Source organism: Bradyrhizobium sp. Unk1, assembly GCF_059512345.1.
Genome location: NZ_JCAMOP010000007.1, coordinates 226,045 through 282,389 on the forward strand (window position 1 = coordinate 226,045; position 56,345 = coordinate 282,389).

A 56,345-nucleotide genomic window follows, 5' to 3' on the forward strand; every position below is an offset into this window, starting at 1 on the left:
CGCCGACCAGCCGGAATATTGCCAGGCCGGCCGCGACGGTTGCTCGACGGCGTTGCGGGCCTTGCGGGCTCGCTCGCTCACGGCGGTGTCGTTGCGGACATGGGGTCGCGATTGTGCGGCCAAGGCTTTCGACGCCAAGGCTTTCGACGCCAAGGCTCGCGACGCCAAGGCTTGCGACGCTGATGCTGCGATCAGCGCCACAGCAACTGGGATCTGAACGATCCGGCGCATGACTTCTCCTCGAACCTGAAGGCCGCGAAGCAGGGCTGCTTCGTGCGGCGTGCCGAGGATTTACCGCCAGAGGAGGGGCCGGATAATCTGCGCGAAACCAGAAAGACTATCCAGCGGAAGCGGACAATCGTCCGCTCCAATCTCGGATCGGCGATGCCGATCTAAAGCGCGCGGGGCGCCAAATAACCGATCCCGGCGCGTCCGGTATCAGTACTTCCGGTAGAGCCCGATCAGTTTGCCCTGAATCTTCACCCGGTTGGGCGGGAGGATGCGGACCTCATAGGCTGCGTTGGCGGGCTCGAGCGCGATCGAGGCGCCGCGGCGGCGGAAGCGCTTCAGGGTTGCTTCCTCGTCGTCGATCAGCGCCACCACGATATCGCCGGTGTCGGCGCTCTCGTTGCGCTGGATCAGCGCCATGTCGCCGTCGAGAATGCCGGCCTCGACCATGGAATCACCACGCACTTCGAGCGCGTAATGTTCGCCTGAACCGAGCATGTCAGGCGGTACGCTGATGGTGTGGCTGCGGGTCTGCAAGGCCTCGATCGGCGTGCCGGCCGCGATGCGGCCCATCACGGGGACCGCCACGGGACGCTCGCCCTCATCCGCCGGCGGGCTGGAAGTCGTGCGGACCTTGCCGAGATTGCCTTCGATGACGCTCGGCGTGAAACCGCGGCGGCTGCCGGCGGCGGCCTGAAGCTCGGGCAGCTTGATCACCTCGATGGCGCGGGCCCGGTTGGGCAGGCGCCGGATGAAGCCGCGCTCCTCGAGCGCGGTGATCAGGCGATGGATGCCCGATTTCGAGCGCAGGTCGAGCGCGTCCTTCATCTCGTCGAAGGAGGGCGGCACGCCGCTTTCCTTCAGCCGCTCGCTGATGAACCGCAGGAGCTCGTATTGTTTGCGCGTTAACATCTCGACCAAAATCCCCCGGTTGATGTCGTTCGATTCCGAGACGCTGAATTCAGCAGTAAGCCGCTACATGCTCGAAACAAATCATGAACGGACACTATATGTTCGATACATGTTCCGCAACTGCTTAATTTACCGTGAACGCGACAAAGTTCGCGGAACGCACGCGAACGAAGCGATCAGACGGGCAGCCGCAAGACCTCGCAAGGCGTGCCGGCTTCGGCCTTCGGCGCGAATGGCGCGCGCACGAGAAGTGCCTGTGCCGCAGCGAGATTCGCAAGCAGCGAGGAATCCTGGTGATTGACCGGAACGGCGACGAGCGTGCCGTCGTCGCGCAGTTCGAGGCGTGCGCGCAGATAATCCTCGCGCTGGTCGTTGGCGCCGACATCGCGGCCGAGCACCGCGCGTTCGCGGCGGTGATGAATCATCGAACGGCCCGAAAGCGCGCGAATCAACGGCACCATGAACAGGAAGCCGCAAACATAGGATGACACGGGATTGCCAGGCAGGCCGATCACGCGCATCGCGCCGAGCCGCCCGTTCATCATCGGCTTGCCCGGCCGCATCGCGATCTTCCAGAACGCCATCGAGATACCTTCGTCCCTCAGCGCCTGCTGGACCAGATCGTGGTCTCCGACCGACGCGCCGCCGGTCGTGATCAGGATGTCCGCGCCGCTCTCCCGCGCGCGGCCGATGCCGGCCGTGGTGGCCGCCAGCGTGTCGGCGGCAACGCCGAGGTCGACGGTATCGGCGCCCTCGCTGCGGGCGAGCGCGTGCAGGGCGTAGCCGTTGGAATAGACGATTTGGCCGGGACCGGGCGTGGTACCCGGCATCACCAACTCGTCGCCGGTCGCGAGGATCGCGACCTTCGGGCGTCGTCGGACGGGCAATTGCGGGTAATTCATGCCGGCGGCGAGCGCGAGGTCGCGCTCGGTGAGCCTGATACCCTTGCACAGCAGCACGTCGCCTTCCGAGAAGTCGACGCCGGCGGGGCGGATGTGCCGCCCCGTTACGGCGGCTTCCTTGATGGTGATGCGCTTGCCGTCCGCGACCGTATCCTCTTGGATCACGACCGCATCAGCGCCATCGGGAACGACACCGCCGGTGAAGATACGCACGGCCTCGCCGGCGCCGACCGATCCCGCAAACGGGCGGCCCGCCGCGACCTCGCCGATCAGGGTGAGCTGGGAGTCGGTCTTCGCCGCATCGACCGCGCGCACCGCATAGCCGTCCATTGCCGACATCGCCTGCGGCGGCTGCGTGCGCCGCGCGGCGACATCGCGCGCGAGCACGCGATGGAAGGCCGCGTCGAGCGCGATCATCTCTTCAGGCAGCGGCTCTGCGCCCGCCAGCACCGCGGCGAGCGCATCGGATACCGGCATCAGGGCCACGGCGAACTCCCGCAACAAATCGAAGGACTCGGTCGGCAAGGTTCTAGCCGAGCGGAGGGCCTGAAGCAAAAGGGGCTCCCCAAAGGCGCGCGAGCCCACACTTCCATTCGGCGGCGGCCCGGCCTATCTTTCTGTCGATGACAAGACTGCTCGAAAAAGCGCTCCAGGCCGTGCGGCAGCTCCCTGCGGATAGCCAGGACGAGATTGCGCGTGCGATGCTGGCTTTGAGCGGCAACGCAGGGGAGCCTGAGGAGATCGACCCCGGGAATCTTGCGGCGGTCCTTGAGGGGCTTGCACAAGCCAACTTGCGCCGGTTTGCGTCTGACGCCGAGGTCGAGGCTGCGTTCCGTCGCTTTGAGCGATGAAGCTTCGGTTCACACCGCGCGCGACCCAAGATTTGATCAGCCTTGCCGACTATGTCCGTGAGCACAGCCCGCAAGGCGCATTGCGCGTGCGCGCTGCAATCCTTGAATCGCTACAGAATCTCGTTCGCTTTCCAGGTCTTGGGCGACCGCAGAACGTCGCCGGCGTACGCAAGCTGGTGACGCGTCGATACCCTTATCTGGTCTATTACACGCTGGACGAGGAGGCCGGCGAGGTCGTCATTCTTACGATCCAGCATCCGGCGCGGGACCGCGAACACTCCGACGCCTAAGTGAACTCACGTTCGCCGCGGCATGATCCAGAAGGCGAGACAGACCGGTACGAGGATGGCCATGGCGAGGACGAGAAGGACGAGAGCCACGGCCAGCATCGGTCAGCCCCCCGGCTGCTTGTACGGACTGACGTCCGGCGCTGCGGGGCCCTGATCCTTGTCAGGCAGCGGGTCGGCCTGGGATTTCAGGTCGGCGGCCTTGCTGATCAGCTTTGCGGATAGGTCAGAATCCGAGGTGGTTCTGGCGAATTTCATCAGCAGAGACGCCTGCTTGGTGAGGTAGGTTTTGCCCAACACGACGATTGATCCGATGTAGAATTCCCAACGGACTCATGAGTCCCGAGAGGGGCAATCGTTCCGGGAACTCCGTATAAAAATGCACAAAGGGACTTGGTTCCTCGCCCCGGGGCAAAATAGTTCCATTCGCGGCCCGTCGGCTTGCCGGCCAGAGATCAGAGTCCGAGCGCCTTGAGGGCGTTCCCGACGTCGCGGGGCGAGGTCACGTGGACCGTGGTCAGGCCGCGCGACCGCGCTCCTTCAATGTTCTCGGCAAGGTCGTCGAAGAACACGATGCGGTTCGCCGGCACGCCGATCGCGGCCACGACATGGTCGAAGGCCTCCACATCCGGTTTGCGCAGGCCGATGCTGGACGACAGATACAGCTCGCGGAAATGGCCGAGCAGGCCGGCATATTCCTTCGAGAAGTGGTCCACATGCGGCCGGTTGGTGTTGGAGAAGGCGTAGAGCGGCATCTGCTTTGCCGCACGCGGCAGCAGCTCGGCGATGTCGGGCATCTCGCCGGCGAAGATCGCGTTCCAGCCCTCCAGGAACTGCGCGTCCGAAATGCCGATCCCGAGCGAGACGCGCAGCGAGTCAAAATAGGCCTCGTCGCTGATCTTGCCGACCTCGTGCAGCCGGTAGGCTTCGCTGTCCCGCACATAGCGCGCGACGATGGCTTCCGGCTTGCAGCCGGCATGTCCCGCCCAGCAGGCGATCGCCTTGGAGAAATCGATGTCGAGCACGACGCGCCCGAGATCGAACAGGAGCGCGTCCGCGCTGCCGGGGGAGAGCGAGCTCATTGCATCCTTTCACTCAATATCGATAGGGGTCGTGGTCGAACAGCGGGAACGCGCTGAACACGCTCGGCGCATTCGTTGCGGTCGCCTGGTGCAGGCAGGACTTGTTGACCTCGGCGAACGAGGTGGCGCCCAAGAGGCCGAGGCAGCGCAGCACCTCGTCCTCGAGCAGCTCCAGCATTCGCCTCACGCCGGCTTCGCCGGCCGCCGCCAATGCCCAGCATTGCAGCCGGCCGATGCCGACCATGTCCGCGCCCGCCGCGATCGCCTTGACGATGTCGGTGCCGCGGCAGAAGCCGCCGTCGACCATGATCTTGGCGCGTCCCTTCACGGCCTCGACGATCTCGGGCAGCACATGCATGGCGCCGCGGCCGTGATCGAGCTGGCGGCCGCCATGGTTGGAGACGTAGATCCACTCGACGCCGTGATCGACCGCGATCTGGGCGTCCTCGGCGGTGGCGATGCCCTTCAGGATGAGCGGGATCTTGAACTTGTCCTTGATCATCTTCACGGTCCGCCACTCCAGGCCCTTCTGATAATCGCCGCCGGTGGCGCGCAGGCGGCTCTCGCGAACATAGCGCTTGGCAATGTCACGTTCGCGACGGCTGTAATGGGCGGTATCAACGGTCAGGCAGAACGCGGCGTAGGCGTTCTTCTCGCTCCGGCTGACGACATCGGCGACGAAGTCGTCATCACCGCGCACGTAGAGTTGATAGAGCCGCAGCGCATCAGGAGCGGCCTCGGCGGTCTTCTCCAGGCCGGGCTCGGACACCGAGCTCAGCATATGCGCCGCGCCAAAGGTGCCGCAGGCGCGGGCGACGCTCGCCGCGCCATCAGGATCGAAGATCTCCAGTGCGCCGACAGGGGCGAGCACCACCGGTAGCCGCATCCTGCGCCCGAACAGCTCGACCGAGCCATCGACCTCGCGGACGTCGCGCAGCACGCGCGGCCTGAAGGCGATCTCGTCGAGCGCCATGCGGTTGCGGCGCATCGTGGTCTCGGTCTCGGCGGCGCCGACGATATAGTCCCAGGCGTTCTGGTTGAGGTTGGCGCGCGCCTTGCGGATGAATTCGTGCAGGTTCTGGAATGGCTCGGCGCTGGCGCCGAGTTCGACGTTCCGTTCCGGCCGGATGCGGGGCGCGTCGTTCATGGTTGTCCTCCCGAGAATTTGAAGCCTTATTGTCATCGCCTATCGTGTCCAGCCCTCCAAAACCATCCTAAAATCGCATAGCTGCGAGGCGTGGGCCGGCCGGCCGATTCCGGCCTTGCGCGAAACGGTCGGAACGTTGCCAAAAGTTTAGGCCCGGGCGAAGGGATTTTTACGGTGTACCCGCCGGCGTGGCGTCCCGGCCTTGAAGAAACCAGAATGGTATTGTGAACAGCGGGCTGGATCGCCATTTGCATGGCGCCTCCCAAGCCCCAAGCAAAGCTCCAAGCAAGAAGGCAAGCCTATCCATGCGGAAAAATCTGCTGTTCCCCCTGGGCGCACTCACGGGAGCGTGTCTGACCCTTCTGGTTGCCAGCCCGCACGGCGGAGTATGGGCGGCGCGGGCGGCAGCGAGCGCGGATGATGCCTATTCCCGGCTCAATCTGTTCGGCGAAGTGTTCGAGCGGGTGAAGGCGAGCTATGTCGAGAAGCCCGACAATTCCAAGCTGATCGAGGGCGCGATCACCGGCATGGTGACCTCGCTCGATCCGCATTCACGCTACATGAACGACAAGGCCTGGACCGAGATGCAGGAGACCACCTCCGGCGAGTTCGGCGGGCTCGGCATCGAGGTCACGATGGAGGACGGCCTGGTCAAGGTCGTCTCGCCGATCGACGACACGCCGGCGTCCAAGGCCGGCATCATGTCCGGCGACCTCATCAGCAAGATCGACGGCGATGCCGTGCAGGGCATGACGCTCGAGCAGGCCGTCAACAAGATGAAGGGGCCGGTCGATACCCAGACCAAGCTCACCATCGTGCGCAAGGGAGCCGACGCCCCGCTCGACGTCGCGATCAAGCGCGAGATCATCCATGTGCGTCCGGTGCGCTTCCACGTCGAGAACGGCGACATCGGCTATATCCGCGTCACCTCGTTCAACGAGCAGACCACCGACGGCCTGAAGAAGGCGATCGCGTCGATCTCCAAGGAGGTCCCGCCGGAGAAGCTGGTCGGCTACGTGATGGACCTGCGCAACAATCCGGGCGGCTTACTCGACCAGGCCGTCTCGGTGTCGAGCGCTTTCCTTCAGCGCGGCGAGGTCGTCTCGACCCGCGGCCGCAATCCGGAGGAAACCCAGCGCTTCACTGCGCATGGCGGCGATCTCACCAAGGGCAAGCCGCTGGTCGTGCTGGTCAACGGCGGCTCGGCCTCGGCCTCGGAGATCGTGGCTGGCGCGCTGCATGATCATAAGCGTGCCACGATCATCGGCACGCGCTCGTTCGGCAAAGGATCGGTGCAGACCATCATTCCGCTCGGCGCCGGCAACGGCGCGCTGGCGCTGACCACGGCGCGCTACTACACGCCGTCGGGCCGTTCGATCCAGGCCCAGGGCATCGCGCCCGATATCGAGATCCTCCAGGATATTCCGCCGGAGCTGAAGGGCCGGATGGACACCATGGCGGAGTCCCAGATGCGCGGCCATCTGCAGGCTGCTGACGGCACCGAGCAGACCGGATCGCAGTCCTACGTCCCGCCGGAAGAGAAGGACGACAAGGCCCTGCATACGGCCTACGACTTCCTGCACGGCCAGACCGCGAATGCGGTCGCCGCCAAGCCCGCGCCGAAGGCAGCGGTGCCGAACTAAAGCCCTACGACGTCCGGATATTGCCCGGGAGCGGATGACCGCTCCCGGGTGAATTCGTGCGGTGACGCTTCCAATTGTTGGGAAGACCGCCCTAATTAGCTTGCCTCGCGGCGCCGGCCTTCCTCGCCGCCGCGCTGGGCGAGGCGGCTGCGGTGCAGCGCGAACAGCTCCAGCACCTTGTCGGCCGGTTTTGCGGCACTGAACAGATAGCCCTGCATCTCGGAGCAGCCGAGCGCACGGAGCAGGCGCTGCTGCTCCTCGGTCTCGACGCCCTCGGCCGTGGTGGTCATGCGGCGGGCGGCAGCTAGGTTGACGACGGCCTGCACGATGCTGGCGGAGCCGTCGGGACCGGCGATGTCGCTGACGAAGCAGCGGTCGATCTTGATCTTGTCGAACGGGAAGCGGTGCAGATAGCTCAGCGAGGAGTAGCCGGTGCCGAAATCGTCGAGCGCGATCCGCACGCCGATGGCGCGGAGCTGATGCAGGATCGCAAGCGCGGTGTCGTCGTCACGGATCAGCACGGCCTCGGTGATCTCGAGCTCGAGCCGGCTCGCCGGCAAATTTGAGGCGGCAAGGGCCGCCATGATCTTCAGTGCCAGCGTGCCGCTCTTGAACTGCACCGGCGAGACGTTGACGGCGAGGCGGATGTCGTCGGGCCAGTTGGCGGCATCGCGGCAGGCCGTGGCCAGCACCCATTCGCCGATCTCGTTGATCAGGCCGGTGTCTTCGGCGATCGGGATGAACTCGGCCGGCGAGACCATGCCGCGCTCGGGATGGCGCCAGCGCACCAGCGCCTCGCAGCCGGTGATGCGGTCGTCCTTCAGGGCGAGGCAGGGCTGGTAGTAGACCTCGAGCCCGCCTTCGAGCCCGCCTTGGGCGATGGCGTGGCGCAGATCGATCTCGAGCTGCCGCCGCTCGCGGACCTTGGCGTCCATCTCCGGCTCGAAGAAGCGATAGGTGCGGCGTCCGGCGGCCTTGGCGGCATACATCGCCATGTCCGCGTTCTTCAGGATTTGGTCCAGCGCGGTGCCGTGTCGTGGCGCCAGCGCGATGCCGATACTGGCGTCCGTGGTGAGATGATGGCCCATGCAGTCGAACGGCGCGCGGATGGCCTGGAAGATCCGCGCGACGAGCTCGTTGATCTGCTCCAGCGACGTCACCGCGCTCTGTACGATGGCGAATTCGTCGCCGCCGAGCCGCGCTACGAAGTCCGCAGGACCTGCGCATTGGCTGAGGCTCGTCGCGATCGATTTCAACAGCTCGTCGCCGACGAGATGGCCGAGCGCGTCGTTGACGCCCTTGAACTCGTCGATGTCGATGTAGTGCACCGCGATCTCTTCGCCTTCGGCGATGGCGGCGAGCTCCGCGCGCAGATGCTCGTGGAACATGGTGCGGTTGGGCAGGTCGGTCAGCGCGTCGTAGTGGGCGAGGTGGGTGATCCGCTCCTCGATGCGCCGGCGCTCGGTGATGTCTTCGTGGGTCGCCACCCAGCCGCCGTCCGCGAGCGGCTCGTTGAGGATGTGGATCGAGCGCCCGTCGGAGGTGTCGACCACCATGGAGTTACGCACATGGATGTCGCGCAGCACACGGACGACATAGTCGCCGATGTCGCCACTGAACGAGCCGGTCGCCTTGCGGTGGACAATGATGTCGTGGAAGCTGGAGCCGGGCTTCACCACCTCAGCTGACAGGCCGTACATCTCGATGTAGCGCTGGTTGCAGATCACCAGCCGCCGCTCGGCGTCGAACAGCAGCAGGCCCTGCGTCATGTTGTTGACGGCGCGGTCGAGGCGCTGCTTCTCCAGCGTCAGCCGCTCGCGGGAGGCGCGGTGCTGCTCCAGCAGCTTGCGCACGATCGCGATCAGCACGCCCGCGATGGCGAGCGCGGAGGCGCCCGCAACCGAGATCAGGATGCCGATCTGCTCGCGCCAGTCGGTCAGCGCCGCCGCGCGCGTCGTGGTGGCCATCATCAGGATCGGGAAGTGGGGCAGGGCGCGCGAGGAGATCAGCCGGTCTTCTCCATCGACGGGGCTCATGATGCGGCCGGCGAAGTGATCGAGCCCGAAGATCCTCTGCTGCTCGAACGGGCCGGTCTTGAAATTCCTGCCCATCTGCTCGCTGGAATGGGGATAGCGAGCGAGCAGCGTGCCGTCGCGATGCAGCATCGAGATCGAGGCGCCTTCGCCGAGCACGACGGAGGCAAAGAACTTCTCGAAATTGGCCGGTTCGATGCCGCGTCCGACCACGCCCATGAACTCGCCGTTCGGTCCCACGATCTTGCGCACGATCAGAATGGTCCAGGCGCCGGAGACGCGGCTGTGCACCGGCTCGATCAGCACGTTCGGCGAGTAAGGATCGTATTTGAAAGTGCGAAAATAGGCGCGATCGGCGACGTTCACTTTGGGGGCCGGCCACGCCGTCGAGGAGTTGATCAGATTGCCTTCGGCATCGATGATGTTGACGCCGCCCATGTAGGGCAGCGCCTCGATCTTCGAGCGCAGCATCCGGTGGACGTCCTGGCCGGAGAGGCGTTTGCGATAGTCCTCTGCGCTTGCGATGCCGGTTGCGCGGACGTGGTCGACGAAATCCTTCTGGATGACCGCGAAATCCTGCAACTGCTGATCGAAATGATGAGCGAGCAGCAGGACGGTGTTTTCCAGCTCGCGCCCGCTGTTGCGCAGCGCACGCTCTCGGAAATTCTGCGCCATCAGGACCGAGCCAATGGCGATGGCCGCGATCAGCAGCGTGCCGCCCACCACCAGCCAGCGGATCGGTCCGCTGCGCACGAAGACCTGGTCAAAGAGGCGACTGCCGTATTTCGTCATCTTGTCGATCGTTGCCGCGCACACGTCAGGATCGAGTCTTGATCCCGAGAACATCCGTTGGTTTACGGAAACGGTGTGGAGGCGGAGTTAGGAAGCGCGGTTAATGCGACATGAACGGCCGTGTACAAAAGCAATCGATGCGCGCGACGCAAGACGTGCAGGAATTGCCGGAAGCTCTCGCGATGCCGGTCAATTCCTGCCGGTCGTGCCACGGTCAACCAAGGCTTAACCATCTAAGATGTTGGCGATCCACACGTCGGCATTGGCACGTGATTTGCGAACATGCCTGCCAACGACACAGAGAGGACTGGACGATGACAAACACCTTGAAGAGCTTCCTCGCCGACGAGCGTGGTGCAACCGCGATCGAATACGGCCTGATTGCCGCCGGCATCGCGCTGGCCATCATTTCCGTCGTGAACGGCATGGGCTCCAAGCTCAACGCCAAATTCGGGTCGATCAGCTCTTCGCTGCGCTGATCGCGCGAGCTCCGCTGCGCGCCAGTATCGTCATCACGATCAGCGCCGCGACGACGTTCGCGGCGGCGCTGATCAGGATCGGCAACGTATAGCTGTGGTTGACGTCATAGGCGAAGCCGGCCGCGCTCGGGCCAACCAGCGTTCCGAACGCCACGCTGGTGTAGAGAATGCCGATGATGCCGCTGACGTTGCGTCCGCCAAAATAGTCCATGACCACAGCGGGCAGCACCGCGACCCAGCCGCCGTAGAACACGCCGTAGACGAAGGCAAAAGCGGCGAGGGTCCAAACATCGTCGGCGACGGCCCAGATCGCCATCGCGAACGCCATTCCGACCAGGACCATGATGAGCGAGCGATCGCGGCCCATCCGGTCGGCGAGCGCGCCGAGAAAGAAGCGGCCTGCGGTGCTGCCGGCCCCGATCACGCCGAGCAGCAGCACCGCAGAGGACGCCGCGACCCCGTGGTCGCGCGCGTAAGGCACGAGATGGACGAACGGGACGAAGGCGCCGAACGAGCAGACCAGACACGACACGTAGAGGGCGACAAACCGCGTCGACCGGACAGCATCGCGCACCGAAGCGCCGCCGGCATTGCTTGCGCCCGCGGCCTCGCGAGGCGGATCGCCGTCGGGTCCGAGGCCGCGGTGCTTCGGATCGTTCTCGATCAGCAGCGACGCTCCGCCGCCCAGCGCCAGTGCGATCACGCCCAGCACCAGATAGGCGCCGCGCCAGCCCACCGATGCGATCAACAATGAGGCGAGCGGCGGCATCGCCAGCGTACCGAGCCCGATGCCGCTCACCGCGAGCCCGGAGGCGAAGCCGCGGCGCTTGACGAACCAGCGTTGCACCGCGCCGATCGCGGGAACATAGGCGCAGCCGAGGCCGAGGCCGACGCCCAGCCCGTAGGCTAGATAGACCTCGACAAGGGAACGTGCCGCGCTCGCCGCCGCAAGTCCGACCGCGATCAGGATCATGCCGGCTATGGCCAGCGGACGCGAGCCGAGCCGGTCGGCGAGCGGACCGCTGACGAGCCCGAGCGCGAAGTACAGAAAGCCCGCAATCGAAAACACGAGCGAGATCGAACCGCGCGAGGCGCCGAAATCGCGCTGGAGCGGCTCCAGAAATGCGCTGAACGTGTAGGCGGAGCCGAAGCCGACGAACATGACGGCAAATGCCGCCGCGACGACGAACCAGCCATGGAAAATGCTGCGCTGAGCGAGCGTGGATTGAATGGTCAATGCTGCCTCCGCGAGCTGATGGAAGGATGGCGACGATGCCAGGACGTGGCCCGCTGGAACGCCGCGCCGGCGCGCACGAGCATGGCCTCGTCGAGATGAGCGGCGACGAGCTGAAACGCGATCGGCAGTCCGTCTGCCGATGCACCACCCGGTAGCGTGATCGTGGGATGACCGGTCATGTCGAACGGGCAGGTGTAACGCTGCAGCTTCGCGATCAGATCCGGCTGCTCGCCGAGCGTCTGGATCATGGCGAGCGTCACCGGCGGGAACGGGTGTACCGGGATCAGCAGCAGGTCAATGGTCTCGAATAACGCGGTGACGCGGCCGCGCAGAGCCAGCCGCCGCAGCAGGATCTTCTGATAATCGAGAGCGGAGTGCGCGCGACCGGCCTCGATCAGCGAGGCGAGCATCGGGCCATACTCGTTCTTGCGGGCAGGATAGGTCGCCTCGTGCGCGACCGCAGCTTCCACCGCGCAATTCGGTGTCCAGTCGGCAATTGCCTGCTTTACGTCGGGAAATCCGACATCGACGATGTCGGCGCCAAGCGCGCGGAACGCATCGATGGCGTCTGCCAGCACGTGCTGTGTCGTAACGTCCACGTCGTCGCTGTTCCAGGCGGCATCGACGCCGATCCGCAAGCCCCGCACGTCCTGTGTGGCCGCGGCCAGATAGTCGGGCAACGGATCGAACAGCGAGGTCGGGTCGTTGGGGTCGTGTCCGGCAATGACGCCGAGCAGCGCGCCCGCATCGGCCGCGCTGCGGCCGATCGGTCCGACATGGTCGAGCGTCGCGGCCAGCTCGAACGCTCCGTGTCGGCTGACGCGACCCCAGCTCGGCTTCAATCCAGTCAGACCGTTGGCGGCGGAGGGCCAGCGGATCGAGCCGCCGGTGTCGGAGCCGAGCGAGCCGAAGCAAAGCCCGGCAGCGGTTGCGACCGCCGAGCCACTGGACGAAATGCCCGGCCAGTAACTCGCATTCCACGGATTCTTCGGCGGCGTCACCAACGGATGGTGATCGGAATAGGCGCCCTCGGTGAGTTGCAGCTTGCCGAGTATCACGGCACCTGCGTCCTTGAGCCGGCGCACGACGGTTGCGTCTGCGCGGGGACGAAAGTCGCGGTGAAGCGTGGTGCCGGCCGCCGTCGCAATGCCCTTGGTCCAGAACAGGTCCTTGAGCGCAATCGGCACGCCATGCAGCGGGCCCCGATACCGGCCTTGTGCGATTTCGGCGTCCGCGGCTTTTGCCTCGGCGATGGCCGTTTCCGCCATCACATGAACGTAGCTGCCGAGATCCCGGTCCATGGCGTCGATACGGTCGAGTTGCGCGCGCGTCACGTCCAGCGCGGAGATGTCGCGCGCCTTGAGGCGTGCTGCGAGCGCGGTGAGTTCGAGATAGTGCAGGGCGTCGGTCATCGGCGCGTGGTCTCCGGTCTGGTGATCGCAATGGGTGCTCGATCCCGAAGGATTCGACACCAGTATAATTAGGATACAGGTGTCGCTTGCTGTCAACCAGTAAATCTGTTTTACTGGTGTTCCAATCTTTGGTGTTCCGATGTCGAAAGAGTCACGCAAATTCCAGGTTCCCGACACGCTGGCGAACGTCTACGATTTCGCCAACACGCTCGATGTTCGCCACTTCACCCATTTCGGCGTGGAGCATCCGGAGAGCGATGAGCTTGGCGGGCCGAAGGAACTTGCGGACTGGATGCGGGAACGCGGCCTTGGCGCCGAGGGCGGGCGTGTTACGCCCGCGATGTTTGAGACCGCGCTAAGACTGCGCGGCGCCTTGCGCGCCTATCTGCAATGTGAGCCCATCGAGCGGCCCCGGAACAGGAGCGTTCTCGGCACTCTCAATGAGGCGCTCGCGCCGTTTCCGTTGCGGGTGGAGGCGCGCGCAGGCCGTGGCGCGATGCTGTCGGCCGCGCGCGAGGATGCGCTCGCAGGCCTCTCGACCATCGCGATCGAGCTTCATGACGCAACGCTTGTGGGAGCGCTGGATCGGCTGAAGATGTGCGCGTCGGAGGAATGCCGCCGGGTGTTCTTCGACCGGTCGAAACCATCGACGCGGCGGTGGTGCATGTCGACGCTGTGCGGCAACCGGATGAAGACGCGTGCCTATCGCGAGCGGCAGCGCGAGGCGAAATAGATCACGGGGCGCTCAGGCGCGGTAGTGCCCCGACTTGCCGCCGAGCTTCTCGACCAGATGGATGCCTTCGATGCGCACGCCGCGTTCGACCGCCTTGATCATGTCGTAGATGGTGAGGCAGGCGACCGACACCGCCGTGAGCGCCTCCATCTCGACGCCGGTCGGGCCCGTCACCTTCACGCTGGCGCGGACGAGGCAGCCTGGCAGTTTCGCGTCGGGCTCGATGTCGACCGTGACCTTCGACAGCGCGAGGGGATGACAGAGCGGGATCAGCTCCGAGGTGCGCTTGGCCGCCATGATGCCGGCGATGCGCGCGGTGCCGAGCACGTCGCCTTTCTTGGCGTTGCCCGAGACGATGAGATCAAGCGTCGCCTTGGTCATGATGACGTGGCCTTCGGCGACAGCGAGCCGCTCGGTCGCGGGCTTGTCCGATACGTCCACCATCCGCGCCTCGCCGGAGGCGCCGATATGGGTGAGGGCAGGGCCGGCTTTCGTCCTGGATTGCCTGGTCTTGGCGGACTTGCGCGCCATGTCAGCGCGTACCCGTCGCGCGCGGCGCGTTCTCGCGCGCGAGCAGCGTGCGGGTGGCGGCGGTCACGTCGGCCTGGCGCATCAGGCTCTCGCCGACCAGGAAGGTCGACATGCCGACGCGCTCGAGCCGGGCGAGATCGGCGGGCGTGAAGATGCCGCTCTCGCCGACCATCAGCCGTTCCGCAGGGATCAGCGGCGCCAGCGTCTCGCTGGTCGCGAGCGTGGTCTCAAAGGTGCGCAAATTGCGATTGTTGACGCCGATCATCGGCGAACGCAGCTTCAGCGCTCGGTCGAGCTCGGCGCGGTCGTGGATTTCGATCAGCACGTCCATGCCGTAGGCGAGGGCGGCGTCCTCGAGATCCTTGGCGGTGGCATCGTCGAGCGCGGCCATGATGATCAGGATGCAGTCGGCGCCATGCGCGCGCGCTTCGATCACCTGATAGGTGTCGAACATGAAATCCTTGCGCAGCACCGGGAGCGACGTCGCCGCGCGCGCCGCCACCATGAAGTCGAGATGGCCCTGGAACGAGGGCGTGTCGGTCAGCACCGACAGGCAGGCCGCACCGCCAGCCTCATAGGCCCTGGCGAGCAGCGGCGGATCGAAATCGGCGCGGATCAGCCCCTTCGACGGCGAGGCTTTCTTGACCTCGGCAATCAGCGCGTAGTCGCCGTTGGTGTGCTTGGCCTTGATCGCGCGCACGAAGCCACGTGGGGCTCCTTGCGCCTTGGCCTTGGCCTCGACTTCCGAGAGCGGCTGCGCGCGCTTGGCGGCTGCGATCTCTTCGCGCTTGTAGGCTTCGATCTTGGTCAGGATGTCCGACATGTCAGGCTCAGCCGTTCGAGACCGCGATCAGATGCTTCAGCCGCGCGCTCGCCGCGCCGCTGTCGAGCGACTTCGCACCGATCGCAACGCCCTCCTTGAGGTCCTTGGCGCGCCCGGCCACGACCAGCGCAGCGGCGGCGTTGATCAGCGCGACGTCACGATAGGGGCTCGGCTTGCCGTCGAGCACGCTCTGCAAGGCGATCGCATTGGCGTCGGCGTCGCCGCCCCTGAGCGCACCGGGATCGCAGCGCGGCAGGCCGGCGTCCTCCGGCGTCACCTCGAAATTCCGGATCTCGCCATTGTGGAGCGCGGAGACGAAGGTCGGGCCGGTGAGGGTGATCTCGTCGAGGCCGTCGGAGCCGTGCACCACCCAGGCGGATTCCGAGCCGAGGTTTTTCAGCACCTGCGCCAGCGGCTGCACCCATTGCCGCGAGAACACGCCGACCATCTGGCGCTTGACGCCGGCCGGGTTCGACAAGGGGCCGAGCAGATTGAAGATCGTGCGTGTCGCGAGCTCGACCCGGGTCGGGCCGACGTTCTTCATCGCCGGATGGTGGGCAGGTGCGAACATGAAGCCGATGCCGCATTCGCGCACACAGCGGCCGACCTGCTCGGGCCTGAGGTCGATCTTCACGCCGAGCGACGCCAGCACGTCGGCGGCGCCCGACCGCGACGACAGCGCACGGTTGCCGTGCTTGGCCACCGGCAGGCCGGTGCCCGAGACGATGAAGGACGCGCAGGTCGAGACGTTGACCGAGCCGGAGCCGTCACCGCCGGTGCCGACGATGTCGACGGCGTCCGCGGGCGCGTCGACTGTGAGCATCTTGGAGCGCATCGCCGAGACCGCGCCGGTGATTTCGTCCACGGTCTCGCCGCGCACCCGCAGCGCCATCAGGAGGCCACCCATCTGCGACGGCGTGGCCTCGCCGGACATCATGGCGTCGAAGGCGGAAGCCGCTTCGTCACGCGACAGGCTGGCGCCGGTCGCCACTTTTCCAATGATCGATTTCAGGTCGTCCATCGCGTGCTTTCAACTCACTGGTTCGCGCCGGTCACCTGCGCGAAGGCGGCCTGATTAATGGTGGTCCCGATGTCGGTTTCAAGCTTGTTGACGTAGGAGGCGACCTGCTCGTCGGTCAGCGCGCGGTCGAGGCTGTCCTTCAGCTTCTTCACCGCGTCGGACGCGGCGTCGACCGCGGGTTCGACGATGTCGGTGACGCGGAAGACGATCACCTCGCTGCCGCCGCTTACGGCGGTCTGTCCGACCCCGTCCTTGGCGGTGCGGAAGGCGGCCGCAACGACGTTGGCGGGCACGCCGGCGGGCGAGTCGTCGCGCTTGAAGCCGGAGGCGGTCTCGACCTTGGCGTTGATCGCGGCGGCCTCGTCAGCGAGCTTGCCGCCCTGTTCGAGCTTCTGCACCATCTCGGTCGCCTTGGTCTTCAGCTTGGCGGCGATCTGGTCCTGGCGCCAGCGCGCCTCGACCTGGTCGCGCACCTCGTCGAGATTGCGGTCGCGCGAGGGCGTGATGGCGAGCACGTCGTACCAGACATAGCCGCCCTTGAACGAGATTGCGTCGTTGTCGACGCCGACATCGGTATTGAAGGCCTGCGACACCACGTCGAGGCCCTGCGGGATGCTGGTGACGGACTGGCCGTTCGGGGCACGGCCGGAGCGGTCGACAGCGTCGATGGTCACGGCAGCGAGGCCGAGCTTCTGCGCCGCGTCGATCACGCTGGCGCCGCCGCCGCGCTCGTCTTCCATCTTGTCGCGGAGATCGCTGACCTTGACGCGGGCGCGCTCGGTGGCGATCTCGCGCTTGATGTCGCCGACGAGGCTGGCGTAGTTCGCTTCACTGCCCGGTTCGATCTTGTCGACCTTCACGATGGACGTGCCGAGACGCCCCTGGATCGGCTGGCTGATCTCGCCTGCGGGAAGCGCGAAGGCGGCATCGCCGACCGCGGGATCGAGCGACGATTTGGTCACGAGCCCGAGGTCGACATCGGAGCTGCTCAGCCCGCGCTCCTTGCCGAGGTCCTCGAACGACATCCCGCCGGCGAGACGCTCGCGTGCCGCCTGCGCCTCGGCGACGTTGGGGAATACGATCTGATGGATCTGGCGCTTCTCCGGCGTGCCGAGCCGGTCCTTGCGCTGGTCGAACACCTTCTTGGCGTCCTCGTCGGAGACCTCGCTCCACTTGCCGATCTCTTCCGGCGAGACCACCACGAAGGAAATCTTGCGATATTCGGGCGCGCGGAACTGGACCTTGTGATCCTCGAAATAGGCGGCGAGGGCTTCGGGCGAGGGAGCGTCGATGGTGCCGGCCTGCGCGGCGTCGAGCCTGACGAATTCGATCGCGCGCTGCTCGCTTTGGAAGCGCGTCAGCACGTCGATCATGGCCTTCGGCGGTTCGAGGCCGGCGCCGATCGTGCCGGTGATCTGCCGGCGCAGCGACACCTTGCGCTGCTCGGAGACGTAGCGCTGCTCGGTATAGCCGAAATTGCGGATCACGGCCTGGAAGCGGTTCGGATCGAAGGCGCCGCCGACGCCCTTGAAGTTGGGGTCGTTCATGATGACCTGGCGGATCTGCTCGTCGGACTGGCCGAGCCCGAGCCGGCGGGCTTCTTCGTCGAGGGCGGCTTCCGCGATCGTCTGCTGGAGCACCTGGCGGTCGAGGCCGAAGGCACGCGCCTGGTCAGGCGTCAGCGGCCGGCCGAACTGGCGGCTGATCTGTTGCAGCCGGTCAGTATAGGTCTGCCGGAACTCGTTCAACGAAATCTCGGTGCTGCCGACCTTGGCCACCGTGGACTGCCCGAAGCCTTTGAAGATGTCGGCGATGCCCCAAACGCCGAAACTGATGATCAACACGCCCATCACCACGGCCATAATGGTTTTGCCGAGCCAGTTTGATGAGGCCTTGCGCATTCCTCGAAGCATTTGGTCCAACTTGTTTGGCAGGAGGGGAACGGGAGCGCGTCTTAATGCAGATTCCGCAAAAGCGCGTCACCAAATTGATCAATCATCATAAAGTGGCGGCTTTCCCCCCGCAACCTCGGGCCTTGGGCGGCGCGGTCCTTCGACGCTGCGGTTAAAAGCCCTTTAGCTCTCTGGAACTGCCGCGACAGCTCTGCTAGCGCATGCACAAACCTCATTTTGCTGGAAATTGACATGACCGACGCCATCCGACCGCTGATCGCCGGCAACTGGAAAATGAACGGCCTCAAGGGCTCGGCTGCCGAATTTGACGCCATGCTCAAGGGCGCGGCAGATGTGGCCGCCAAGGCCGATTTGCTGGTCTGCCCGCCGGCGACCCTGATCGCGGCCTTCGCCGACAAGGCGCGCGGCAGCAAGGTCGCAGTGGGGGCACAGGATTGCCACCCCAAGGCCTCCGGCGCCCATACCGGCGATATCGCTGCCGAAATGCTGGCCGATGCCGGTGCGACCGCCATCATCGTCGGCCATTCCGAGCGTCGCGCCGACCACGGCGAGGGCGATGCCCTGATCCGGCAGAAGGCCGAGGCCGCCTGGCGCGCCGGCATCACGGCGATCGTATGCATCGGTGAGACCCAAGGCCAGCGCGATGCCGGCCAGACCCTGGACATCCTGCGCGGCCAGCTCGACGGCTCGCTGCCGGACGGCTCGACCGCCGCCAACCTGGTCGTGGCCTATGAGCCGGTCTGGGCGATCGGCACCGGCCTGACCCCGACGGCCCAGGATGTCGAGCAGATTCATAGCTTTATCCGGGAACTCCTGACCTCCCGGTTCAGGGCGGCCAGGATGCGCATCCTCTATGGCGGCTCGGTCAAGCCATCGAACGCGGCCGAGCTGATGTCCGTGAAAAACGTCAACGGCGCGCTGGTCGGCGGCGCCAGCCTGAAAGCGGCCGATTTCCTTGCGATTGCGAAGGGCTGCCCCTAGCTAAGTTCAAAGCGCGGCCGTGGCCGATCGGGGGGTGGCAATGCCTCTTCCGATCGTGTAACACCGCGCAACTTCAGGAAAACCCGCGAAGCGCGATCGGCCGCCGTCTCGGCGCTGTCGGCTTGTGACGGAAGGACACTATGCAGACTGTTGTCATCGTCATTCACCTCATGATCGTCGCCGTCATGATCGGCGCCGTCCTGCTCCAGAAGTCGGAAGGCGGCGGCCTCGGCATGGGCGGCGGCGCGGGCTTCATGTCGAGCCGGGGCACCGCGAACCTTTTGACGCGGACCACCGCGATCCTGGCTGCGGGCTTCTTCCTCACCAGCCTGTTCCTGTCCTGGCATGCCGGCTACAGCCGTGCACCTTCGTCGATCATCGGCGCACCGGCGTCGCAGGGGCAGCCGGCCGGCGGATCGCCGATCGCCCCGCCGACCTCAGGCGGCATTCTGGATTCGCTGAAGAAGGCGGACGAGCAGCAGCAGGCCCCGGCTCCGACCGGCCCGCAGGTGCCTCGCTCGCAATAAAGCAGGGGGGCCATGCAGGGCGGCCGCTACCGTCCTGCATCAATAATCCCCATCAAGACACTGTCACCACTCTTAGTTTTGGCTCACCCACAGGCCCGCGAAATATTTCGGGCGGAATACGAATCGCTTTGGCGAATCGAATTCGAGGGATTAGAGGTTAGGTCCCATGGCGCGGTACATATTCATCACCGGCGGCGTGGTTTCTTCGCTCGGCAAGGGTCTGGCTTCAGCGGCACTCGGTGCCCTGTTGCAAGCCCGGGGCTACAAGGTCCGCCTCCGCAAGCTCGACCCCTATCTCAACCTCGATCCCGGAACGATGTCGCCGTATCAGCACGGCGAAGTGTTCGTGACCGATGACGGCGCGGAGACCGATCTCGATCTCGGTCACTACGAGCGCTTCACCGGCCGGCCTGCGACCAAGCAGGACAACATCACCACCGGGCGCATCTACCAGGACATCATCTCCAAGGAGCGCCGCGGCGATTATCTCGGCGCGACCATCCAGGTGGTTCCGCACGTCACCAACGCCATCAAGGAATTCGTCCTCTCCGGCAATGACGATTACGACTTCGTGCTGGTCGAAATCGGCGGCACCGTCGGCGACATCGAGGGACTGCCGTTCTTCGAGGCGATCCGCCAGCTCAAGAACGAACTGCCGCGCGATCACGCCATCTACATTCACCTCACGCTGCTGCCTTACATCCCGAGCGCGGGTGAACTGAAGACCAAGCCGACGCAGCACTCGGTGAAGGAGCTGCGCTCGATCGGCATCCAGCCGGACATACTGCTCTGCCGTACCGACCGCGAGATTCCGAAGGAAGAGCGGCGCAAGCTCGGCCTGTTCTGCAACGTGCGCGAGAGCGCCGTGATCGAGGCGCGCGACGCCGACAGCATCTACGCGGTGCCCGAAGCCTACCACGTGGCGGGCCTCGACGACGAAGTGCTCGCCGCCTTCGGCATCGGATCGCGAATCCCGCCGGAGCTCAAGAGCTGGCAGCAGATCAACGAGCGCATCCGCAATCCCGAGGGCAACGTCACCATCGCCATCGTCGGCAAATATACCGGCATGAAGGATGCGTATAAGTCGCTGATCGAGGCGCTCTCGCATGGCGGCATCGCCAACAAGGTGAAGGTCAATCTCGACTGGATCGAGAGCGAGATCTTCGAGAAGGAAGATCCGGCGCCGTTCCTCGAGCATGTCAACGGCATTCTGGTGCCCGGTGGCTTCGGCCAGCGCGGCGCCGAAGGCAAGATCCGCGCGGCGCAGTTCGCGCGCGAGCGCGATGTGCCGTATTTCGGCATCTGCTTCGGCATGCAGATGGCGGTGATCGAAGCCGCGCGAAACCTCGTCGGCATCGAGGACGCCAACTCCACCGAGTTCGGCCCGACCAAGGAGCCGCTGGTCGGCCTGATGACCGAATGGCTGCGCGGCAACGAGCTCGAGAAGCGCTCCAAGGCCGGCGATCTCGGCGGCACGATGCGTCTCGGCGCCTATCCCGCGGCGCTCAACCGCGGCAGCCGCGTCTCGAAGGTCTATGGCGGCGCGACCGAGATTTCCGAGCGCCACCGCCACCGCTACGAGGTCAACACCGCCTACAAGGACCGCCTCGAGCAGCACGGGCTGAAATTCTCCGGCCTCTCGCCCGACGGCGTGCTGCCGGAGATCGTCGAGTACGAGGATCATCCCTGGTTCATCGGCGTCCAGTTCCACCCCGAGCTGAAGTCGCGGCCGTTTGAGCCTCATCCTCTCTTCGCCTCGTTCATTCAGGCGGCGATGGTGCAGTCGCGGCTGGTGTGATGCCTCAGGGCGCGGCGGTGTAGTCGCGCACGAGGTGCATCGGCGCCGGCGCGACCGGCATTGAAGCATCAGGCGCAAACGATTCTGTGACGATCTTCATCTGCGGCCGTCGCGTCAGCTTGTAGACGGCGGCCGGCGGCACGTTCAGCAAGGCGCGATCCACCAGCTTTGCGCGCAAACCCAGCCGGTCGAGCACTGGCCGCGGCACCGGGCAGCTCATCCCGTAGGTGAACTGATAGAACGCGCCTCCCGGGCGGACGTGACGGAACGCACCGCCGATGATGGAGACGACCTTGCGCGTCGACATATTGAGCAGCGGCAGGCCGCTGACCACGGCGCCGACCGGCGCGCCGTCATAGAGCCGCTCCGTCGTGAGCCGCCCTGCATCCATCCACAACACGCGCGCGCCAGGAAAACGTATTTGCAGGAGCTTCGTGAAGTCCGAACCGTATTCGATCAGCGTGAGATCCTGCTGGCGCACGCCGCGTTTCAGGAGCTTGTAGGTGAAAGCGCCGGTGCCGGGGCCGAGCTCGAGGATCGGGCCGGTCGTTGCGGTGATCTCGCGGGTGATGAGATCGGCTAGGGCAGCGCCCGAGGGCGCGATCGCGCCGACCCGCCGCGGGGCCGACATCCAGGACAGGAAGAATGAGAGGAAATCATTGGGCATGCGCACTCCGGCATTTCGATTGCGCCTCGCAAATCAGAGGTGAGGCGGTCGAAGAGTCGCCTGAGCGCATTGCGACAGCATTGCGCTTGAGACGCAGAGACGAATTGAATCAGCCCTGTTGCAGGGGTGGCAGCGTCATCCTGAAGCACGCACCGCCGTTCGGTCCGTCCAGGACCGAAACGTGACCGCCATGCAGGAGCATGATCTCGTGCACCATGTTGAGGCCGAGGCCTGCGCCGCGATCGAGCGGCGTGAGCCGGTAGAACGGCTCGAAGATCAGCTCGCGCTGATCGGGCGGAATGCCCGCGCCCTCGTCGGTGACTTCGATGCTGGCGGGGCGGCTGACGCGAATGACGATCGTGCCGCGGCGAGGGCCGTGCTGGATGGCATTCTGCACGAGGTTGGTCAGCGCGCGTTCGAGCGCGGCCGCGTCGCCGAGCACGTCGATCCGCGCCGCCGGTGCGTCGAAGGACAGCTCATAGCCAGCCGCGATCGCCAGCGGTGCGAGGTCGGCGGCAACGCCTTGCGCGACGGAGACCAGGTCGACCGCCACGAATGGATGCCCGCAACGGTCGAGCCGCTGGATATCCAGCAATTGCTCGGCAAGCGTCGCGAGCCGCGCCGCATCCTCGATCAGGCGGGTCTTGTCCGGTCCTGACGGCAGCGATTCCAGCCGCGTGTTCAGGATCGCGATCGGCGTACGCAGCTCGTGTGCGGCGTCGGCAACGAAGCGCTTGTGGCGGGCGTAACCCTGATCGAGCCGCGCCAGAGCGTCATTGACCGCGGCCACGAGCGGCACGACTTCGAGCGGAATGTGCTCCACCGACAGCCGCGCGCCGCGCTGATGGATATCGATCCGCCGGGCCTGGTCTGCCGTCGCGTCCAATCCTCTGAAAGCGCGCTGCACGACCATCGGCGTCGCGATGAACGTCGCGGTCCCCATCAACAGCAGGCCGGGGAGCGCGATGCCCAGCAACACGAGCGACGTCGTGAACACCGCCTTGGCGCCGCTGAGTTTCCCCTGCGTCGCCGTGATGACCTGCACGTTGCCAGCGGCCGTGTCGATGCGCTTCAACCGCGCCGCCGGCTTGCGTGGGTCGTCCTCGAAGAGCTGCCAGCCGAGCCGCGCCTGGCTGATCTGGTCGAGGGCGCCGCCGATCCCGGCGAATTCAGCCGGCACGGAGCCTTCACTGAGCGAATGCCCCTGCCTGTCGCGAACCAGCAGCCAGAGGTCGGGGGTCTCCTCGCGCAACGCTTTCAGCTCAGCCGTCGGCCGCAGCGCCAGGCCGCCCGCTGCGTCGCGCGCGAGCGCGCTCTGTACGACGTCGATCACGCGATCTTCGTCCCGTTGGACCAGCACGAAGCCCGTAGCGCACAGCGCGCCGATGATGACGACGACCAAAGCGACGAACAGCGCGGCCTGGAGCGAAAGCAGGCGCCAGCTCAGCCGAGAGCGCAGGCAATATGGGTCGGCGTGCCTGCTCACGGCAGTTTCTTCAGGAGATAGCCGACGCCGCGGATGCCGTGGATCTCCACGTGCGCGTCGGCTTCGGCAAGCTTGCGGCGCAGCCGCGAGACATGCGTGTCGAGGGCGTTCGACTGGATTTCGTCGTCGAAACTGTAGACCGCTTCCTCCAGCGCCGATCGCAGCACGGTCCGGCCCATGCGGCGGACCAGGGCTTCCAGCACAAGGAGCTCCCGCCGCGGCAGTTCGAGCGGAGTCCCGTCGACGCTCGCCTCGCGATGGCCGAAGTCGAAGGCGAAGCGGCCGGCGCGAATGATGTCGGGCTGAAGCCCGGCGGGCCGGCGCAACACCGCGCGCAGGCGCGCCAGCAGTTCCTCCACCGCGAATGGTTTGGCCAGATAATCATCCGCCCCGCGGTCGAGCCCGGCGACGCGATCGGCGAGCTCGCCGCGCGCCGTCAACACGATGATCGGCACACCGTCGGCGCGCGCTCTCAGTTTCGGAATCAGGGCAAGACCGTCGCCGTCGGGCAGCTGGCGATCGAGCAGCACGGCGGCGTGCACGTCGGCGGAAATCGCCTCTTCCGCCTCGGCGAGCGTTGGCACGTGATCGACGATCATGTCGTACCGCTTGAGCGCCGAGGCCAGCGCTCCGGCCATCTCCGCTTCATCCTCGACGAGCAAAATCCGCATGATCCGCACCTGAGCCTCAACCTAAGCATTGTAGCGGCAGTATCATTGCGGCAGCATTGCGGGAACCGGGTGCGATCGGGGCCGGCAGCCATGCGCCAGACGCCGCGGGCCGCATCGGGCAGGGCCGGAGACACCGTCACGGCCAGCCGCTATAACGCCCGACGTCATCAGGGAGGAACAGGAATGATCTATGAAATGCGCATCTACCGTTGCGTGCCCGGCCGCCTGCCGGCGCTCTTGAAGCGGTTCGAGACGGTAACCCTGAAGCTCTGGGAGAAGCACGGCATCCGCCAGGCCGGGTTCTTCACCACGCTGATCGGCGACTCCAACCAGGAGCTGACCTATTTCCTGGCGTGGGAGTCGCTCGCCGAGCGCGAGAAGAAGTGGGGCAGCTTCATGACCGATCCGGACTGGATGGAGGCGCGGGCCAAGTCGGAAGCCGACGGCCAGATCGTCGGCAACATCGTCAGCCAGATCCTGACGCCGACCGCCTTCTCGTCGGTGAAGTAGGGCATTCCCGGCACAGGGAGCCTTTCGAGGAACCTTGGCGCAACCCTGATATTCGAACGGCCCGGGCCGGATGGGGTTGATCCGCCCCTCATCGCCGCTATGGTCGCGGCGAAACGAGGGAATTTGCCTTGAGCTCTTCGAATTCAGCAGCGCCGGTCGTCACCATTGGCACGGTCAAGTTCGGCAATGATCTGCCGATCTCGATCATTGCAGGACCCTGCCAGCTCGAAAGCCGCCAGCATGCGCTGGAGGTGGCCTCCGCGCTGAAGGAGATCGCCGCGCGGCTGAAGATCGGCCTCGTCTACAAGACCTCGTTCGACAAGGCCAACCGCACCAGCGCGTCCGCAGCACGCGGTCTCGGGCTCGCACAGTCGCTGCCGATCTTCGCCGAGATCCGCGCCTCCCTTGGCTTGCCGGTCCTGACCGACGTGCATGACGCCGCGCAGTGCGCCGAGGTGGCGCAAGCCGTGGACATCCTCCAGATCCCGGCCTTCCTGTGCCGGCAGACTGATCTGCTGCTGGCGGCCGCCGCGACGGGCAAGGTCGTCAACGTCAAGAAGGGGCAATTCCTCGCGCCCTGGGACATGGCCAATGTCGTGACCAAGATCACGACCGCAAACAATCCCAATGTGCTCGTCACCGAGCGCGGCGCCTCGTTCGGCTACAACACGCTGGTCTCTGACATGCGCGCGCTGCCGATCCTGGCGCGCACCACCGGCGCGCCCGTGATCTTCGACGCCACCCATTCAGTGCAGCAGCCGGGCGGGAAGGGGACGTCCTCGGGCGGCGAGCGTGAGTTCGTGCCGGTGCTGGCGCGCGCCGCCGTCGCGGTCGGCGTTGCCGGCGTCTTCATCGAGACCCATCCCGACCCTGATCGCGCGCCCTCGGACGGGCCCAACATGGTGCCGCTGCGCGATTTCGAAGGACTGATCCGCACGCTGATGGCATTCGACGCGGTGACGAAAAGCACAACGCGCTGATGTCCCAGCCTGCGATCGGGCCGTCGTCCGACCAGAAGTTTCCGCCCGCGATCAATATCATCGCGCTCGCGAGCTTCTCGGCGGCGTTGTCCACGCGTGCGCTCGATCCCGTCCTGCCGCATGTCGCTGAGGATTTTTCGATCAGTATTACGACGGCCGCCAGCATCGCGGCCGGCTATGCCTTGATCTACGCGCTGGTTCAGCCGGTGATCGGAGCGGCTGCCGATCTGTTCGGCAAGGCGCGGTTGATGACACTGTGCCTGGCGCTGCTTGGCGTTTCCTGCATTCTTGGCGCGGTCGCGACCACCTTCTCGGGCCTGTTCGCGAGCCGCATCCTCGCCGGGATCGCCTCCGGTGGCGTGTTTCCGGTCGCTCTCGGCCTGACCGCCGACCTCGTAGCGCCCGCCAAGCGGCAGGTCGCGATCGGCCGCACGCTTGCGGGATCGATGACGGGCAATCTGCTCGGTGCGACCGCCTCCGGCATCATCGGTGAACTCATCGGCTGGCGCGGTGTGCTCATGATGCTTGGCGCGCTCGGCCTGATCGCGGCCGTTGCGGTGGCCGCGGGCTTTCGCGGTGCCGCGCTGACGGCGCAGCCGAAGACCGATCTGAAGGCCTTGCGGCAGGGCTACCGGACCATCTTCGCCAACCCCAACACGCGCTACTGCTATTCGGCGGTCTTCGTCGAGGGCTGCTGCGTATTCGGCCTGTTTCCGTTCATCGCCGCGCTGCTGTTCGATCTCGGCGAGAAGTCGCCGTCGATCGCGGGCATCGTGATCGCGGGCTTTGCGATCGGCGGACTGTTCTACACTTTCACGGTCTCACGCTTCCTGCCGTGGCTCGGCGTCAAGGGCATGATGATTGCGGGCGCGGGCCTCGTCGGACTGCAACTCGGCGTGCTCGCCTTCGGTCCCGGATGGAAGCTGCAATTCGCCAGCATGCTGGCGATGGGCTGGGGTTTCTACATGATCCACGGCTGCCTGCAGGTGTTTGCCAGCGAGCTGTCGATCGGGGCGCGGGCAACGGCGATGTCGCTGCATTCGTTCTTCTTCTTCATGGGGCAGACCGTTGGCCCGATCGCCTATGGCCTTGGCCTCCAGCACGGCGGCAAGGTGCCGACCCTGCTCGCGAGCGCTGCGATCATGGTGGTGCTGGGCCTCGTCTGTGCCCGGCTGCTCAAGCCGCGGGCACCCTCGGACGCGCGGGTCTGACGGGAGTATCGAACCCTGTCGTCAGCGGCGAACGAGACCGGCCGCGCCGCGTCCGGCGTGCTGAAGGCCGCCGCCAACCTGTCGCGCCAGTCGACCTCGCTGACGTCGGAGGTCGACGGCTTCATCAGCAAGGTGAGGGGCGGTGACGTAACGCGCGCACCGAACTCACCTGGTTGAGCCGGTCCAGCGGAGCGCTGCGCTATTTCGCTCCACCAGCCGCGATCGGCTCCATGCCGCTCGCGATGATCGCTTCGCTGGCTGCGGGTGAGGCGAGGAACTGGATCAAGGCACGGCCGGCCTCGGGCTCCTTCGAACCGGCCGCGATCCCGGCCGAGAAGATCGTGATCTTCTGCAATTCGTTCGGTAGCGGTCCGACGATGTCGATGCCCTTCACGGGCTTCAGCTCGCTGATCTGCTGGAAGCCGAGCTCGGCCTCGCCGTGCGCGACGATCTCGCCGACGGGTGTTGCGGGAATCTTGCGTGCCTTGTCCTTCATGACGTCGGCGATGCCGAGCTTGTCGAACATCTCGGTCGAGACGTAGACGCCGCTGGCGCTATCGGAATAGGCGATCGTCTTGGCCGCCAGCAGCGCGCGCTTGACCGCCTCCACCGAGCCGATATCCGGCTTCGGCGCACCCGATTTCACGGCAACGCCGATCGGCGATCTGGTGAGATCGACCTGGCTGCCGGCCTCGACCTTGCCCTTGCCGGCGAGGTCGGCGAGGGCATAGCCCACCATGATCAGGACGTCGGCGGGTTCGCCGCGCTCCAGCCGGACCGGGATCGCATTGGTGGTCGTCCCCATCGACGGCCCATATTCCGTTAGCACTTTGTTGCCGGTGGCCTTCTCGAATTCCGGCACGAGCGCCTTGTAGGCAGCCGTCAATCCGCCCGAGATCATCACATGGACCTCGGCAGCTTCGGCCGCGCCGGTCAGCCACAGGACGGTTAGAACGCCGAAGGCAATGTTGCGGAATGTTGCTGATATCGATGTCATCGTCATTCGTCTCCAACTAACCCCGTCCGCGATACGGTGCGACGCCTTGCTCCGGCACCCACAATCCCTTCGGCACGCGGCCGGTCTGCCAGAACACGTCGATCGGGATGCCACCGCGCGGATACCAGTAGCCGCCGATGCGCAAGAACTTCGGCTTGATCTCGCTTGCGATGCGCTTGCCGATCATGACGGTGCAATCCTCGTGGAATGCGCCGTGATTGCGGAAGCTCGCGATGTAGAGCTTGAGCGACTTCGACTCCAGCAGCCACGGGCCGGGGGCGTAATCGATCATCAGATGCGCGAAATCCGGTTGTCCCGTGACCGGGCAGAGCGAGGTGAATTCCGGCACGGTGAAGCGCACCAGATAGTCCGTGCCGTTTTGCGGATTGGGCACGCGGTCGAGTTGGGCTTCTTCCGGTGTGTGCGGCCATTCGACCGCGCGCCCGAGCTGGAGGGATTTTTTCGCCATCGTCGTCACATCCTGTTCGAGCATGATCCGGATCCGGAGGGCCGCGTTAGCGCAAAGTGGGCACCGGTTTTCCGAAAGATCATGCTCAACTAAAAAACCGGAGCGCGATAAGATCGCGCTCCAGAGGGTGTCGGGATGGACGCAAATGTCGCCGTCGTCAACCAGCCGCGATCGTCTGGATCACGACGATCCGGTCGTTGCCGGACTCGCAGCCCCAGAGCTCGCCCGGGCGGCCGTCGAGCTGGCGCACATTGGCATTGGCCTTGTCGCTGGCGAAAACGTTGAACCGCTCGGTCGTGGGATCGAAGCGGACAATGGCATTGGCGGAGAAATCGGTGAGCCAGACCTTGTCCTTGTCGTCGACATAGACGGCATAGGTACGGGGGCGATCGCCCGGCAGCTTCCAGGTTTTCCAGGAGCTGTTGGCGGGATCGTGCACCGAGACGTGACCGCTGTTCCACTCGCTGACCCAGATCCGGCTTTGCGAATCTGACCAGACCCGCCGCGACCCCTGGCTCGGCGTCGGCGGCTCGACAATGGCGGCATTGCCGGTCGCAAGATCAATCTTCGCGATATGGCTGCCGGCCAGCGAGGCGTATCAGACCTCGCCCTTGGGCGTCACGGCGATGCCGTAGGGGCCAACACCCCTGGGTACCCTGAACACGTCCATCTCGCCCGATCCCGGCTTGAGCCGACCGTAATAGCCGGACTGGCCGGTGAACCAGTAGGTACCGTCCTTGTCGAACACGCCGGTGTTGAGATTGGCGTAGGCGAATTTTTCGGGCAGGCGGAATAGCGTGACCTTGAGATCGCCGGGATCGACCCGGGCGATCGCGTTCTGGCCGCCCTCGGTGATCCAGGGGGCACCGTCGGGGCCGATCGTCACGCCGTGCGGTGCGGCGCCCTGGCCGAGGCTGACTGTCTTGAAACTGCCATCCCGGGGGTCGAGCCTGCCCAGCATGCCCTTGCCCTGCGCCGTGAACCAGACCGTGCCGTCGCGAGCGGGCGCGAGGTCGTGCAGGCCGATGCCGGCGCTGATGGGGAAGTATTTTGCCCGGAACGGGCCTTCCTGCGCAAAACTTGGGCGGACGGCGAGGAGGGCGGCGCTCGAGGCAAGAAACTGGCGGCGGTTCATGGCGTTACCCCGACTGTTTCAGATTGAGGTTGGACGCGCAGAGCAGGCGACTTCAAGGATAGTCCGAGCCCGCTCACGCGTCAGTCGAAGCACGCCGTCCAAGCGTTCACATTTGCTTGCGGCCCGTGTAAGACCCCCGGCACCGATCAGCCCTAACGAACGGAAGTGCACATCATGACCGCCATCATCGACATCATCGGCCGCGAAATTCTCGACAGCCGTGGCAATCCCACCGTCGAGGTCGACGTCGTGCTGGAAGATGGTGCGCTCGGCCGTGCCGCGGTGCCGTCCGGTGCCTCCACCGGCGCCCATGAGGCGGTGGAACTGCGCGATGGCGACAAGGCCCGCTATCTCGGCAAAGGCGTCACCAAGGCGGTCGGCGCCGTCAATGGCGAGATCTTCGAGGCCCTGAGCGGCCTCGATGTGGAGCAGCAGGCCCAGATCGACCAGATCATGATCGACCTCGACGGCACACCGAACAAGAGCCGGCTGGGCGCCAATGCCATCCTCGGCGTCTCGCTCGCCTGCGCCAAGGCAGCCGCGAACTCGCTCGACATGCCGCTCTATCGTTACGTCGGCGGCACCTCGGCGCGTCTCTTGCCGGTGCCGATGATGAACATCATCAATGGCGGCGTGCATGCCGACAATCCGATCGACTTCCAGGAGTTCATGATCCTCCCCGTGGGCGCGTCGTCCTTTGCCGAGGGCCTGCGCTACGGCGCGGAGGTCTTCCACACCCTGAAGTCCGAGCTGAAGAAGGCCGGCCACAACACCAATGTCGGCGACGAGGGCGGTTTCGCCCCGAACCTGCCGTCGGCGGACGCCGCGCTCGAATTCGTCATGAACGCGATCGGCAAGGCCGGCTACAAGGCCGGCACCGACATCGTGATCGGCCTCGACTGTGCCTCGACCGAGTTCTTCAAGGACGGCAAGTACGTCTACGAAGGCGAGGGCAAGACCCGCTCGATCTCCGAGCAGGCCAAGTACCTCGCAGACCTGGTGTCGCGCTATCCGATCGTGACCATCGAGGACGGCATGTCGGAAGACGACATGGACGGCTGGAAGGAGCTCACCGACCTCATCGGCAAGAAGTGCCAGCTGGTCGGCGACGATCTCTTCGTCACCAACGTCAAGCGCCTGGCCGAAGGCATCAAGGCCGGTCGCGCCAATTCGATCCTGATCAAGGTCAACCAGATCGGCACGCTGACCGAGACGCTCGCGGCCGTCGAGATGGCGCACAAGGCCGGCTATACCTCGGTGATGTCGCACCGCTCCGGCGAGACCGAGGATTCCACCATCGCCGACCTCGCGGTCGCCACCAATTGCGGGCAGATCAAGACCGGCTCCCTTGCGCGTTCCGACCGCACCGCCAAATACAATCAGCTCCTGCGCATCGAGCAACAGCTCGGCAAGCAGGCGCTCTACGGCGGCAAGGCGGCATTGAAGGCGCTGGCATAAGCCGGCGCTCCAGCTAGGACAGGGGAGGATCGACATGAGCGACGGCAAGACCGGACTGCAACTGCGTTCGCTGATCAAGACGAGCGGTGAACTGGAAATCTCGCTCGTCGACGTGCCGACTCCCGAGCCCGCCGCGGACGAGGTCGTCGTCCGCGTCGAGGCAGCGCCGATCAACCCGTCCGACCTCGGCCTCCTCGTCGGCGCGGCCGATATGAGCACGGCGAAGGCGTCCGGCACCAAGGACGCTCCCGTCATCACCGCGAAGGTGCCGGAGGGCGCGATGCGGGCGATGGCTGGCCGGCTCGACGAATCCATGCCGGTCGGTAACGAAGGCGCGGGCGTCGTCATCAGGACCGGCTCGTCCGATGCCGCGAAAGCGTTGATGGGCAAGACCGTCGCCGTGATCGGCGGCGCGATGTACGCGCAGTACCGCACGCTGAAAGTGCGCGAGTGCCTGCCGCTGCCGGCGGGCACCACGCCGGCCGAAGGCGCCTCCTGCTTCGTCAATCCGCTCACGGCGCTCGGCATGACCGAGACCATGCGGCGCGAGGGGCACAAGGCGCTGGTGCACACCGCGGCCGCCTCCAATCTCGGCCAGATGCTGAACAAGATCTGCATCAAGGACGGCATTCCGCTGGTCAACATCGTGCGCAGCAAGGAGCAGGCCGACATCCTGCACAAGATCGGCGCCAAATACGTCGTCGATTCCACCGCACCGAGCTTCCTCGGCGATCTCACCAATGCGCTGGTCGAGACCGGCGCCACCATCGCCTTCGATGCCATCGGCGGCGGCAAGCTGGCCGGCGACATCCTCAACTGCATGGAAGCCGCGATCAACAAGACCGCCAAGGAATACAGCCGCTACGGCTCCAACGTGCACAAGCAGGTCTACGTCTACGGCGCGCTCGATATCCGCCCGATCGAGCTGCCGCGCGGCTTCGGCATGGCCTGGGGCGTCGGCGGCTGGTTGCTGTTTCCGTTCCTGATGAAGATCGGGCAGGCGGACGGAGCCAGGCTGCGCCAGCGCGTCGTCGACGAACTGAAGACGACCTTCGCCAGCCACTACACCAAGGTGGTGTCGCTTCAGGAGGCGCTCGATCCCGCCAACATCGCGGTCTACGCCAAACGGGCCACCGGCGAAAAATTCCTCATCAACCCGAATAAATCTTCGTGATGTGCCGCGGCACACCATCCAAAGAAGGACTTGCCTTCTGAGCGAAGCGCGGGAACATTCGCGCCGCAATTGAAAGCGGGGCAACCGCAAAGCATAGAAGGGGACACTTCCATGACTGATCTGAATCGCCGCGACCTGCTCGCGGGCGCGGCGGCTATTGGCGCGGCGGCCGTAACCGGACTTGGACCGACCACTGCCAGTGCCTCGGTGCCGCAAAGCGGGGCGCAGGCGCCGGGCTTCTATCGCTACAAGGTCGGCAGCTACGAGTGCACCTCGATCAACGACGGCGCGCGCACCTTCCCGATGCCGGACAAGTTCGTCGTCAACCTGCCGAAGGAGGAAGCGCTGGCCGCGGGCGAGGCGGCTTACATGCCGAAGGGCATGGTCACGGTGCCGTTCAATCCGCAGCTTATCAACACCGGCTCGAAGCTGGTCCTGATCGACACCGGCAACGGCGTTGCCAATCTAGAGCCGAGCAAGGGCGCGGTCGGCCGCACGTTGCAGAACCTCGCCGCCGCCGGCGTCGACCCCAAGAGCATCGACGTCGTGCTGCTGTCGCATCTCCATCCCGATCACACCAATGGCATTCGTCTCGCCGACGGCGCGCTGGCCTTCCCGAATGCGGAGATCATGGTGCCGGGGAAGGATTGGGAGTTCTGGGCGAGCGACGAGAACGCGGCCAAGGCTCCGAACGACATGACGAAGAACTACTTCGCCAACGTGAAGAAGACCTTTGCCGGGCTCGAATCCAAGGTCACGAAATACGAGTGGGGCAAGGAGGTCGCGCCGGGCATCACCTCGATCGCGACGCCCGGCCATACGCCGGGTCATACCTCGTTCGCGGTGGCCTCTGGCGACAAGAAGGTGCTGATCCAGTCTGACGTCACCAACATTCCGGAGTTCTTCCTGCGCAATCCGGATTGGCACGTGGCGTTCGACAACGATCCGGCACTGGCGCAGGCCACCCGCCACAAATTCTACGACATGGTAGTAGCCGAGAAAGCGACCGTGATCGGATTCCACTTCACCTTCCCCTCGGTGGGGCATGTCGAGAAGGATGGCGCGAAATACCGCCTGATCCCGTCGGCGTGGAATCCGACGATCTGAATAGGGCTAGGGGTGTGCGAGAAACATCAGGCCGCCCTCGGGCGGCCTGATTGTTTTTGGATCGTGGCGACCATCTGCTTTCGAGAAACTCAGCGTTTCCAAATGGGACCGGTTCATGCACTTGCATCCATCGGTCGGGATCGCTTAAGTGCCGCCCGGAACTTCCGCTCAAGCCCTCAAGGACAATCCATGGCCTACAACATCGTCGTGATCGCCGGCAGCCTGCGCAAGGACAGCTTTTCGCTGAAGATCGCCAATGCGCTCGCAAAGCTCGCGCCGGCCTCGCTCAAGCTCGAGGTCGTCACGCTGGCAGGCATCTCGTTCTTCAACCAGGACCTCGAGGGCGCGCCGCCTGCGGACTGGCTGGCCTTCCGCGAGAAGCTGCAGAAGTCGGACGGCGTCATCTTCGTCACCCCCGAATACAACCGCGCGATCCCGGGCGTGCTCAAGAACGCCATCGACGTCGCTTCGCGCCCCTATGGCAAGAGCTCGTTCAACGGCAAGCCCGTCGGCATCATCTCGAACTCGCCGGGCCCGCTCGGTGGCGTCAGCGCCGCCAAGACGCTGCAGAATATCCTGCCGGGCATTGCCGGTCCGATCCTGCAGCAGCCGGAGATTTATCTGAACGCGGTCGGCGATGCCTTCGATGCGGAGGGGAACCTGACCAAGGAATCCCTGAAGCCCGTCCTCCAGGCCTATATCGACGCGTTTGCTGCGCACGTGGCCAAGCACCACGGCTGAGGTTTTTCTTCGTCATGGCCGGGCAAAAGCGCGAAGCGCGTCTTCGCGCTAGATGTCCCGGACATCGACGCCTTAGCCCGTGGTGATGAAGAACGTGGATGCCCGGCACAAGGCCGGGCATGACGGCCGGGGGCAGGGATTGGAACGCGAAGGGGGAGGCGATTAGCACTCCCTTAACCAACCTGCCGCATCTTCCCAAGATGGTCTCCCGCGCGCGTCTGAAATCGATCCTGACCGGCCTTGCCCTCTATGCGATGGCGGCCGCTATCGTCGGCTATTTCGGCGTCAACGCCTACACCGGCAAATACGGTCTCAACGCCCGTCAGGAACTCGACCAGGAGATCATCGCGCTGACGAGCGAGCTGGCCCAGCTCAAGCGCGAGCGCGCGAAGAGCGAGCAGCGCGTGTCGCTGCTGCGGACGTCGCGGATCGATCCTGACATGCTGGACGAGCGGGCGCGCTATCAGCTCGATTATGTCAATCCGCACGATCTCGTTCGGATGATCCCGGCGAAGTAGCGCTTTCCGCTGCATTCGAAACCAGCATCGAAAGCCGCTACAGAAATCCGTAGCAATTCTACCGAAAGTCGTAGGCTTGGAACCGGGCTGCCGCCTTGACGGCAACGCGCCAACGGCCCCATGGCTTCTGCCGTCGTCGGCCTGAGTTGACGCAGATCAACCGGGCCGCGCCGGCACAGCCTAGACTGCCACCCGGAGGAAACAGTGATGAATGGGCCAATGTCCCGGCATCACGCGGCCCGCGTCGAGGCCGCCATTGCGTCAGGCCAGGCCGCACGCTCGGCGCTGGTGGCCTCATGGCGCCGTTCGTCCCGATTGCATCATCTCGATCCCGCCGGCCGCAGCGCGCCGATGCGGCTGAGTGATGTCGAGTTGCGGCAGGCGCGCGAGCGCGTCGCGCCGCTGCTCGCCGCCGCGCAAGGCGCGATGGACCGGCTCTATCAGGCGGTCGGCGCGAGCGGCTGCTGCGTGCTGCTCGCCGACGGTGCGGGCGTGCCGGTCGACCGCCGCGGCACAGCGGTGGACGATGCGACGTTCCAATCCTGGGGCCTGTGGACCGGCGCGCTCTGGAGCGAGGAGCATGAAGGCACAAACGGCATCGGCACCTGCGTCGTCGAGCAGCGCTCGCTGACGATCGACCGCGACCAGCATTTCTTCACCCGCAACACGCTTCTGAGCTGCACCGCCGTTCCGATCTACGACCACGAGGCGGCCTTTGCGGGCGTGCTCGATGTCTCCTCCTGCCGCGCCGACCGGACTGACGCGTTTTCCAATCTGATCGCGCTCGCGGCAGGTGAGGCGGCGAGGCGCATCGAGGCTGATCTGTTTCGCCGCGCCTTCGCCCATGCCCGCATCGTGCTGACGCAAGGCGCCGACGGCCAGTCGACCGGGCTCGTCGCGGTCGATGCGGATGATCTCGTGATCGGCGCGACCCGCTCCGCGCGGGTGGGGCTCGGGATTGCGCCGGGCAGGGCGCTGCAGCCGGTGCCCGCGGCTGACCTGCTCGGCGGCGATATCGCGCATGACCATCTCGCCGGCGGCCAGCGCGCGGTGCTGCAACGGGCGCTGCTGCGGGCCGGCGGCAATGTGTCGGCCGCGGCAAATGCGCTCGGCGTCAGTCGCGCCACGCTGCACCGGAAGCTGAAGCGGTTCGAGGTTAAGCACTGAGCTTCCTTCGTCATTGCGAGCGCAGCGAAGCAATCCAGAATCCTTCCGCGGGAACAGTCTGGATTGCTTCGCTGCTTTCGCATTGACGATGTGGATGCCGCGAGCACTCCATTTAGCCTTCGCCTCGCCCATGACTGTCGCAGAACTGCGACAGGTTACCCCGGCCATCGCTCCCGCCCGGGCTGACAGGAAAACGCTCCCGCGACATCGTCGGCGCAAGTCGTGAACACGCGACGAATTGCGCAAACAGCAAACATCGGGAGTGATCAATGAACAAGGTGGAGTTCCTCGGCGTCACAAAAGTTCCCTTCGCCGAACGCTATGACAATTTCATCGGCGGCAAATTCGTCGCGCCGATCTCCGGCAAGTACTTTGACAACGCCTCGCCGGTGAACGGCCAGATCGTCTGCAAGATCGCGCGTTCCGATGCGCAGGACGTCGAGGCCGCCCTCGATGCGGCGCACGCCGCCAAGGCCGCCTGGGGACGCACCAGCGTCGCCGAGCGCGCCGCGATCCTGAACCGGATCGCCGACCGGATGGAAGAGAACCTGGAGCGCCTTGCGATTGCCGAGACCTGGGACAACGGCAAGCCGATCCGCGAGACCCGCGCCGCCGACCTGCCACTCGCGATCGATCATTTCCGCTATTTCGCCGGCGTGGTGCGCGCACAGGAAGGCTCGATCGGCGAGATCGACCACGACACCATCGCCTATCATTTCCACGAACCGCTCGGCGTGGTCGGCCAGATCATCCCCTGGAACTTCCCGCTGCTGATGGCGTGCTGGAAGCTCGCGCCGGCGCTCGCCGCCGGTAATTGCGTCGTACTCAAGCCCGCCGAGCAGACGCCGGCCTCGATCATGGTCTGGGCCGAGATCATCGGCGATCTCCTGCCGCCCGGCGTCCTCAACATCGTCAATGGCTTTGGCCTCGAAGCCGGCAAGCCGCTCGCGTCCAGCCCGCGGATCGCGAAAATCGCCTTCACCGGCGAGACCACGACGGGCCGGCTGATCATGCAATATGCCAGCCAGAACCTGATCCCGGTCACGCTCGAGCTCGGCGGCAAGTCGCCGAACATCTTCTTCAACGACGTCACCGCCGAGGACGACGACTTCTTCGACAAGGCGATCGAAGGTTTTGTGATGTTCGCGCTGAACCAGGGCGAGGTCTGCACCTGTCCGAGCCGGGCGCTGGTCCATGCCGATATCTATGACCGCTTCATGGAGCGAGCGCTGAAGCGCGTCGCCGCCATCAAGCAGGGCGACCCGCGTGCGGCCGACACCATGATCGGCGCGCAGGCATCTAGCGAGCAGCTCGCCAAGATCCTCTCCTATATCGACATCGGCAAGCAGGAGGGCGCCAGGGTGCTGGCCGGCGGCGGTCGTGCCGAGCTCGGCGGCGATCTTTCCGGCGGCTTCTACGTCCAGCCGACGGTGTTCGAGGGCCACAACAAGATGCGAATCTTCCAGGAGGAGATCTTTGGTCCCGTCGTTTCGGTCACGACCTTCAAGACTGATGACGAAGCGCTCGCGATCGCCAACGACACGCTCTATGGCCTGGGAGCCGGCGTCTGGAGTCGCGATGCCAACCGCTGCTACCGCTTCGGCCGGGCCATCCAGGCCGGCCGGGTCTGGACCAACTGTTACCATGCGTATCCGGCGCATGCCGCGTTCGGCGGCTACAAGCAGTCGGGCGTCGGTCGCGAGACCCACAAGATGATGCTCGATCACTACCAGCAGACCAAGAATCTCCTGGTCAGCTACAGCCCGAAGAAGCTTGGCTTCTTCTGATCGGGCAAGATCTGATCGGGCAAGATCTGATTGGGCAGGAGAGGGCGGCGCAACCTTGCGCCGCCCCCTCCGTCGTCATCCGTCTGTCAGAGTCTTGAGACAAGACGACAGCGCCGACCGTATTCGGTTCGGCGCCCGCGGCATTCGAAGCGATGCCGGGCAAAGACGGAGGCTTGGTGATGCGGAACAGTCGTTCGGGACGGACAATGGGTGTCGCAGCGATGCTGTTCGGCGCGGCGGTGCTGCCCTTGTCGATGGCAGTTGCACAGTCCGGCCCGGCGCCGGCTGGCGCCAAACCCTTCCTGACCGTCGATGGAAAGGCGCCACTGGTCCTTGGACATCGCGGCCTGCCGGGCCTGGTACCTGAAGAGACCGAGGCGTCGTACGACCTCGCCGCGGCGCTCGGGACCGATGCGCTCGAAGAGGATTTGCACCTGACCAAGGATTGCGTTCTGGTCGTGCGTCATAACCCCTGGCTGAGCGACAACACCAACATTGCCGAGGTGGCGAAGACCAATGCGGCCGTCGCCGCCCGCAAGCGCACCGTGCCCGGTGTGCGCGTCAAGGCCCCGTCGGCCACCGGCGTGCCTGCCGATTACCTGACGGATCTGAGCGACCCGGCCGATCCCAAATCGGTGCTGAAGTCGCTGATTGTGGACGGCGAGGATCATACCAACGATTGGTCGATCAGCGACTTCACCATGGCCGAGCTGAAGCAATGGATCGGCGGCACCACCTATGACGCGGCCAACGAGCGGCCGAAAGTCTTCAACGGCAAGCTCCCGATCATCAGCTTCCAGGACGTTATCGACATCGCCAAGGTCAAGAGCAAGGAGACCGGGCGGTCCATCCTCGTCTATCCCGAAACCAAGAACCCGACCTGGAACAATGCCCAGGCGATCGCCAATGGCTGCGGCGTGGCCGGCAGCCGTCCGCTCGAGGATGCCCTGATCAAGATCATCAGGGATAACGGCCTCAACACCAAGGACGCTCCCATCCTGGTCCAGAGCTTCGAACCCGGCAGCCTGAAATATATGCGCAGCCACGGCCTTCAGACGCGGCAGGTCCAACTCGTCGACGGCAACGGAATCGACTTCAAAACCGGCAAGGTCCTCCTCAACAACATCACGAATTCGCGCCCGTTCGACTGGACGGTTGCGGGCGATGCGCGCTTGTACGATGCGATGTTGACCCCGGATGGGCTTGCCGAGATCAAGACCTATGCCGAGGGCATCGGTCCGTGGAAGGCCTATATCGTTCCGCTCAAGATCGCGCCGTGGAAGGACGGCAACGCCGATGGCACGCCCTACAAGGGATCGACGCCGGAGGCTTCGACGCAGGACGCGACCAGTCTTGTCGCGGACGCGCACAAGCTCGGTCTTTTCGTGCATGTCTTCACGTTTCGGAACGAGAAGAAATATCTCGCCGCCGACTATCGCGGCGACCCGAGCCTTGAATATCTCAAATTCTACCGGCTCGGCGTCGATGGGGTCTTCAGCGACTTCACGCATACCGGCGTTGCCGCCCGTGCGACGTATTTGCGCGAGTTGGGCTGGTAAGGCCGGCACGGCGAATCGGACGCGCGTGGGATTTCGGATACAAAACACCGCGTCCGATTTCTCTGCGTTGCCTGCTCACGTTCCCTTTGCTGACCGGTGAGCTAAAGTTGCCCGATCGGCGCCAAAGGTTTTGCAAAGTTTCGGTCACGTTGCAGTGCGGCATAATGAAAGTCGCGCCATGCCGCCGCGGTCCTTTCCAAGGGCGTTTGACTTGGGTTAGAGAGGGCTGAAGTTTTCTCTGACCCGGAATTCCCATGGCCGCACCCAAGAAAGCCGCCGCAAGCACTCCACAGGACAAGACCGACGGCGGTTCGCCCCCGGAATTCACCAGAGAGCAGGAGCTCAAGGCGCTCCGCGACATGCTCCTGATCCGGCGGTTCGAGGAAAAGGCCGGCCAGCTCTACGGCATGGGCGCGATCGGCGGCTTCTGCCACCTCTATATCGGCCAGGAGGCCGTGGTGGTCGGCATGCAGATGGCCCTGAAGCAGGGCGATCAGGTCATCACCGGCTATCGCGATCACGGTCATATGCTTGCCACCGGCATGGAGGCCAACGGCGTCATGGCCGAGCTCACCGGCCGGCGCGGCGGCTATTCCAAGGGCAAGGGCGGCTCCATGCACATGTTCAGCAAGGAGAAGCACTTCTACGGCGGCCACGGCATCGTCGGCGCCCAGGTCTCGCTCGGCACGGGTCTGGCCTTCGCCAACCACTATCGTGGTAACGACAATGTCAGCGTCACCTATTTCGGCGACGGCGCGGCCAACCAGGGCCAGGTCTACGAGAGCTTCAACATGGCGGAGCTCTGGAAGCTGCCGGTGATCTACGTCATCGAGAACAACCGCTACGCCATGGGCACCTCGGTGTCGCGCGCTTCGGCGCAACAGGATTTCTCCAAGCGCGGTGCGTCCTTCAACATTCCCGGGATGCAGGTCGACGGCATGGACGTCCGCGCCGTGAAGGCCGCGGGCGAGGAGGCGGCGACCTGGTGCCGCGCCGGCAAGGGCCCCTTCATCCTGGAGATGCAGACCTACCGCTATCGCGGCCATTCGATGTCCGACCCGGCCAAGTACAGAACGCGCGAAGAGGTCGAAAAAGTCCGCCACGACCAGGACCCGATCGAGCAGGTGCGCAACCGACTGCTCGCGGCCAAGGTGACCGAGGCCGATCTCAAGGCGATCGACGCCGAGGTCCGCGACATCGTCAATGCGTCCGCCGACTTCGCCCAGCATGATCCCGAGCCGGATGCCGCCGAGCTCTGGACCGACATTTATCGCTGAACGCGCGCAAGCTTTCTTTTGGAGTCGATATGCCAATTCAAGTGCTGATGCCCGCGTTGTCGCCCACGATGGAGAAGGGCAACCTTGCCAAGTGGCTGAAGAAAGAGGGCGAGACCATCAAGTCCGGCGACGTCATCGCCGAGATCGAGACCGACAAGGCGACCATGGAGGTCGAGGCGACCGATGAAGGTACGCTCGGCAAGATCCTGATCCCCGAGGGCACCGCCGACGTTGCCGTCAACACGCCGATCGCGACCATCCTCGCCGATGGCGAGAGCGCCGCCGATCTCGCCAAGGCGCCGGCCGCGCCCGCGCCGAGCGTCGCGCGGGAAGTCGCCGAATCCCGCTCGCCGGTCGGCGAAGGCAAGCCGATGATCTCGGCGCCGAAGGCTGCGGCTGCCCCTCCGGCCGTCGCCGAACCCGATCCCGAAGTGCCCGCCGGCACCGAGATGGTGACGCAGACCATCCGCGAAGCGCTGCGCGACGCGATGGCCGAAGAGATGCGCCGCGACGCCGACGTCTTCGTGATGGGCGAAGAGGTCGCCGAATACCAGGGCGCCTACAAGGTGACGCAGGGCCTGCTCCAGGAGTTCGGCGCCAAGCGCGTCATCGACACGCCGATCACCGAACACGGCTTTGCCGGCATCGGCGTCGGCGCCGCCATGACCGGGCTGAAGCCGATCGTCGAGTTCATGACCTTCAACTTCGCCATGCAGGCGATCGACCAGATCATCAACTCGGCCGCCAAGACGCTCTACATGTCCGGCGGCCAGATGGGCTGCTCGATCGTGTTCCGCGGCCCGAACGGCGCCGCCGCACGTGTCGCTGCCCAGCACAGCCAGGACTACTCGTCCTGGTATTCCAACGTCCCCGGTCTCAAGGTGGTCGCGCCGTTCTCCGCAGCGGACTACAAGGGCCTGCTCAAGGCTGCGATCCGTGATCCCAATCCGGTGATCTTCCTCGAGAACGAGGTGCTCTACGGCCATACCGGCGAAGTGCCGAAGCTCGATGACTTCGTGATCCCGATCGGCAAGGCGCGCATCGTGCGCTCGGGCAGCCACGTCACCATCATCTCCTGGTCGAACGGCATGACCTATGCGCTGAAAGCTGCCGACGAACTCGCCAAGGACGGTATCGAGGCCGAGGTGATCGATCTGCGCACGCTGCGGCCGATGGACACCGAGACCATCGTCAACTCCGTCAAGAAGACCGGTCGTGCGGTCACGGTGGAAGAGGGCTGGGCGCAGAGCGGCGTCGGCGCCGAGATCGCCGCGCGCATCATGGAGAACGCCTTCGACTATCTGGATGCGCCGGTCGCGCGCGTCTCCGGCAAGGACGTGCCGATGCCCTATGCGGCGAACCTGGAGAAGCTCGCGCTGCCGTCGGCAGCCGAAGTGGTCGAGGCCGCCAAAGCCGTCTGCTACAGGTAGACCATGGCGGGCCCGAAGGAGCAGCCATTGCCACCCGACGTCCTCGCCCGCGACGATGCGGTCGAGATCCTGCGCGTATTCGTGCTGGACGGCGGGCTGTCGATGGCGTTCCAGCGCGCCTTCGAGGAGCCCGACATGTGGGGCCTCCTGCTCGTCGATCTCGCCCGCCACGCGGCGCGCGCCTATGCGCGCGAGAGCGAATACACCGAGGAGGACGCGCTGAGCCGGATCCTCGAGATGTTCCAGGCGGAGATTGAACGGCCAACCGATACGGGCACGACGACACCGCGCGGGAAGGGGCACTGATCGTGGCGATCGAAGCCCATCATTTCGATTTCATGCTGGAGGCGATCCGCGAGGCGGAGGCCTCGATCGCGCAGGGCGGCCTGCCGATCGGCGCCGTGCTGACGCGCGGCAACGAGATCATTGCCCGCGGCCACAACAACCGCGTGCAGGAAAAGAACGTCATTCTCCACGGCGAGATGAGCTGCCTGCGCGAAGCCGGCGTGATCTCGTTCCACGACACCGTCATGTACACCACGCTGTCGCCATGCTCGATGTGTGCTGGCGCACTCGCTCTGTTCAAGGTGAAGCTGGTGGTGATCGGGGAATCCGTCACCTTCCCGGGCTCCAAGGACATCCTCGACAAGTTCGACATCCCCTGGATCGACCTTGCCGACGACCGCTCCATCACCATGATGAAGAATTGGCGTTCCATCCCTGCCAACGAGCGCCTGTGGCAGGGCGACATCGGCAACTAAACCTGGTCGTCTTCGCTGTCGGAGACGACGTATTGAAAAGTTCTTCTTGAGGTCAGCATGCCCATCAACATCCTGATGCCCGCTCTCTCGCCGACAATGGAGAAGGGCAACCTCGCCAAGTGGCTGAAGAAGGAAGGCGACAAGGTCAAATCCGGCGACGTCATCGCCGAGATCGAGACCGACAAGGCGACCATGGAGGTCGAGGCGATCGACGAAGGCACGATCGCCAAGATCCTCGTGCCCGAGGGCACGCAGGACGTCCCGGTCAACGACGTGATCGCCGTGCTCGCCGGCGAAGGCGAGGACGTGAAGGCGGCTGGTGCCGCCAAGCCCAGCGCTTCGGCCGCACCTCCGAAAGCCGCTGAAGCGCCCGCCGCCGCGCCGGCTCCCGCAGCTGCGCCTGCCGCGCCCAAGGCTGCGCCGCCGCCTGCCGCCGCACCGGCGCCGCAAGCCGCAGTTCCAGCCGCGCAGAGCAACGGCCATGGCGGCCGCGTGTTCTCATCACCGCTCGCACGCCGTCTCGCCAAGGATGCCGGCATCGACGTGTCGATGGTCACAGGCACCGGCCCGCACGGCCGCGTGGTCGCGCGGGACGTCGAGCAGGCCAAGTCCGGCAAGGGCCTGAAGGCGCCTGCCGCTGCGCCGTCCGGCGCGCCCTCGATCGCGCCGACCATGTCGGACAAGCAGATCCTGTCGCTGTTCGAGCCCGGCTCCTACGAGATCGTCCCGCATGACGGCATGCGCCGCACGATCGCGCAGCGCCTGACTGCGTCGATCCAGAACGTCCCGCACTTCTACCTCACCATCGACTGTGACATCGGCAAGCTGCTCGCCGCGCGCGAGGAGATCAACGCGGCTGCTCCCAAGGACAAGGAGAAGAAGCCGCTCTACAAGATCTCGGTCAACGACTTCGTCATCAAGGCGATGGCCGTTGCGCTCCAGAGAATCCCGAACTGCAACGTCAGCTGGACCGAAAGCGGCATGGTCAAGCACCACCATTCCGACGTCGGTGTCGCCGTGGCGATGCCCGGTGGCCTGATCACGCCGATCATCCGCAAGGCAGAGACCAAGACGCTCTCCACCATCTCGAACGAGATGAAGGATTTTGCTGCGCGCGCCCGCTCGCGCAAGCTGAAGCCGGAAGAGTACCAGGGCGGCACCACGGCCGTTTCCAACCTCGGCATGTTCGGCATCAGCCACTTCACCGCCGTGATCAACCCGCCGCATGCAACCATTCTGGCGGTCGGCACCAGCGAGGAGCGGCCGGTCGTCCGTGGCGGCAAGATCGAGATCGCGCATATGATGAGCGTGACCTTGTCCTGCGATCACCGCGCCATCGACGGCGCGCTTGGCGCCGAGCTGATCGGCGCGTTCAAGCAGCTGATCGAAAATCCCGTCATGATGATGGTCTGAGATGGCGCATGACGACGCGCTGGCCCTGGATCTCGATGCTGGTCTCGCTGATCCTCACGCTCAGCCCGCTCGGCCGCGACATCGTTGACTCCGCCTTCTTCGCCGGCGAGGCGCTGTCGCGCAACATTTGGGCGCCGATCGCGCTCACCATCTTCGCCGTCATGGCGGCCGCCATTCTCTCGGAATGGCTGATCAGAACCTACATCCGCAATCGCCGCGCCCGCGGCGCAACGACCGCTTGAGTTGAACGGGAGCCGCCATGGCCGATACATCCTTCGACGTCATCATCATCGGCTCCGGCCCTGGCGGCTATGTCACCGCGATCCGCGCCGCCCAGCTCGGCTTCAAGGTCGCCATCGTCGAGAAGTCCTATCTCGGCGGCATCTGCCTGAACTGGGGCTGCATCCCGACCAAGGCGCTCTTACGCTCCGCCGAGATCTACCACTACATGCAGCACGCCAAGGATTACGGTCTGTCGGCGGAGAAGGTCTCGTTCGACCCGAAGGCGGTGGTGCAGCGTTCGCGCGGCGTCTCGAAGCGGCTGAATGACGGCGTCGGCTTCCTGATGAAGAAGAACAAGGTCAGCGTGATCTGGGGCGCGGCCTCGATCGACGCGCCCGGCAAGGTCACCGTGAAGAAGTCCGACGTCGAGGGCCCGAAGGGTGCGCTGGGCGAGGGGGCTTACCAGGCCAAGCACATCATTATTGCAACCGGCGCGCGGCCGCGCGTGCTGCCCGGGCTCGAGCCCGACAAGAAGCTGATCTGGACCTATTTCGAAGCGATGGTCCCGGAGAAGATGCCGAAGTCGCTGCTGGTCGTCGGCTCCGGCGCGATCGGCATCGAGTTCGCCTCGTTCTTCCACACCATGGGCTCCGAGGTCACCGTGGTCGAGGTGCTGCCGCAGATCCTGCCCGTCGAGGACGCCGAGATCGCCGGCCTGGCCCGCAAGCGCCTCGAGAAGCAGGGCATCAAGATCATGTCCTCGACCAAGGTCACGAAGCTGGAGAAGAAGGCCGACAGCGTCGTCGCCACCATCGACGATGGCAAGGGCAAGCCCGTCACCACCGAGTTCGAGCGCGTGATCTCGGCGGTCGGCGTGGTCGGCAATATCGAGAATCTCGGTCTCGAAAAGCTCGGCGTCAAAACGGATCGCGGCTGTATCGTCATCGACGGCTACGGCAAGACCAACGTCCCCGGCATCTACGCCATCGGCGACGTCGCCGGTCCCCCGATGCTGGCGCACAAGGCCGAGCATGAGGGTGTGATCTGCGTCGAGGCCATCAAGGGCCTGCATCCGCATCCCATGGACAAGGACCTGATCCCGGGCTGCACCTATTGCCAGCCGCAGGTCGCCTCCGTCGGCCTCACCGAAGCCAGAGCGAAGGAAAGCGGCCGAGAGATCCGCGTCGGGCGTTTCCCGTTCGTCGGCAACGGCAAGGCGATTGCGCTGGGCGAGGACCAGGGCCTGGTCAAGGTGATCTTCGACAAGAAGACAGGTCAGCTCCTCGGCGCCCACATGGTCGGCGCGGAAGTCACCGAGCTGATCCAGGGCTACGTCGTCGCCATGAACCTGGAGACGACCGAGGAAGAGCTGATGCATACGGTGTTCCCGCATCCGACCCTGTCGGAGATGATGAAGGAAGCCGTGCTCGATGCATATGGAAGGGTTTTGAATATTTGATGGGCGCCATCGCCGCCCGCCGTCGTCATTGCGAGCGAAGCGAAGCAATCCAGACGGCTTCTGCGGAAAGATTCTGGATTGCTTCGCTGCGCTCGCAATGACGAGCAGAGAGCCGTTTGCAAAATAAGAAGGAAACCAACCCATGCACGACAACGACAACCTGACCATCGAACGCCCGACCTTCGTCACCCATCTCGAATGCGCGATGGAGGGCGATCATTACGCCGCCGACCAGGTCCACAATCTCTCCAAGGCCGGCAAGCCGCTCTTGGTGCGCTACGATCTCGCGGGCGTGAAGAAGGCGCTGACCAAGGATGCGCTTGCCCAGCGTCCCGGCGACATGTGGCGTTACCGCGAGCTCTTGCCCGTGCGCAAATGCAAGGACATCGTCTCGCTCGGCGAGGTCACGACGCCGCTGATCCGGCTGCCGAAGCTCGGCGCCAAGCTTGGCGGCGGCGAGATCATCGTCAAGGACGAGGGACGCCTGCCGACCGGCTCGTTCAAGGCGCGGGGCCTCGTGATGGCGGTGTCGATGGGCAAGGCGCTCGGCATCAAGCACATGGCGATGCCGACCAACGGCAATGCCGGCGCGGCGCTCGCAGCTTACGCCACGTCGTGCGGCATCAAGACCACGATCTTCTGCCCGGCCGACACGCCGGAAGTGAACGTCAGCGAGATCGAGCTTCAGGGCGCGACCGTCTATCGCGTCAACGGCTATATCGACGATTGCGGCAAGATCGTCGGCGAGGGCAAGGCAAAAGTCGGCTGGTTCGACACGTCTACGCTCAAGGAGCCGTACCGTATCGAAGGCAAGAAGACGATGGGCCTGGAGCTCGCCGAGCAACTCGGCTGGGACGTGCCCGACGTGATCTTCTATCCGACCGGCGGCGGCACTGGCCTGATCGGCATGTGGAAGGCTTTCGACGAGCTGGAGAAGATCGGGTTCATCGGCTCCAAGCGCCCGCGCATGGTCGCGGTGCAGGCGTCGGGCTGCGCGCCGATGGTGCGGGCCTATGATGCCGGCACCGAGCATGCGACGCGCTGGGAAGACGCCCACACGATCGCGTCCGGCATCCGCGTGCCGCAGGCGATCGGCGACTTCCTGATCCTGCGCGCGGTGCGTCAGAGCAAGGGTTTTGCCATCGCGGTCGACGACGACAAGATCTCGTCGGCGCTGAACGAGGTCGCGCGCGAGGAGGGGCTGCTGCTATGTCCCGAGGGCGCCGCCACCTACGCCGCCTACAAGGACAGCCTCGCCGACGGCCGCGTCAGCAAGACCGACCGCGTGATGCTGTTCAACTGCGCGACCGGCCTGAAATACCCGCTGCCGCCGGTGACCCGCACGCTCGATCGCCACAAGCCGATCGACTACACGCAGTTCTAGAAATCTCTCCCTCTCCCCGTTCTTACGGGAGAGGTGGGTGAGGGGCCTCTCTCCGCGAATGAAATATTCGTGAGACCTGTATCCCCTCACCCGAATTCGCGCTGCGCACGAATTCGACCTCTCCCCGCAAGCGGGGCGAGGTGAAGAAAAACACAGAGACATCGCTGGGGAGAAGACAATGAAGAAGGCCATCTGGGCCGGGCTGCTCGGTATCCTCGCTCTCACCGGCGTCGCCCGCGCCGACGACTATCCCTCGCATCCCATCACCGTCATCGTTCCCTTCGCCGCCGGCGGCCCGTCGGACGCGATGGCGCGCGTGCTCGCCGAGCGCATGCGGGTGACGCTCGGCCAGCCGCTGGTGATCGAGAACGTCACCGGCGCGGGCGGCTCGATCGGCGTCGGGCGCGCCGTGCAATCGGCGCCGGACGGCTACACCATCTCCTTCGGGCATCTCGGCACCCATGTTGCCAACGGCGCCGTCTACAAGCTCAAATACGACCTCGTCGCCGATCTCGAGCCGGTGGTGCTGCTGCCGAGCAATCCGATGATCGTGGTGAGCAAGAACGCGGTGCCCGCGACCTCGCTGAAGGAGCTCATCGATTGGCTGAAGTCGCGGCCGTCGCCGCCCACCGCCGGCACCGCCGGCGCGGGCTCCGGCAGCCATATCGCCGGTGTCTATTTCGAGAGCGTCAGCGGCATCAAGCTGCAATACGTGCCCTATCGCGGCACGGCGCCCGCGCTGAACGATCTCATCGCCGGCCAGATCGACGTCATCATCGATCAGACCTCCAACTCCATCAACCAGGTCCGCGCCGGCACGATCCGCGCCTATGCAATCACCGACGACAAGCGGCTCTCGTCGGCACCGGACATTCCGACGGCTGCCGAGGCGGGGCTGAAAGGCTTCAACATGACTTTGTGGTCGGGCCTGTGGGTGCCGAAGGGCACGCCGAAGGAGATCGTCACCAGGCTCAATGCGGCCGCCGTGGAAGCGCTGAACGATCCCGCCGTGAAGAAGCAGCTCGAAAGCCAGGGCCTCGAGATGACGCCCAAGGATCAGCTCACGCCCGAAGCGCTCGGCGCCCGCCAGAAGGCCGAGATCGCAAAATGGTGGCCGATTATCAAGGCTGCCGACATCAAGGTGGATTGAGGCGGCTTGCCTCTTCGGATGCGGCCACAACGTCAAGTCGCCGCACCCTGTGGAGCAATCAGGTTCACGCGGCGCCGCGTTACGTCTTGGCTTCGCTGTGCTTCGACAGGGCCTGCTCCAGGCAATTGATCAGAGCCGGCGTGGAAAACGGCTTCGCGAGAAAGCAGATGGCGCCGGCTTTCAGCGCGCGGTCGCGCACGGCATCGTCGGGAAAGGCGGTCATGAAGATGAACGGCGTGCGGTGACCAAGGCCGCGCATATGCATCAAAAGATCAACCCCGCCCATGACCGACATCTGCACATCCGCGATCACGCAGGACGTCGTCTTCAGTTCGGCCGACTGGAGAAATTCGAGGGCAGAGCCAAAGATGCAGACGGTGTATCCCCGCGACGTCAGGAGATTGTTCGTCGCAAGGCGGACTGATGGATCATCGTCAATGATGGAAATGACCGAGAGGACTGACAAGATGATCGCTCCTGATCGGGGAGCCGCCGATCATGGTGCAGCACCCACCGGAGGGTGAGCCCTCGGGGCGAGCTTGAAAAGCATACTTAGGTTTGCACCTTTCCCCTTGGGCGCGGGATTCCGAGCGTCTCGGTCATTCTGACGAGATCGGCCAATGACTTCGCGCCCATTTTCCGCATGATCTGCCCGCGATAGATCTTGACGGTAATCTCAGCCAATCCAAGCTCGGCCGCGACTTGCTTGTTCATCAGGCCGGACGCAACCAGGGCGAGAATGTCGCGCTGACGCGCCGTCAGGCCCTCAAAGCGAGCGCGCACGCTTGATACCGACTTCTCGGCATCGCGCCGCCTGCGATCCCGTTCGATCGCAGCCTGGACTGCATCCAGCATGTCCTGGTCGCGCACCGGCTTGGTCAGAAAATCGATGGCGCCACTCTTCATGGCCCTGACGGTCATCGGGATATCGCCATGACCGGTGATGAAGATGATGGGCGTGCGAATGTCGGCCTTCACGAGGTCCGCCTGGAGGTCGAAGCCGCTCGAGCCGGGCAGGCGGATGTCGAGCACGAGGCAACTGGGGACCACCGGCGGCTTGGCTTCCAAGACCTCCGCCGCCGAGCCGAAGGCCTCCACCCTGAGGCCGACCGATTGGAAGAGATTGGTGAGCGCACGCCGCATCGACGGATCGTCATCGACGATCAGGACGATCGGATCATCGGCCGCCGCCTGTGCCTGCGCCTGTGTTGGCTTGGCCTGGTCAGTCACGACGCGGCCTCGTGTGGGAAGGGCAGGGCAATCTGGAATGTTGCACCGCTTCCCTCATTTGGAAATGCCGAAAGCCGGCCCGCATGAGCCTCGATGATCGATCGGCAGATTGATAGTCCCATCCCCAGGCCGCTCGACTTTGTCGTGAAGAACGGCATGAAGATGCGGTCTGTCACGTCGCTGTCAAGGCCGACACCGCGATCTGTCACGGTAAGGAGCAAGTGCCCGTCGCCGTCCCGACTGGACCGAATCGCCAGCTCGCGCGGGAGCTCGACATTGGCTTGCATGGCTTCGATCCCGTTCATGACGAGGTTGATCAGCACCTGCTGGAGCTGGATCCGATCGCCGCAAATGTTGGGCAGGCCGGACGACAACTCCATCCGCACCGACACGGCATGGGTGGCGAGCTCGCGCCGAACGAGGGCCATCACCTCCCTTACGACCTGATTGATGTCGACTGGGACCATCTCGATCTCGGTCTTTTTCGCGAGCGCCCGAATCCGGCGGATCACCTCGCTCGCCCGATTGGCGTCCTCGACGATCCATTCCACTGAACGACGCGCAGCGTCGAGATCGGCCGGGTCGCGGCCGAGCCAACCGATGCAGGCGTCCGCATTGGAAATGACAGCGGCAAGAGGCTGGTTGATTTCGTGGGCAATCGAGGCGGTGAGCTCGCCGAGCGTCGTGATGCGCGTGACGTGAGCGAGCTCGGCTTGCGCTTTGCGCAGGGCATCTTCGGCCTGCTCGGTGCGGATCGCCGCCGTCACGTCGCTGCTGACGCCCCTATAGCCGAGGAAGTTACCATTCTCGTCATGGAAGGGCTTGCCGCTGGTGCGCACGTAAATCGGAGATCCGTTGCGATCCTTGCTGCGGTAAACCAGGTCGCGGAACGGAAGGTGGGCATCGAGCGCAGCGCGATGCTGCTCCCACTTCTCGGGCTCGAACTCGGCATCGGGCGGAATGTCCCAACGGGTCAGCCCGATCAAGCCCGTCGGCACCGGACTGGCCGTATCGGCGTGTTCCGATATCCGGGTGATGCGGTGATCCGGCCCGGTCTCCCAAAACCAGTCCGATGCGGTTTCGGCATAGTCGCGGAATCGCTGCTCGGATTGCTTGAGCTCGTCAAAGGCCTTTTGCAGTGCTTCTTTTGCGGCGAACTGCTCGGTGACGTCCACGTGCGTGCCGATGATTTCCATCACATCGCCATCGCCGCCCTTCACAGGATGTCCCTCCGTATGGACACGTCTTATCGAACCGTCCGGACGCGCAATCCGAAAGTCGACTTCGAAGGGCTCCCCTTGGTGGATTGCGCGGCGTTCCACGTCGGCAATTCGTCGAAAGTCATCGGCGAGGATCCGTTGCTGGAAAGCCCGCGCCGGGACATTGGTCTGCTCCGGCTCAAATCCGAACAGGCGGTAGAGTTCAGCCGATCGGTAGGCAAACTCCTGACGACGCACGTCCCAGGCCCAGCTGCTCGTATGGCTGAGGCGTTGGGCTTCGGCCAGATAGGCCTCGCTGCGGCGCAGCCTCTGTTCTGTTTCCTTTGCAATCGTGACATCGGTGACAGCGCCGGCGAACTCGATGCGCCCGGATGCACGTTTCACCGCGCGTGCCACGGAATGGAGATATTTGATCGATCCATCCGGCATCAACAGGCGATATTCATGGTCGAAATCCTCCGCTTCGCGGAAGGCTCGATCAAGGGTCTTGCGGACCGCATCGCGGTCCTCCGGATGGATGCGCTGAAAAACGAAGCCCAGGTTCGGCTGCATTGCCGGGTCACATTGGAAAATGCGAAAGGTTTCCCTCGACCAGAAGATCTCGCCTGTCGCGGGGCTCAAGCCGAAGCTGCCCGTGCGGCTCAGTTCCTGCGCCTGGGCGAGGTAGGCCTCGCTCTGCCGCAGCGCATCCTCCGCCTCCTTGCGCTGGGTGATGTCTTCGCAGGCGACCAGCACGACCGGCGTGCCGTCGCCGCGCAGCATCGCCTTGGCGTTTTCACGGACCCAGAGAACCGAGCTGTCTTTGCGGATCTTGCGAATCTCCCAGGTGTGCGACTCGTCGACGGTTTCCAGGCACAATCCGACGCATTGACGGACGAAGTCGCGGTCTTCCTCGAAAAAGACGTTCAGCACGGATTGGCCGGTCAACTCGGCCTCCGTGTAGCCTAATTGTGCGGCGCCAAACGTGTTCACGTTGAGCACCGTCCCAGCCGGATCGACCATGAAATACATGACCGGATTGTGCTCGAACACCTCGCGCCACTGCTTCACGGCGTCGCGTAGGTCGACGATGTCTTGTCGCGAGTCACCGCCGACCGCGGGACTGTCCTTCTCGCCGGTGCCGAAAGATCGAAGCGCCGCGAGGCCGCCGAGCAGCAATTGCGCCGCCGAATTCCCAAATTTCGCGATTTGGCCAGGCATCATCGCGGGCGTCCCGGCTCGCTGGAGCCGAAGCAAGTAGAGCACTTTGCAACCAGGGGAGCAATTCCCTCCGACCAAAGTAGAACTACGCTCCGAAACTCGCGGCAGCCGTGCAGCCTGCCGGCCTTGCGCCGTATCGTTGCGATGTGTGGCGAAGGCCCGAAAAACTACGGGACAAACCTACGTATAGCTCGCGCATCCCAAGTCATAGCGCACATTTACCTCCGTACAATTGAGTCGTCCGTTGCATGCGGATTAGTCTCACAACCATCGAGGGGACGCGATGTGCAAGGCCACAAGCCGGCGATTAGTTCGATGTGCTGCCGATAGGCCTGCGTCCATTGCCCGACCTGCCGCACGATTGGCTGGTCGCGATTGAGAGACCGCATTTTTCACTGACGAGCGTGGATGGCCGTGCGTCAGCGCACGCGCGAAGCCACGACCATGAGAGCCGGGAGGAGAATTATGTGCGATACGCCTGAACACTCCGAGCGTGGTCCTGCTGCAAAAGCCTGCGCTGTCTGTAGCGGCAAGTTTGGCCTGATCCGATATTATTCCTGGCGAACGCCGCTGTGCTCCAGAAAATGTGTCGATCGCTTCAGGGCGCGCCGCGAACGCGACCGCCGATGGTTGTTTCGATCTCAGGCGGCATGAGGATTAACCCTTCGATCGGCTCCATTCGGCAATTCTGAACCGGAGGCTGCGTGCTGAACCATGCTTGCAAGCTCCTCTTGATGATCGCGCTGCCGCTTCCGTTGATGGCGGGAGTGAAGGCCGACGAGCTCGGACAGGATGGTGCACACCGTCATCATCCGCTCCAGGATCAGCTCCTGCACGAGAAGTTCTATTCCAGCTGGCACATGCCCGACAATCCTGTGCTCAGCTGCTGCAACAGCGCGGATTGCTACCCGACCGAGGTGCGATACGTCGACGGCCGGATCTTTGCGCGACGCCGGGAAGACGGTAAGTACATCCTCATTCCATCCCAGAAGGTCGAGCGAAACAGGGACAATCCCGACGGCCGCAACCATCTTTGCGCGCCGCCGCCGTCCGCCTCTCTGGTCGACACGGTCTACTGCTTCGCGTTGGGAGGTGCCACGTGAGATTCATATTGGTGAACGGCAGGACCCCTTTCCGCAAGACATTTTGTCTATGGTGTTGCGAGGAGATCAGCGGCGGTTATCTGCGCGACGCGAAGACGTTGCTGCCCTATTGCGGCTACGCGTGTTACGCGCTCCATCACGAAGCGGCGCCGGTGATCGAGAGGCGAGCGCAAGCGGCGTCTTGAGCAGGCGGGTGGGCGAGGCGCATCGGCTGATGCGGCTGCTGGCAGGGGAGGACAGGACGTTGAAATTCATGCTCGTCAATCAAGGCCAACCGCGCCATGGCGTGACCTGCAGCGCGTGCGCCCGGCCGCTGGGCTCGAGCTACGTCCGGCATGTGTCCACGCAACGGCAGTACTGCGAGTATGATTGCTACCGCCGATATCAGCCGACGAGCATGGAAGCGCTCTGGCCTTACCGCAGTTCGCTCGAGGTGATCACGGTGTTCGCGGCCATTTCGAGCTGGAGCTGGATGATGCAATTCGGCGCGCTCTCGGGCGCCCTGACGGAAGCATTTCTGCGCGCGCACGAACCTTCTGACCACGGAAGGAGGTGACGGCTAGCCTGACGATGCGAGCCGCGCAGAGTGGTCGGCCGCAGTCACTGCATCCAGCTTCGCGCCGCGTCCAGCCCCGGCGTTGCGAAGCTAGGGCGCGGCGGCTGCGGCCGCTGCCGTAGGTGTCGCGCTGACTTCGTGCGTCGTGACGCGTTGCTCGGACTTCGCCGTGGCTGTGCCACTGCCCTCGAACCGGGCGCGGTAGACCAGCACATTCTCAATCACGCGCTGGACGTAGTTGCGTGTCTCCGACAGCGGGATGCGCTCGACCCAGTCGACCGGATCGACCTTGGGGTCGCGCGGGTCGCCGCGCGTCTGCACCCATTCGCGCACCCGGCCGCGGCCGGCATTGTAGCCGGCGAAGGTCATGATCTGGTCGCCGCGATATTCCGACAGCAGCGCGCTGAGCTCGGCCGCGCCCATCTGCGTGTTGTAGACGGGATCTGACACCATCCTGTCCCAGTCGTAGGTCAGGCCAAAGCGCTTTGCGGTATCGCGGCCCGCCTCCGGCGTCACCTGCATGAGGCCGACCGCGTTGGCGGGTGACTTGTCGCGCTGGTCGAACGAGCTTTCGGTGCGTGCCACCGAATAGATCACGCTGGTCTCGATCGCGGGCGCGACCTGCTTGTGCTCGGGAATGCCGATGGTCGGGAAGGCGTAATGGTCGAGCGCAAGCCCGCGCGCCAGCGCCGACTTGCCGACCTCCAGCATCACGCGCGCATCGTTGCGCCGGCCGGCGAGCTCGCCGAGCGCTTCCAGCGCTGCGACGTCGGTGCTCTCCTTGGCAAAATCCTCGGCATAATAGAACACCATGTCGCGCTCGCCGACGCCGTAGAGCATCTCGGCGGCGCGCACACGCTCGTCCGCGGGCTGTGCGTCGGCCGCGGCCAGCACGGGCGAGGGCGGGCGCAGCTCGATCCCGTCGAGGCCGAGCCTGGCACGTGCGAGCTGGCCGTAATAGGCGGTCGTATAGCGCGCAGCGGCCTGATAGCTCATGCGCGCATCCGCCGTCGCCCCCATCGCCTCGGCCGCGCGGCCGCGCCAGTAGTGCGCACGCGACAGCGCGATCGGATTGGCCGAGCCTTCATCGATCGCGGCGAAATGCACCATGGCCGCCTTGGGATCGTCGAGATAGCGCAGCGCGATCCAGCCGCACATGAAGTGGTAGTCGACGCGATAGACTTCCATTGCGGGCACCGCCGCCGCACGCACCACGTCGTAGGCGGTCTTGAACTTGCCCTGGTCGAGCAGCTTTCGCGCGAGCAGGCGGCGCTCGCGCCACCAGGCATCGGTGTCCTGGGCCGCCATCGTGTCGGGCGCGGCGGCCAGGATCACCTCGGCGGCGTCGTCGATGCGGTCGTTCTGCAGATGCCACTGCGCGCGGCACAGGACATAGCCGAGATCGCGGCGTGCTTCGGTCGAGACGTCCTCGAGGTAATCCTTGGCCTTGTTGGCCTTGCCGGTGACCGCCGAGCAGGCCTTGACGATCGCGAGCGCATCTTCGCCGAGCCGCTTGGCCGCGCGTCTTGCGGCGGCGTAGTCCTTGGCGCCGAGGCGCTTGTCCATGCGGGCGCGATGATCGTCAGCGGTCAGGAGGTCGCGGAACGCCTCGTAGGAATCCTCCTCGCTGCGCTCGGTTAGTTCGTCCGTACGCCAGGCCTCGCGCACCAGACGCGTAGCCCTGTCATTGTCGCCTTCACTCAGGAGCACGCGGGCGAGCGCGAACTTGCCCTTGGCGCTGGTCGGCCGGTCCATCGTGAATTTGTGCACGGTCGCCGCGTCGCTCTTCTCCTGCCACAGCCGCGCTTCGGCGCGGCGGCGGAGCAGGGCGTTGCTCGGCCAGTCCGGATTGACGGCGAGGAAGCCGGCGTAGCGCTTGAAAGGTGCTGTGCTCTCGGAATGGCGCAGCATGAACCAGTCGGCGAGCTTCTGTCCGGCCGGATCGGCAATGCGGTCGCGCGCCGCGCTGGCATCGTCGGTCTTGCCCTTGCGCGCGAGATCGATGGCGTCCTTCAGCGCGGCGAGGTCGCCGGTGAGCGGCGGGGCTGCCTGCTTGTCCGAGGGCTCGTCGTCCTTCTTCGGCTTGCGTTTGGCCTCGGCGTGCTTGCCATGGCGCGACTTGACCGCAGCATGGCGCGGCTTGCCGGCTTTCGCCTCATGCGTCTTCTTCGACGCGGACGATTTGTGACTGCTCTTCGCTGCCAGCTCGGTTGGGATCAAGGCCAAAGCGGCCACGGCAATGACACACGCGAGCGAGCGTAGGCACTGGTTCATTCGATGGTCCCCCTGCGAAACCACTACAAACCAAGGTCCGCGACGACATGCGGCTTGAGAATCAAAGACGACACCCAAAACGATGCCACGACATCGTTTCGCAGTCCTCACGCTCCTTCAACAATGCGGCAAAATACCGATGGGAACTCGAGAACTTCCGAAATGGCGGAAAGGGGAGCGTCTTTAAGCTTTGTTAACGAACGGGGCTCGCGCGACGGTTGCGTGCGGTCAGGGGCGTCGCAAGGGCCAGATTGCGCGTGTTCCTGCCGCCAAAACCGGTGTATTGAGTTCCCAACCGGTCCTTTCAGCTCTTACCCCCACCGCTCATGCCACTTTTCAACCAGTCGATCAGGCGCAAGATCGTCGGGATCGCCCTCGGATTGATCGTCCTGATGCTGGTCACTGCGATTCTTTCGATGGTGATGTCGAGCCAGGTCGGCGTCCTGCTCGACGAGCTGACCGATCGCTACATTCCGGCCTACGGCCATCTGGCGCGCGCCAACATCCGCTCGCTGGAGCGGTCGGTGGCGCTGCGGCGGATGGTCATGATGAAGATGCAGGCGCCCTCGGAGGAGGAGGCCTACGCGGCGCGCCTGCGCGAATTCGAGGAGGCCGATCGGAAGATCGACGAGGAGGCCGAGGCCGCGCGCGCGCACATCAACGCGATCATCGACGACAAGAGGACGCCTTCCGACAA

The 56,345-nt window shown here is 64.9% G+C and carries 51 protein-coding genes and 1 pseudogene (1 of these 52 running past the window's edge); 30 read left to right on the top strand and 22 right to left on the bottom strand.

Translation table 11 applies throughout. The features are described from left to right. Positions 1 to 438: 438 nt before the first annotated feature. Together lexA and AC5ZFO_RS11685 are read right to left on the bottom strand one after the other, a co-directional pair. Entirely contained in the window at positions 439 to 1,140 is a 702-nt protein-coding gene (gene lexA, locus AC5ZFO_RS11680) for a transcriptional repressor LexA (RefSeq protein ID WP_014494969.1), read from the bottom strand. A gap of 176 nt (positions 1,141 to 1,316) precedes the next feature. Continuing rightward, positions 1,317 to 2,528: a molybdopterin molybdotransferase MoeA gene (locus tag AC5ZFO_RS11685; protein WP_496122087.1), complete on the bottom strand. Its 1,212-nt coding sequence runs from the start codon at positions 2,526 to 2,528 to the stop codon at positions 1,317 to 1,319. 361 nt (positions 2,529 to 2,889) lie between these two features. Here AC5ZFO_RS11685 and AC5ZFO_RS11690 point away from each other — a divergent pair, with 361 nt between their 5' ends. After that, a complete protein-coding gene (locus tag AC5ZFO_RS11690; RefSeq protein ID WP_282524919.1) occupies positions 2,890 to 3,183 on the top strand; it encodes a type II toxin-antitoxin system RelE/ParE family toxin in 294 nt (97 codons plus the stop codon). A 102-nt stretch (positions 3,184 to 3,285) separates the two neighbouring features. Here the strand turns inward: AC5ZFO_RS11690 and AC5ZFO_RS11695 are convergent, their stop codons facing one another. The 3 genes from AC5ZFO_RS11695 to AC5ZFO_RS11705 all read right to left on the bottom strand — a co-directional run bounded on the left by AC5ZFO_RS11695 (position 3,286) and on the right by AC5ZFO_RS11705 (position 5,409). Continuing rightward, positions 3,286 to 3,480, bottom strand: a complete 195-nt coding sequence (locus tag AC5ZFO_RS11695) for a hypothetical protein (RefSeq protein WP_063983049.1) — start codon at positions 3,478 to 3,480, stop codon at positions 3,286 to 3,288. A gap of 155 nt (positions 3,481 to 3,635) precedes the next feature. Next, complete coding sequence (locus AC5ZFO_RS11700) at positions 3,636 to 4,262, bottom strand: HAD family hydrolase (protein WP_282524918.1); 627 nt, start codon at positions 4,260 to 4,262, stop codon at positions 3,636 to 3,638. Between the two features lie 13 nt (positions 4,263 to 4,275). After that, a complete protein-coding gene (locus tag AC5ZFO_RS11705) occupies positions 4,276 to 5,409 on the bottom strand; it encodes an alpha-hydroxy acid oxidase (protein WP_038943051.1) in 1,134 nt (377 codons plus the stop codon). A 305-nt stretch (positions 5,410 to 5,714) separates the two neighbouring features. Here AC5ZFO_RS11705 and AC5ZFO_RS11710 point away from each other — a divergent pair, with 305 nt between their 5' ends. Next, positions 5,715 to 7,052, top strand: a complete 1,338-nt coding sequence (locus tag AC5ZFO_RS11710; protein WP_282524917.1) for a S41 family peptidase — start codon at positions 5,715 to 5,717, stop codon at positions 7,050 to 7,052. A gap of 95 nt (positions 7,053 to 7,147) precedes the next feature. Here AC5ZFO_RS11710 and AC5ZFO_RS11715 read toward each other — a convergent pair whose 3' ends face one another. Continuing rightward, complete coding sequence (locus tag AC5ZFO_RS11715) at positions 7,148 to 9,877, bottom strand: bifunctional diguanylate cyclase/phosphodiesterase (RefSeq protein ID WP_282524948.1); 2,730 nt, start codon at positions 9,875 to 9,877, stop codon at positions 7,148 to 7,150. A gap of 314 nt (positions 9,878 to 10,191) precedes the next feature. Here AC5ZFO_RS11715 and AC5ZFO_RS11720 point away from each other — a divergent pair, with 314 nt between their 5' ends. Beyond that, entirely contained in the window at positions 10,192 to 10,356 is a 165-nt protein-coding gene (locus tag AC5ZFO_RS11720) for a Flp family type IVb pilin (RefSeq protein ID WP_248877797.1), read from the top strand. On the opposite strand, the gene AC5ZFO_RS11725 is transcribed toward AC5ZFO_RS11720, so the two are convergent. Next, positions 10,337 to 11,593 (bottom strand): MFS transporter, encoded by a 1,257-nt coding sequence (locus tag AC5ZFO_RS11725; protein ID WP_282524916.1) that lies wholly within the window; start codon positions 11,591 to 11,593, stop codon positions 10,337 to 10,339. The genes AC5ZFO_RS11720 and AC5ZFO_RS11725 overlap by 20 nt on opposite strands. Further along, positions 11,590 to 13,005, bottom strand: coding sequence for an amidase (locus tag AC5ZFO_RS11730; RefSeq protein WP_282524915.1), 1,416 nt, complete (start codon positions 13,003 to 13,005; stop codon positions 11,590 to 11,592). The genes AC5ZFO_RS11725 and AC5ZFO_RS11730 overlap by 4 nt, the downstream gene beginning before the upstream one ends. A 139-nt stretch (positions 13,006 to 13,144) precedes the next feature. Between AC5ZFO_RS11730 and AC5ZFO_RS11735 the strand changes: the two genes are divergently transcribed. Further along, positions 13,145 to 13,738 (top strand): CGNR zinc finger domain-containing protein, encoded by a 594-nt coding sequence (locus AC5ZFO_RS11735; RefSeq protein ID WP_282524914.1) that lies wholly within the window; start codon positions 13,145 to 13,147, stop codon positions 13,736 to 13,738. 12 nt (positions 13,739 to 13,750) lie between these two features. Here the strand turns inward: AC5ZFO_RS11735 and moaC are convergent, their stop codons facing one another. Genes moaC through AC5ZFO_RS11755 form a run of 4 tightly spaced genes read right to left on the bottom strand, consistent with a single transcriptional unit; the run spans position 13,751 to position 18,026 of the window. Beyond that, complete coding sequence (gene moaC, locus AC5ZFO_RS11740; RefSeq protein WP_282524913.1) at positions 13,751 to 14,269, bottom strand: cyclic pyranopterin monophosphate synthase MoaC; 519 nt, start codon at positions 14,267 to 14,269, stop codon at positions 13,751 to 13,753. A gap of 1 nt (position 14,270) precedes the next feature. Beyond that, a complete protein-coding gene (trpC, locus tag AC5ZFO_RS11745; protein WP_282524912.1) occupies positions 14,271 to 15,092 on the bottom strand; it encodes an indole-3-glycerol phosphate synthase TrpC in 822 nt (273 codons plus the stop codon). 7 nt (positions 15,093 to 15,099) lie between these two features. Next, on the bottom strand, positions 15,100 to 16,113 hold the full coding sequence (gene trpD, locus AC5ZFO_RS11750) for an anthranilate phosphoribosyltransferase (RefSeq protein WP_166341966.1): 1,014 nt from the start codon (positions 16,111 to 16,113) through the stop codon (positions 15,100 to 15,102). Between the two features lie 14 nt (positions 16,114 to 16,127). Continuing rightward, a complete protein-coding gene (locus tag AC5ZFO_RS11755; RefSeq protein WP_282524911.1) occupies positions 16,128 to 18,026 on the bottom strand; it encodes a SurA N-terminal domain-containing protein in 1,899 nt (632 codons plus the stop codon). Between the two features lie 231 nt (positions 18,027 to 18,257). On the opposite strand from AC5ZFO_RS11755, the gene tpiA reads away from it, so the two are divergent. The 3 genes from tpiA (at position 18,258) to pyrG (ending at position 21,332) form a co-directional block, all read left to right on the top strand. Next, on the top strand, positions 18,258 to 19,007 hold the full coding sequence (gene tpiA / locus AC5ZFO_RS11760; protein ID WP_282524910.1) for a triose-phosphate isomerase: 750 nt from the start codon (positions 18,258 to 18,260) through the stop codon (positions 19,005 to 19,007). Between the two features lie 140 nt (positions 19,008 to 19,147). Next, positions 19,148 to 19,534, top strand: coding sequence for a preprotein translocase subunit SecG (gene secG / locus AC5ZFO_RS11765; RefSeq protein ID WP_282524909.1), 387 nt, complete (start codon positions 19,148 to 19,150; stop codon positions 19,532 to 19,534). A 166-nt stretch (positions 19,535 to 19,700) separates the two neighbouring features. Further along, on the top strand, positions 19,701 to 21,332 hold the full coding sequence (gene pyrG, locus AC5ZFO_RS11770) for a CTP synthase (protein ID WP_282524908.1): 1,632 nt from the start codon (positions 19,701 to 19,703) through the stop codon (positions 21,330 to 21,332). A 4-nt stretch (positions 21,333 to 21,336) separates the two neighbouring features. On the opposite strand, the gene AC5ZFO_RS11775 is transcribed toward pyrG, so the two are convergent. The 3 genes from AC5ZFO_RS11775 to AC5ZFO_RS11785 all read right to left on the bottom strand — a co-directional run bounded on the left by AC5ZFO_RS11775 (position 21,337) and on the right by AC5ZFO_RS11785 (position 24,156). Continuing rightward, positions 21,337 to 21,999 carry a class I SAM-dependent methyltransferase gene (locus AC5ZFO_RS11775; RefSeq protein WP_282524907.1) on the bottom strand — a complete coding sequence of 221 codons (663 nt, stop codon included), beginning with the start codon at positions 21,997 to 21,999 and terminating at the stop codon, positions 21,337 to 21,339. 109 nt (positions 22,000 to 22,108) lie between these two features. Next, positions 22,109 to 23,485 carry a sensor histidine kinase gene (locus tag AC5ZFO_RS11780; protein ID WP_282524906.1) on the bottom strand — a complete coding sequence of 459 codons (1,377 nt, stop codon included), beginning with the start codon at positions 23,483 to 23,485 and terminating at the stop codon, positions 22,109 to 22,111. Further along, positions 23,482 to 24,156, bottom strand: coding sequence for a response regulator transcription factor (locus AC5ZFO_RS11785; protein ID WP_496122088.1), 675 nt, complete (start codon positions 24,154 to 24,156; stop codon positions 23,482 to 23,484). The genes AC5ZFO_RS11780 and AC5ZFO_RS11785 overlap by 4 nt, the downstream gene beginning before the upstream one ends. A 183-nt stretch (positions 24,157 to 24,339) precedes the next feature. On the opposite strand from AC5ZFO_RS11785, the gene AC5ZFO_RS11790 reads away from it, so the two are divergent. From AC5ZFO_RS11790 to AC5ZFO_RS11800, 3 genes are all read left to right on the top strand, one after another. Further along, positions 24,340 to 24,666, top strand: coding sequence for an NIPSNAP family protein (locus tag AC5ZFO_RS11790; RefSeq protein WP_282524904.1), 327 nt, complete (start codon positions 24,340 to 24,342; stop codon positions 24,664 to 24,666). 128 nt (positions 24,667 to 24,794) lie between these two features. Next, positions 24,795 to 25,646, top strand: coding sequence for a 3-deoxy-8-phosphooctulonate synthase (gene kdsA, locus AC5ZFO_RS11795; RefSeq protein ID WP_282524903.1), 852 nt, complete (start codon positions 24,795 to 24,797; stop codon positions 25,644 to 25,646). Continuing rightward, positions 25,646 to 26,857, top strand: a complete 1,212-nt coding sequence (locus AC5ZFO_RS11800; protein WP_282524902.1) for an MFS transporter — start codon at positions 25,646 to 25,648, stop codon at positions 26,855 to 26,857. Before kdsA ends, AC5ZFO_RS11800 begins: the two co-directional genes overlap by 1 nt. A 199-nt stretch (positions 26,858 to 27,056) precedes the next feature. Here the strand turns inward: AC5ZFO_RS11800 and AC5ZFO_RS11805 are convergent, their stop codons facing one another. The 3 genes and pseudogenes from AC5ZFO_RS11805 to AC5ZFO_RS11815 form a co-directional block, all read right to left on the bottom strand. Next, positions 27,057 to 27,854, bottom strand: coding sequence for a substrate-binding domain-containing protein (locus AC5ZFO_RS11805; RefSeq protein ID WP_282524901.1), 798 nt, complete (start codon positions 27,852 to 27,854; stop codon positions 27,057 to 27,059). Positions 27,855 to 27,870: 16 nt separating this feature from the next. Continuing rightward, a complete protein-coding gene (gene queF / locus AC5ZFO_RS11810; RefSeq protein WP_282524900.1) occupies positions 27,871 to 28,347 on the bottom strand; it encodes a preQ(1) synthase in 477 nt (158 codons plus the stop codon). Positions 28,348 to 28,480: 133 nt separating this feature from the next. Continuing rightward, positions 28,481 to 29,458: pseudogene (locus AC5ZFO_RS11815) on the bottom strand (Vgb family protein). Between the two features lie 174 nt (positions 29,459 to 29,632). On the opposite strand from AC5ZFO_RS11815, the gene eno reads away from it, so the two are divergent. The 17 genes from eno (at position 29,633) to AC5ZFO_RS11900 (ending at position 48,065) form a co-directional block, all read left to right on the top strand. Beyond that, positions 29,633 to 30,916: a phosphopyruvate hydratase gene (eno, locus tag AC5ZFO_RS11820; RefSeq protein WP_028149603.1), complete on the top strand. Its 1,284-nt coding sequence runs from the start codon at positions 29,633 to 29,635 to the stop codon at positions 30,914 to 30,916. 34 nt (positions 30,917 to 30,950) lie between these two features. Continuing rightward, entirely contained in the window at positions 30,951 to 32,090 is a 1,140-nt protein-coding gene (locus AC5ZFO_RS11825; protein ID WP_282524899.1) for a zinc-binding dehydrogenase, read from the top strand. Between the two features lie 111 nt (positions 32,091 to 32,201). Continuing rightward, entirely contained in the window at positions 32,202 to 33,197 is a 996-nt protein-coding gene (locus AC5ZFO_RS11830; RefSeq protein ID WP_282524898.1) for an MBL fold metallo-hydrolase, read from the top strand. 189 nt (positions 33,198 to 33,386) lie between these two features. Continuing rightward, positions 33,387 to 33,938, top strand: coding sequence for an NADPH-dependent FMN reductase (locus AC5ZFO_RS11835; protein ID WP_282524897.1), 552 nt, complete (start codon positions 33,387 to 33,389; stop codon positions 33,936 to 33,938). Between the two features lie 200 nt (positions 33,939 to 34,138). After that, positions 34,139 to 34,456: an FtsB family cell division protein gene (locus tag AC5ZFO_RS11840; protein WP_028149600.1), complete on the top strand. Its 318-nt coding sequence runs from the start codon at positions 34,139 to 34,141 to the stop codon at positions 34,454 to 34,456. A 207-nt stretch (positions 34,457 to 34,663) separates the two neighbouring features. Continuing rightward, entirely contained in the window at positions 34,664 to 35,623 is a 960-nt protein-coding gene (locus AC5ZFO_RS11845; protein ID WP_282524896.1) for a GAF domain-containing protein, read from the top strand. A gap of 269 nt (positions 35,624 to 35,892) precedes the next feature. Beyond that, positions 35,893 to 37,410, top strand: a complete 1,518-nt coding sequence (gene adh, locus AC5ZFO_RS11850; RefSeq protein WP_496122089.1) for an aldehyde dehydrogenase — start codon at positions 35,893 to 35,895, stop codon at positions 37,408 to 37,410. A gap of 179 nt (positions 37,411 to 37,589) precedes the next feature. Beyond that, positions 37,590 to 38,969 (top strand): glycerophosphodiester phosphodiesterase family protein, encoded by a 1,380-nt coding sequence (locus tag AC5ZFO_RS11855; protein WP_282524894.1) that lies wholly within the window; start codon positions 37,590 to 37,592, stop codon positions 38,967 to 38,969. A gap of 254 nt (positions 38,970 to 39,223) precedes the next feature. Beyond that, positions 39,224 to 40,246: a pyruvate dehydrogenase (acetyl-transferring) E1 component subunit alpha gene (pdhA, locus tag AC5ZFO_RS11860; protein ID WP_282524893.1), complete on the top strand. Its 1,023-nt coding sequence runs from the start codon at positions 39,224 to 39,226 to the stop codon at positions 40,244 to 40,246. A gap of 29 nt (positions 40,247 to 40,275) precedes the next feature. Then, complete coding sequence (locus AC5ZFO_RS11865) at positions 40,276 to 41,676, top strand: pyruvate dehydrogenase complex E1 component subunit beta (protein ID WP_282524892.1); 1,401 nt, start codon at positions 40,276 to 40,278, stop codon at positions 41,674 to 41,676. Positions 41,677 to 41,679: 3 nt separating this feature from the next. Then, positions 41,680 to 41,982, top strand: coding sequence for a DUF5076 domain-containing protein (locus AC5ZFO_RS11870; RefSeq protein WP_028149595.1), 303 nt, complete (start codon positions 41,680 to 41,682; stop codon positions 41,980 to 41,982). Positions 41,983 to 41,984: 2 nt separating this feature from the next. Next, positions 41,985 to 42,437: a nucleoside deaminase gene (locus AC5ZFO_RS11875; protein WP_282524891.1), complete on the top strand. Its 453-nt coding sequence runs from the start codon at positions 41,985 to 41,987 to the stop codon at positions 42,435 to 42,437. Positions 42,438 to 42,494: 57 nt separating this feature from the next. Continuing rightward, positions 42,495 to 43,850, top strand: coding sequence for a pyruvate dehydrogenase complex dihydrolipoamide acetyltransferase (locus tag AC5ZFO_RS11880; RefSeq protein WP_038933084.1), 1,356 nt, complete (start codon positions 42,495 to 42,497; stop codon positions 43,848 to 43,850). Between the two features lie 8 nt (positions 43,851 to 43,858). Further along, positions 43,859 to 44,092: a hypothetical protein gene (locus AC5ZFO_RS11885; protein WP_014495017.1), complete on the top strand. Its 234-nt coding sequence runs from the start codon at positions 43,859 to 43,861 to the stop codon at positions 44,090 to 44,092. 17 nt (positions 44,093 to 44,109) lie between these two features. After that, positions 44,110 to 45,531, top strand: a complete 1,422-nt coding sequence (lpdA, locus tag AC5ZFO_RS11890) for a dihydrolipoyl dehydrogenase (RefSeq protein ID WP_282524890.1) — start codon at positions 44,110 to 44,112, stop codon at positions 45,529 to 45,531. Positions 45,532 to 45,673: 142 nt separating this feature from the next. Continuing rightward, positions 45,674 to 46,915 carry a threonine synthase gene (locus AC5ZFO_RS11895; protein WP_282524889.1) on the top strand — a complete coding sequence of 414 codons (1,242 nt, stop codon included), beginning with the start codon at positions 45,674 to 45,676 and terminating at the stop codon, positions 46,913 to 46,915. A gap of 178 nt (positions 46,916 to 47,093) precedes the next feature. Continuing rightward, a complete protein-coding gene (locus tag AC5ZFO_RS11900) occupies positions 47,094 to 48,065 on the top strand; it encodes a tripartite tricarboxylate transporter substrate binding protein BugD (protein WP_282524888.1) in 972 nt (323 codons plus the stop codon). A gap of 79 nt (positions 48,066 to 48,144) precedes the next feature. Here AC5ZFO_RS11900 and AC5ZFO_RS11905 read toward each other — a convergent pair whose 3' ends face one another. From AC5ZFO_RS11905 to AC5ZFO_RS11915, 3 genes are all read right to left on the bottom strand, one after another. Further along, positions 48,145 to 48,531, bottom strand: coding sequence for a response regulator transcription factor (locus AC5ZFO_RS11905; protein ID WP_282524887.1), 387 nt, complete (start codon positions 48,529 to 48,531; stop codon positions 48,145 to 48,147). A gap of 86 nt (positions 48,532 to 48,617) precedes the next feature. Then, entirely contained in the window at positions 48,618 to 49,295 is a 678-nt protein-coding gene (locus tag AC5ZFO_RS11910; protein ID WP_282524886.1) for a response regulator transcription factor, read from the bottom strand. Next, on the bottom strand, positions 49,292 to 51,718 hold the full coding sequence (locus AC5ZFO_RS11915; protein ID WP_282524885.1) for a PAS domain S-box protein: 2,427 nt from the start codon (positions 51,716 to 51,718) through the stop codon (positions 49,292 to 49,294). Before AC5ZFO_RS11915 ends, AC5ZFO_RS11910 begins: the two co-directional genes overlap by 4 nt. 701 nt (positions 51,719 to 52,419) lie before the next feature. On the opposite strand from AC5ZFO_RS11915, the gene AC5ZFO_RS11920 reads away from it, so the two are divergent. Both AC5ZFO_RS11920 and AC5ZFO_RS11925 read left to right on the top strand, forming a co-directional pair. Then, entirely contained in the window at positions 52,420 to 52,818 is a 399-nt protein-coding gene (locus AC5ZFO_RS11920) for a hypothetical protein (protein WP_282524884.1), read from the top strand. A 193-nt stretch (positions 52,819 to 53,011) separates the two neighbouring features. Then, positions 53,012 to 53,374, top strand: a complete 363-nt coding sequence (locus tag AC5ZFO_RS11925; protein ID WP_282524883.1) for a hypothetical protein — start codon at positions 53,012 to 53,014, stop codon at positions 53,372 to 53,374. Between the two features lie 90 nt (positions 53,375 to 53,464). Here AC5ZFO_RS11925 and AC5ZFO_RS11930 read toward each other — a convergent pair whose 3' ends face one another. Further along, positions 53,465 to 55,648, bottom strand: coding sequence for a lytic transglycosylase domain-containing protein (locus AC5ZFO_RS11930; protein ID WP_282524882.1), 2,184 nt, complete (start codon positions 55,646 to 55,648; stop codon positions 53,465 to 53,467). Between the two features lie 326 nt (positions 55,649 to 55,974). Between AC5ZFO_RS11930 and AC5ZFO_RS11935 the strand changes: the two genes are divergently transcribed. Beyond that, positions 55,975 to 56,345, top strand: the beginning of a protein-coding gene (locus tag AC5ZFO_RS11935) for an adenylate/guanylate cyclase domain-containing protein (RefSeq protein ID WP_282524881.1). The gene runs 1,366 nt beyond the window's last position; the window shows 371 of its 1,737 coding nt (coding positions 1-371); its start codon is at positions 55,975 to 55,977; the stop codon falls past the right edge of the window.

What these genes read in the sequence shown, in the direction of transcription:
- lexA (WP_014494969.1), bottom strand. Translation starts at nt 1,140, where the DNA reads ATGTTAACGCGCAAACAATACGAGCTCCTGCGGTTCATCAGCGAGCGG.
- AC5ZFO_RS11690 (WP_282524919.1), top strand. Translation starts at nt 2,890, where the DNA reads ATGAAGCTTCGGTTCACACCGCGCGCGACCCAAGATTTGATCAGCCTT.
- AC5ZFO_RS11700 (WP_282524918.1), bottom strand. Translation starts at nt 4,262, where the DNA reads ATGAGCTCGCTCTCCCCCGGCAGCGCGGACGCGCTCCTGTTCGATCTC.
- AC5ZFO_RS11705 (WP_038943051.1), bottom strand. Translation starts at nt 5,409, where the DNA reads ATGAACGACGCGCCCCGCATCCGGCCGGAACGGAACGTCGAACTCGGC.
- AC5ZFO_RS11710 (WP_282524917.1), top strand. Translation starts at nt 5,715, where the DNA reads ATGCGGAAAAATCTGCTGTTCCCCCTGGGCGCACTCACGGGAGCGTGT.
- AC5ZFO_RS11715 (WP_282524948.1), bottom strand. Translation starts at nt 9,877, where the DNA reads ATGACGAAATACGGCAGTCGCCTCTTTGACCAGGTCTTCGTGCGCAGC.
- AC5ZFO_RS11720 (WP_248877797.1), top strand. Translation starts at nt 10,192, where the DNA reads ATGACAAACACCTTGAAGAGCTTCCTCGCCGACGAGCGTGGTGCAACC.
- AC5ZFO_RS11730 (WP_282524915.1), bottom strand. Translation starts at nt 13,005, where the DNA reads ATGACCGACGCCCTGCACTATCTCGAACTCACCGCGCTCGCAGCACGC.
- AC5ZFO_RS11735 (WP_282524914.1), top strand. Translation starts at nt 13,145, where the DNA reads ATGTCGAAAGAGTCACGCAAATTCCAGGTTCCCGACACGCTGGCGAAC.
- moaC (WP_282524913.1), bottom strand. Translation starts at nt 14,269, where the DNA reads ATGGCGCGCAAGTCCGCCAAGACCAGGCAATCCAGGACGAAAGCCGGC.
- trpC (WP_282524912.1), bottom strand. Translation starts at nt 15,092, where the DNA reads ATGTCGGACATCCTGACCAAGATCGAAGCCTACAAGCGCGAAGAGATC.
- trpD (WP_166341966.1), bottom strand. Translation starts at nt 16,113, where the DNA reads ATGGACGACCTGAAATCGATCATTGGAAAAGTGGCGACCGGCGCCAGC.
- AC5ZFO_RS11755 (WP_282524911.1), bottom strand. Translation starts at nt 18,026, where the DNA reads ATGCTTCGAGGAATGCGCAAGGCCTCATCAAACTGGCTCGGCAAAACC.
- tpiA (WP_282524910.1), top strand. Translation starts at nt 18,258, where the DNA reads ATGACCGACGCCATCCGACCGCTGATCGCCGGCAACTGGAAAATGAAC.
- secG (WP_282524909.1), top strand. Translation starts at nt 19,148, where the DNA reads ATGCAGACTGTTGTCATCGTCATTCACCTCATGATCGTCGCCGTCATG.
- pyrG (WP_282524908.1), top strand. Translation starts at nt 19,701, where the DNA reads ATGGCGCGGTACATATTCATCACCGGCGGCGTGGTTTCTTCGCTCGGC.
- AC5ZFO_RS11775 (WP_282524907.1), bottom strand. Translation starts at nt 21,999, where the DNA reads ATGCCCAATGATTTCCTCTCATTCTTCCTGTCCTGGATGTCGGCCCCG.
- AC5ZFO_RS11785 (WP_496122088.1), bottom strand. Translation starts at nt 24,156, where the DNA reads ATGCGGATTTTGCTCGTCGAGGATGAAGCGGAGATGGCCGGAGCGCTG.
- AC5ZFO_RS11790 (WP_282524904.1), top strand. Translation starts at nt 24,340, where the DNA reads ATGATCTATGAAATGCGCATCTACCGTTGCGTGCCCGGCCGCCTGCCG.
- AC5ZFO_RS11800 (WP_282524902.1), top strand. Translation starts at nt 25,646, where the DNA reads ATGTCCCAGCCTGCGATCGGGCCGTCGTCCGACCAGAAGTTTCCGCCC.
- AC5ZFO_RS11805 (WP_282524901.1), bottom strand. Translation starts at nt 27,854, where the DNA reads ATGACATCGATATCAGCAACATTCCGCAACATTGCCTTCGGCGTTCTA.
- queF (WP_282524900.1), bottom strand. Translation starts at nt 28,347, where the DNA reads ATGCTCGAACAGGATGTGACGACGATGGCGAAAAAATCCCTCCAGCTC.
- eno (WP_028149603.1), top strand. Translation starts at nt 29,633, where the DNA reads ATGACCGCCATCATCGACATCATCGGCCGCGAAATTCTCGACAGCCGT.
- AC5ZFO_RS11825 (WP_282524899.1), top strand. Translation starts at nt 30,951, where the DNA reads ATGAGCGACGGCAAGACCGGACTGCAACTGCGTTCGCTGATCAAGACG.
- AC5ZFO_RS11830 (WP_282524898.1), top strand. Translation starts at nt 32,202, where the DNA reads ATGACTGATCTGAATCGCCGCGACCTGCTCGCGGGCGCGGCGGCTATT.
- AC5ZFO_RS11835 (WP_282524897.1), top strand. Translation starts at nt 33,387, where the DNA reads ATGGCCTACAACATCGTCGTGATCGCCGGCAGCCTGCGCAAGGACAGC.
- AC5ZFO_RS11840 (WP_028149600.1), top strand. Translation starts at nt 34,139, where the DNA reads ATGGTCTCCCGCGCGCGTCTGAAATCGATCCTGACCGGCCTTGCCCTC.
- AC5ZFO_RS11845 (WP_282524896.1), top strand. Translation starts at nt 34,664, where the DNA reads ATGAATGGGCCAATGTCCCGGCATCACGCGGCCCGCGTCGAGGCCGCC.
- adh (WP_496122089.1), top strand. Translation starts at nt 35,893, where the DNA reads ATGAACAAGGTGGAGTTCCTCGGCGTCACAAAAGTTCCCTTCGCCGAA.
- AC5ZFO_RS11855 (WP_282524894.1), top strand. Translation starts at nt 37,590, where the DNA reads ATGCGGAACAGTCGTTCGGGACGGACAATGGGTGTCGCAGCGATGCTG.
- pdhA (WP_282524893.1), top strand. Translation starts at nt 39,224, where the DNA reads ATGGCCGCACCCAAGAAAGCCGCCGCAAGCACTCCACAGGACAAGACC.
- AC5ZFO_RS11865 (WP_282524892.1), top strand. Translation starts at nt 40,276, where the DNA reads ATGCCAATTCAAGTGCTGATGCCCGCGTTGTCGCCCACGATGGAGAAG.
- AC5ZFO_RS11870 (WP_028149595.1), top strand. Translation starts at nt 41,680, where the DNA reads ATGGCGGGCCCGAAGGAGCAGCCATTGCCACCCGACGTCCTCGCCCGC.
- AC5ZFO_RS11880 (WP_038933084.1), top strand. Translation starts at nt 42,495, where the DNA reads ATGCCCATCAACATCCTGATGCCCGCTCTCTCGCCGACAATGGAGAAG.
- AC5ZFO_RS11885 (WP_014495017.1), top strand. Translation starts at nt 43,859, where the DNA reads ATGACGACGCGCTGGCCCTGGATCTCGATGCTGGTCTCGCTGATCCTC.
- lpdA (WP_282524890.1), top strand. Translation starts at nt 44,110, where the DNA reads ATGGCCGATACATCCTTCGACGTCATCATCATCGGCTCCGGCCCTGGC.
- AC5ZFO_RS11895 (WP_282524889.1), top strand. Translation starts at nt 45,674, where the DNA reads ATGCACGACAACGACAACCTGACCATCGAACGCCCGACCTTCGTCACC.
- AC5ZFO_RS11900 (WP_282524888.1), top strand. Translation starts at nt 47,094, where the DNA reads ATGAAGAAGGCCATCTGGGCCGGGCTGCTCGGTATCCTCGCTCTCACC.
- AC5ZFO_RS11915 (WP_282524885.1), bottom strand. Translation starts at nt 51,718, where the DNA reads ATGATGCCTGGCCAAATCGCGAAATTTGGGAATTCGGCGGCGCAATTG.
- AC5ZFO_RS11930 (WP_282524882.1), bottom strand. Translation starts at nt 55,648, where the DNA reads ATGAACCAGTGCCTACGCTCGCTCGCGTGTGTCATTGCCGTGGCCGCT.